Raw genomic sequence first — 57,671 nt, forward strand, 5'->3', positions numbered from 1 at the left:
AGTATGTATAGATGTCCAATTATGGATTCCAATGAATATATCGGAGAAGATGATATGTATGATTGGGATGTCGACTATCCAGTGCAGTATATGTATCCACCTAATATGTATAGAATGTGTCCAATGTTCTTGAATAGTTATTCAAATCCATGCATGAGATGTATAAACCAAAGGGGTTACATGCAGCCGCCAACATATTCGCCAGACTATGGCAGATCAGATAAGATGACAGGATACTACAGACCTGATGATGGTATGTATGATATGGATCAAGATGAATCTGTTGATTTAAATGCAGAAGATAAAAACAGTGAAGATGATAAAAGTGAAAAATTTATAGATCACGGTGAATCTGGAACTAAAATAAGAACCGTGGACATGTCAGAAATTGAAGACTGACAATTCAAAGATCAAAGTTCAAATGTAAAATATCAAATTTTGAGCTTTAATCTTTAAAAAACAAAGGGAGCTGAATTGCTCCCTTTGTTTTTTATGACAGTGCTGCAGTAAGCGGTGGAATTACCTGTTTTTTTCTTGAGAGAATACCGGGTACATATACACTTCCGGCCTTTAGATTTACTCCAAAGGCCCTGGAAATCACATCTTTCTGTTCTCCCACTACGATTAATTCGGAACCACTCTTTAATATGTTTGTAACCATAAGTATTATCAGATCAAAATTTTCATCCTTACATTTGAATTCCATAGATTTTACTACATCATCTTTTACAGTTTTAAATCCTTCCGTATCCATAGTAGAAACTTGACCGACTCCCAGTTTTGTTTTGGAGATATTGAAAACTTTAAAGTCCTGGTTTAATATTTCTTCTGGAGTTTTTCCCTCCAGGGAAGAACCCGCTTTAAACATCTGTGTGGAAAAAGCTTCAGGCTCTATATCTGCTATAGCAGACAGTTTCTTCAGTGTTGATTTATCAATATCTGTGGAAGTAGGTGATCTGAATAAAAGAGTATCTGAAATTATGGCGGCACATAATAGCCCTGCGGTTTTCTGAGAAGGCTTTATTCCATTTTCAAAAAATCTTGAAGCCACTATGGTTGCAGTACAGCCTATCGGTTCGTTTCTAAAATATATAGGGAAACCAGTCTGTATATCGCCTATTTTATGGTGATCCAGTACCTCCAATATCTCTGCATCTTCCAGGCCGTATACGGATTGGGCCCTTTCATTGTGATCCACAAGTATTATTTTTTTCTTTTTCTGTGATTTGAGATTATCTCTGGAAATATTTCCTATGACCTTGTTTTCGGAATCAACCACGGGATAATTTCTGTATCTTGTTTTGAGCATCACACCTTTTACGTCATCTATGAGATCATGGATTTTAAAAGATACTATATCGTCTTTTTTCATCACACGGTCTACGGGAGTGTTTTGAGGTATGAGTTTGGCAGCTGCATTGGCATCCAATGTATCCATATAATAGGAAGCTATATCGGATTTGGATGCAATACCTATTAATCTGCCAGAATCATCTACTACGGGCAGAGTTTTTACACTGTTTTTACTTATCATTGCCCAGGCTGTTTTGAGAGAAGTTTTTGGAGATATAGGATTTACACTGTCAATGTCCAGATCAGAAACCTGAGGCTTTACATTTTCCACCAGTTTCTGAGGCTTAACGCCAAAATAATCCAATACAAATTTGGTTTCATTGCTTAAGTCCCCTAGTCTTATGGGAACTGCATTTACTCCCATCTTGTTTTTGAATTCTGCATAAGCTATTGAAGAACATATGGAATCTGTATCCGGGTTCTTATGTCCTGTAATGTATACAACATCATTCATAATTTTTCCTCCTAAGTATATATATGTACAAGATTAACATGCGTATATCAAGTGATTATTATGGATTAATATAAATATTATAACAAAATCCAGAATAATTATCCACCTGTATCCAATTATCAAAGTCCAGAGTTCAAATATAAATTTTGGCGGATTTTCATATTCACCGAAAATCCTCATTGAATTGAGCATTGTGAATTGTCAATTGATAATTGTCATAATAGCACACAAAGGGGGCATATATTTAATTAACGTAAAGAGAATAATTACTTTGGAGGGGTAAAGTTGATTAATGAAAGAGAGATAGAAGGCGGGCTCACCCAGATTGAAGCTGAGAGAAGACTAAAAAAATACGGACCCAATAGCATTGAAAAGAAAAAGGGAATATCTCCCGTAAAAATATTTTTTTCTCAATTCAATGATTTTATAACTTGGATTCTTATAGTTGCCACTGTAATATCCGGATTTATGGGGGAAAAAGCAGATGCGATAACTATTCTTATTATCATAATTATGAATGCTATACTGGGTTTTGTTCAGGAATTTAAAACTGAGAGATCCTTAGAAACTTTAAAAGAACTGGCTTCTCCCACCTCGAAGGTTCTTAGAGACGGTAAAATTAAGATCATAAACGCCCAAGAGCTTGTAATAGGAGATGTAATATTTTTAGAATCCGGTGATAAGGTGCCGGCAGACTGCATTTTGCTGTCTAAAAGCAATTTTATGGTAGATGAATCCCTTTTGACGGGAGAATCGGAAGGTGTGGAAAAAAGCAGTTCAGGAAAGAACAATTCTATATATATGGGAACTGTAGTTATTAAGGGAAAGGGTAAAGCCAGAGTAGTACAGACGGGAATGGAAACTGAAATGGGGAAGATAGCGGGCATGCTTCAGGATATTGAAAAGGACAGATCTCCTCTTAAAGAAAAATTGGCATCCCTCGGGAAAGTGCTTGTAGTAATATGTATAGCAATATGTATTATAGTGACTTTAACCGGTGTCTGGAGAGGGCAGGACAAGTATGAGATGTTTCTGGTAGGGGTGAGTTTGGCGGTAGCAGCTATTCCAGAAGGACTTGCAGCTATAGTTACTGTTGCACTGGCTCTTGGAGTATCCAGGATGTTAAAGAGGAATGCCCTTGTGAGAAAACTGCCTGCAGTTGAAACTCTGGGATGTACTTCCATAATATGCAGTGATAAGACAGGTACCCTTACTGAAAATAAGATGACTGTAAAGGCTCTGTATTTCAATGGGAAAATACGCAAGACCGATGGAGGGGCCTTTTCTGAGAATATGACGATGAAAAAGGCTTTTACATATTGCAACGATTGCAATTTTGACATAAAAAAAGATGATATTTCGGAGGCACTTATGGGGGATCCTACGGAAACAGCTTTAATAAAAGCATTTTTTACAGATGGTAAAACCTTAAAAAAATTCCTGGATAGAGCTGAAAGAGTTTATGACATACCTTTTGATTCTGATAGAAAAATGATGTCTGTCATAATGAAAGAAGGAGTTAAAAAAGTATGTTATGTAAAAGGTGCACCTGAAAGGGTCATTAATAAATGCAGCTATATATTGGATAGAGGACAGGTTAAACTGTTGACATCCAATGAAAAAAGAAAAGTTTTAAGAGCAGTGGAAAATATGACTTCAAATGCCTTAAGATGCATAGCAGGTGCTTATAAGGACAGCGGGATAATTGCCGGGAGATCACTGGAGAGTAATTTGATTTTTATAGGGGTAGCTGGAATTATAGATCCGCCTAGGAAAGAGGCAAAAGATGCTGTATTAAAATGTAAGCTGGCAGGTATAAGACCTATTATGATAACGGGGGATCATAAAAATACAGCTTTTGCCATTGGAAAAGAGCTGGATATATGCAGCTCACAATCTCAGGTTATAACGGGAGAAGAATTGGATAAATTAAGTGATAGAGAACTTTTTGACAGAATACAGCACATTTCTATATTTGCCAGGGTAAATCCAGGGCATAAACTTAGAATAGTTAAAGCTTTTAAAGCTAAAAATAATATTGTGGCCATGACAGGAGACGGCGTAAATGATGCTCCTGCAGTAAAAGAAGCGGATATTGGAATTTGCATGGGAATTTCAGGTACGGATGTAACCAAGGAAGCATCCTCCATGATACTTTTAGATGATAATTTTGCCACTATAGTATCGGCAGTGGAAGAAGGAAGAGTTATTTATGACAATATAAGAAAATTCATAAGATATCTGCTGTCCTGTAATCTGGGAGAAGTTTTAACAATGCTTTTGACTTCTATATTTTACCTGGATACACCTCTTTTACCCATACAGATACTCATGGTGAATTTAGCCACGGATGGACTGCCTGCCATAGCTCTTGGAGTAGATCCGCCGGAAGGAGATATAATGAGTGGAAAGCCAAGGGCCAAAAATGAAAGCATATTTGCAAGGGGTCTTAGTGAAAAGATCATTGTAAGGGGGGCACTTATTGGAGTGTGTACGGTGCTTGCCTTTGTAATAGGTCTGTATTTGGGTTTTGGTCTTAAAACAGCAAGAACCATGGCACTTTGTACTCTTATTATATCCCAGCTGATACATGTATTTGAATGTAGATCTGAAAAACATTCTATATTCCAGATAAGTTTATTCACCAATATATATCTCTTAGCTGCAGTTGCCACATCCATAGCCATGCTTTTGTGCACAGTATATATACCGTTTTTGCAGATGGTTTTTCATACTTCGGCACTTATGATTTCACAATGGTTTATAGTTCTATTTTTCTCTGGCATAATTGCATTTATGAATAGCTTGTATTTATATTTTAAATCAGATAATGCTTAAATCGGACATGATTCAGTTGTATTAAAATTTTATTCACATTTACCAAATTGTAATTAAAAGCTGCTGTAAATTATCATATTTGTTATACAGGTAATACAGAGTAGGTTATAAAGTTAAATAAAAACGTAAAAAATTAAAAAATCAAAAAATTACAATAGTTGATTTTTTAATTTTTTTATGCTGAAATGTAGATAAGCATTATAATGTGAGTGAACATTATTTTATAAATACCAGATCGAAATAGATGTTTTGGTATTAGGAGGAGATCATAAATGGGAGATAGGATATTGGAAAACGTTGAACCTGTTGAAGTATTTAGGTATTTCGAGGAAATCAGCAATATTCCAAGAGGTTCAGGTAATGAAAGGGAAATCAGTGATTATTTAGTTTCCTTTGCAAAAAAACATAACCTGTATGTTATACAGGATGAGGCGTTGAATGTGGTTGTAAAAAAACCAGGTTCTAGAGGATATGAAAACAGCCCAGGTGTAATAATTCAGGGACATATGGATATGGTCTGTGAGAAAAAATCGGGAATAGAACATGATTTTATGAAAGATCCCATTAAATTGAAAGTAGCAGATGATATGTTATACGCAGCAGGGACAACTCTTGGAGGAGACGATGGCATAGCAGTTGCCATGGGACTGGCAGTTCTAGCCTCGGAGAATATAGACCATCCGCCAATTGAATTGGTGGTTACTACTTCTGAGGAAACAGGAATGGATGGAGCGCTGGCACTGGATCCTAAAAATGTGTCTGGCAAGACACTTATAAATATAGATTCAGAGGAAGAGGGGATACTTCTTGTAAGCTGTGCCGGCGGATGTTCCGCAAGGACAAGTATTCCAATAGCGTGGAAAAATATAGATAAAAATTTTGTTCCCTATGTCCTTGAAATTGAAGGATTGAAAGGCGGCCATTCTGGTTCGGAAATACACAAGGGAAGAGCTAATTCAAACAAACTGTTGGCCCGTCTGCTTAAAAGCCTTAGTTCTAAAATAAACTTTAATATGAGTTCTATAGAGGGAGGTTCAAAGCACAATGCAATTGCCCGTGAAGCCAAAGCTGTCATATGTGTGAATAAGAGAGATGAATCCCTATTAAAAGAGGAAGTTTCCAATTTGGAAAAAATATTTAAAGCTGAATTTAAAACTGCTGATCCAGATTTAAAAGTCAATTTAAAGGCTGCGGAAGAAATTCCAAAGAGAGTTATGCCTGCAGAAACTTCAGAAAATATAGTAAATTTCCTGTATTTGATTCCAAATGGAGTTCAGAGTATGAGCATGGATATAGAGGGACTGGTGGAGAGCTCGCTGAACCTGGGAGTAGTTCAAACCAAAGAGAATGGTGTTGAAGCCATAAGTTCAATAAGAAGTTCTGTGGGGAGCATAAAGGAAAATATACTTAATACCATAATTGCCACAGCTGATCTCAACAATGGAAAAGTAACCGTGGAAGCAGCTTACCCTGAATGGAAATACAATCCTGACTCAAAGATAAGAGAAGTTTTTATAGACGTATATGAAAGATTATTTGGTAAAAAACCTCTGGTAACTGCAATTCATGCAGGACTTGAATGTGCACTTTTTGAAGAAAAATTTAATGGGCAGCTGGATATGATATCTTTTGGACCAACTATGTTTGGAGTTCATACTGCAGATGAACATTTGAGTATACCTTCTACACAGAGAACATGGAAATATCTAGTACAAGTTTTGAAATCTCTTAAATAAATTTTAATATCACTGTAATTGTGATATAATTATCAATTGTGACTATAAAAGGAGGTCCATAATTATATGAATAAAAAATTATCTAAAGGTGCGTACGGCGGCATAGCTGGCAGAGATTATGTTCCGTACGTTTCCAGCGGTTCTAAATCCGGTGGAAATACTGCTGTATTAATAATCGGTATTATTCTAGCTGTACTATTTGCAGCATCTACTGCCTATTCAGGTATGAAAGCAGGACTTACAGTTGCCGCCGGTATACCTGGTTCCATATTGGGTTCTGTATTTATAGCTGTATTTGCCAAACAAAAGGGTATCCTCGGCAAGAACCTGCTTCAGGGTATGTCAAGCGGTGGAGAATCCATTGCCAGTGGTATGATATTTGTTTTGCCGGCAGTCCTTCTGATAGGTTCAAAAGTTTCTTTTCTGGAAGGTTTTGTTGTCGGTGTGGGCGGAGCACTGTTTGGTATAGGAATAGCTTCCCTTGTTTACAATTATCTGATAGTTGAGGAACACGGCAAGCTGATGTATCCTGAGTCAATGGCCATATCTGAGACACTTGTTGCTTCAGAAGGTGCCAAGGAATCAATCAAGTACATGGGAATCGGATTTGGAATAGGAGGTATTTTAACTGTTTTAACCAGTTCATTTCTAAATGTGGCTAACAATGTTGTAAGCTATGTAAATGAATCATTCTACAAGTGGAAATTTGAAATTGAAGTCAATCCGTTGTTATTAGGTATAGGGTTCATAGTTGGCATGGAAGTATCTTTGACCATGTTTGCCGGATCTCTATTATCTAATTTTGCTGTTATGCCTTTAATAGGTTACTTTGCTTCTCTGGGACAAGGTGGTCCATCTGTATGGAATGATCCCAGTGTCACAGTAAATGCCATGCAGGTCAAAGATATAGCAGGCAGTTATGTGAAATATATAGGGGCAGGTATGATGCTCTCCGGCGGCTTGATAAGCGCAATAAGGCTTATACCAACCATAGGATCTTCTATAAAGGCAACCCTCAATGCTAAGTCTTCAAAGGGTGCCGGAAGCTCCTCTGCTGAAAATCTTATATTGATTGGCGGTGTATTAATAGGATTTATAGGTGGTTTTCTGGTATCCGGTGGCAACATAGCAATGGCAGTAATTGTTTCTATTTTATCACTGTTATTATCAATGCTGTTTGTTATAGTTTCCGGCCGTTTAACTGGTACTATAGGAACTTCTAATCTTCCTGTATCTGGTATGACTATAGCTTCTCTGGTTATTGTGACATTATTATTTGTAGGAATGGGATGGAAAAGCATTGGAGACAACAGGTCTCTGCTATTATTTGGTACATTTATAGTTACTGCTATAGCTGCAGCCGGAGGCTACTGTCAGTCACAAAAAGTTACTTTTATAGTTGGCGGTGACAGAAATGAGATGCAGAAATATTTTGCCGTAGCCAGTATAGTTGGTGTTGCAGTAGTTACCGGTGTTATACTATTACTTTCAAGTCAGCTTGCAATGACTGGCGATAATGTGCCCTTTGCACTGCCTCAAGCTAATTTGATGTCGACATTGACTGCAGGTATAATGTCAAGTAAATTACCCTGGGTTATGATAATTGTCGGTGCTGTTATGGGAGGCGTGCTGTTCCTGTTAAAACTTCCTGTGATGACTGTTGCTATAGGATTTTATTTACCTATATCCACGACTTCTATAATACTGATAGGTGCAATTGTCCGTTTATTTGTAGAAAGAAGTTCTAAAACTGAGAAGGAAAAAGAGGCTAAGGTTTCCAATGGTGTAAGCTTATCCTCCGGGCTTGTTGCCGGTGGATCTATAATAGGACTTATCGGTATAATACTTCAGGTATCAGGCGTTATAAAAGGGAATGGCCCAAGTGGGTTTGCCTCTACTAATGGAATGGCATTTATAATGTTGATAGTTCTTGTAATAGCCTCCGTGGTACCTATACTGAGAAGTAAAGTGAAAGATGTTGAATAACGGTAAAGAGGCTTTGAATATAATATTTAAAATTTCGGATAACCTGAAATATGAAGTTGATAAAGAGGGCATTGTGACCATATTTGAAAAACAGGATCATAGGATTCAAAAGTTTTTTAGGAAACTTGAATTCAGAATTCCGGAATATAAAAAAATTACTATGGATAAGTACGGAAGTTATGTATTTCTGCAGATAGACGGTACTAGAACTGTAAAAGATATTGGGAAAAATCTGGAGGTAAAGTACGGCGATAAAGTTTATCCACTCTATGAAAGGTTATTGTTGTTTTTAAATCATATTGAGGTCAATTGTCATTATATAGAAAAAGCAAATCTGTAATAAAAAAGATGGCACTACATTGTAGCTGCCATCTTTATTTGCATCATTAAGCTATTTAAATCGTTGAACTCTTCTCTGTACTTTAGGTATCTTACCTTCTATAGGCACGAGATCTTTTTTGGTGGACATATTTCTTATATTCAAGAGCTGTATAAATTCTCTCTTCTCTTTTTCCTTTCCTTTGCTTTTCTTTACTTTTCTACTCTTGAGGCCTTGAATTAAGACCAGATTTCCCTGGTTTACAGATATAAAATCAGGTTTTTTAAACCATCTATTTTTACTATAGGAACACCTGACTATGTTTCTGCTCCTTTCAGGTCTTACAAGGAGAGTTACTGATAATTTATTGAATATCCACAGTATAGTTTTTCTAGTTATTTTGGCAGATACCACAGTTCCCTGTACTTGTGTCAATCTGTCACCATATTTTTTTAAATAAGATTTTGTGTAATAGTGCGCAATTTTATCTTTAAGACTCATGTATATACAAACTCCTTCATTACTTTATTTTTATATTAAGTAAAAATTTTTATATATATATTGCATAAAAAATTTGATTATATTATACCATAGTATATTTGTTTTTTAAAATATAACCTCTAACTTTTATTATTGTTTACATAAAAGGTATATATACTTATTTTTAAAATTCGTTCCTAAATATGACCTTTAAGAATATTATTATATTAAGCACTTAAAAGGAGGAAGAATATGAATAGAGAACTGTCTAAAGAGAAAATTGTATATAATTTCAAATTGGATGATGTGGATTTTAATTTTGACAGTAAAGGGGATTCAGATGATAGACTTAAAATTGAATCCGAATACGGGGAAATATATGAAAAAATTAAAGCTTCGTTAAATATAGATAAAGAAGGATATAATATATATATTATAGAAAATTTTTCAAAAGATAGGCTTGAAAATATTATGAATTTTATAAGTAAAGTTATAAAAGATAGAAGGGGCATAGAAGATATATGTTATATAGTAATTAAAAATAGCAAGATGCCTAAAGTGCTGTTTTTACCATCAGGTAAGGGAAAAAAATTAAAATATATGCTAAATAGAATACAAAATTTGTATTTTAAGTGCACTTATGAATTCTATAATGATTCTGGAAATAAACAAAAAGAAATTTTGAAGAGAGATCTTCAGATAAAGAGAAATAATTTGATAAATAAAGTTGTGGAGATGTGCGAAAGTGAAGGGTTTAGCTTAAAAATTACCGAAGGTGGATTTAGCTTTATTCCCCTAAAGGAAAATGGGAAACCAATGAACGAAGAGGAATATGATATGTTAAAATTAAAGGACAAGGAAGAAATACTGCATAAGGTGGATTTACTCAAAAGTAATACGGAAGAGATACTGGAAAAATTGAAGGTCATTGAACTCGGTCAGATTGAAAGAATCAAACTCCTTATAGGTGAATATTATGCAGAAATGACAAAGAAAATTAAAAAAGAGTATTCAGAAATGTTTAATAAAAACGGAGGGGCTTTAAAATTTTTAGATAAAGTGTGCAGCAATATAGAAAATGAAATAAAAGATATTTATTCTATAAATTATGAAGATGACAAGGAAAATATAATGAGGATAATTTATAGATATTCAGTAAATGTATTGGTGGATAACAGTGATAGGGATAGACCTCCAATAATATTTGAAGAAGATCCGAGTATTGGCAATTTACTTGGAAGTATAGAATATGAAAATAAGAATGGAAATTATATTACAGATGTCAGTCTTATTACTCCAGGATCGATTTTAAAAGCTAATGGAGGATGTCTAATACTTCGGGTAAGTGATCTTTTAAATAATAAGGGGGCCTATTATTATCTAAAAAAATCCATTATAAGCGGTAGAGTTGATTTAAACTACAATAGAGGGTATTTGGAATTATTGTCTTTAAGTGGATTAAAACCAGAACCTATAAAGTTTAGTGAAAGGATAATACTTATAGGGGACTATAAAACCTACGATTTATTGTATAAATATGATGAAGATTTTAAAAATATGTTTAAATTAAAGGGAGAGCACAGATCCCTTTTAAAGATAGACAAGGATACAAAGGCAATATTTCTGGAAAAAGTTTTTTCAATATATAAGAACAATGGACTTCATCCCATTAATGAGAGTGCAATAAGAGAACTTGCCAAGGTATTATCGAAAGAGGCTGAAGATAGAAATAAATTGTTTATGGATGACTATGAGCTGGAGAGAATTTTGATGCTTTCCGACAATAGAGTTTCTGAAGCGGGAAAAGAGGTTATTGATAAAAGTGATATTCTAGATGTGGTTTATGAGGAGGAACTGGTAGAAAAGCAGATAGATGACATGTATAGAGAAGGACAGATATATATAGATGTAAAGGAAAAGGTAGTGGGTCAGGTAAATGCACTTTCTATAATAAGCACAGGTTACTTCAGCCTGGGCAAACCTGTGAAGATAACCTGTACTTGCCTGCAGGGCAGTGGAAACATTGTGGATATTCAAAAAGAAAGTGATTTAAGCGGCAAAATTCACAATAAATCAGTAAATATTTTAAACGGATGCATAAAAAAATTAATAGGCGGCTATGGCAAAGTCCCTGTGGATTTTTATCTTAGTTTTGAACAGACATATGGTAAAATAGATGGCGACAGTGCTTCTGTAGCAGAAGTTTTAAGCATTATTTCTGCCCTTACTAAAGTTGGGATTAAACAAAATATAGCGGTAACAGGTTCTATAAATCAATTTGGAGAAGTACAGCCCATAGGGGGTGTAAATGAAAAAATAGAGGGATTTTTTAAAATATGCAAAATACTGGATAATACAATTGGAAAGGGAGTCCTAATACCCTGGGCAAATACCAGGGGGCTGGTACTAAAGGATGAAGTGGAACAGGAAATAATGAAAGATAATTTTCATATTTATTATATGCACAATTTAAAAGATGCAGTGGAAATCCTTATGGAAACAGATTATGATGATGTGATTTTGGAAGCCAAGAGAGAATTGAAAAAATATCTGTCTGGAAAAGAAAAACGAAAAAACAGCTGATGAAAAATGCAGTAGGTTTACAAGAGTAAACCTACTGCAAATATTTTAGCTGGGTTAATTTGTCAGACGTTAAATCTAAAATTCACTACATCTCCATCCTGCATCACATAATCCTTACCTTCCAGTCTGTAATAGCCTTTCTCTTTTGCGGCAGCTTCTGAACCACATTCTATGAGTTTATCGTAGGATATGATCTCAGCTCTTATAAAGCCCTTTTGTATATCCGTGTGTATTTTACCGGCAGCTTCAGGAGCTTTTGTACCCTGTTTTATAGTCCAGGCCCTTACTTCTTTTTCACCAGCAGTTAAAAAGCTTATAAGTCCTAGAAGTTTGTAGCTGGCATTTATAAGTTTATCAAGTCCAGCTTCCTCTAGACCGTATTCTTTTAACATTTCTGATTTCTCATCTTCCTCCAGGGTGGAGAGTTCCTCTTCTATTTTTGCAGATATAATGACTACCTGCGAACTTTCATTTTTTGCATATTCTTTTACTTTTTTTACGAATTTATTTTCTGCATTTCCAGAAGTCAAATCCTCTTCTGAAATATTGGCTACATAAAGTACCGGTTTGGTAGTGAGCAAAAAAAATCCCTTTACAAGTTCAGCCTCATCTTCGGTCAATTTCATAGTCCGTACAGGTTTACCTTCCTCTAAATGTTTTTTTATTTTTAACATGAAAGCATATTGTGTTTTGGATTCTTTATCTCCACCTTTAGCTAGTTTGGATATTTTTTCTATTCTCCTGTCCATAACTTCTATATCTGAAAATATGAGTTCTAAGTTTACAGTTTCAATATCTCTTATAGGATCCACACTGCCATCTACATGAACCACATTTTCATCTTCAAAGCATCTCACTACGTGAACTATGGCTTCAACTTCTCTTATATGGGATAAAAATTTATTTCCAAGGCCTTCGCCTTTGCTGGCGCCCTTTACCAGTCCTGCTATATCATAGAATTCAATAGCCGTGTAGACCTTTTTTTTCGAATTATACATTTTTTCAAGTACGTCCAGTCTTCTGTCCGGCACACTAACTACTCCTATATTTGGCTCTATGGTGCAAAATGGATAGTTAGCAGATTCTGCACCTGCTTTTGTTATTGCATTGAATAGAGTACTTTTCCCCACATTTGGCAGTCCTACAATTCCAAGTTTCATCTATGTACATTCCCTTCCTAAAATTATAATTGACTAAATATAAAATCCTTTCTAAATTATACTCTACAGAAAATATTATTTCAATGAAAGAGACAGCCTATAGATTAAATTACTCTATACTTAATGGAATATTTTTCAAAAAAATGCGGTAAAATTTTGTGAAAATCTACAATTTAATAGATTTAAAAAATATATTAAAATTGCGTAAAAAAGAAGGAATTTTAATGTTAATATAGAAATAGATAATTGGTGGTTTGAAGTGGTTTAAAGTGGAGTAAAATAACAGTGAGAGGTGCAGTGATGTTTTTAGGTGAGTATGAACATGCTCTAGACGGTAAGAAGAGAATAATTATACCTTCTAAGTTTAGGGAAGAATTAGGGCCAAAGTTCATATTGACTAAGGGTTTAGACGGTTGTCTCTATGCTTTTCCACTTTGTGAATGGCATGTGTTGGAGGAAAAATTAAAAAGCCTTCCATTTACCAATAAAAACGCCAGGGCTTTTGTGAGGTTTTTTTTCTCCGGTGCGAATGAAATGGAACCTGATAAACAGGGAAGAATTGTCATGCCGCAGCCCCTTTTGGAATATGCAAGTATAAATAGGGAAATAGTGAGCATAGGGGTATCAAATAGAATAGAGATATGGAGTAGAGAAGGCTGGCAGGAATACAATAATTCCAATATAGACTTTGACAACATAGCAGAGCAGCTAAGTGAACTTGGAATATAGCAGGAAGTGGAGGACATATTTTATGAAATTTAGGCATGTACCTGTACTTTTACAGGAAACTATAGATAGTTTAAATATTAAAGAAAATGGAATTTATGTGGATTGTACATTGGGAGGAGGGGGACATTCAAAAGAGATATTAAAGAGGATATCTGAAAATGGAAAACTTATAGGAATTGATGAGGATATTTCAGCAATTAAAGCTGCAAAAGAAAATCTTAAGGAATTTAAAAATGTGACTTATGTTTGCAGCAATTTTTATTATATAAAAGAGATTTTAAGTGAACTTAAGGTAAATAGTGTAGATGGGATACTTATGGATCTAGGAGTTTCCTCTTATCAGCTGGATAATCCAGAGAGGGGATTTAGCTATATGAAGGATGCCCCGCTGGATATGAGGATGAATAGAGATAGCTCTCTTTCTGCCTATGAAGTGGTAAATGGATATGAAAGAGAAGAACTTTATAGAGTTTTGAAAGACTATGGTGAAGAGAAATTTGCCAATAGGATAGCAGATTTTATAGTGAGGGAAAGGGAAAAGAATCCGATAAACACGACTCTGGAGCTTGTGGATATAATAAAGAGGGCCGTACCTTTAAAATTTCAAAGAGATGGTCATCCGGCAAAGAGAACCTTTCAAGGTATACGTATAGAGGTTAATAAAGAGCTTAAGATACTTGATAGGGCGTTGGAGGACAGTGTGGAGAAACTGAAGGCAGGAGGAAGAATATCGGTTATAACTTTTCACTCACTGGAGGACAGGATAGTGAAATCTAAATTCAGGAATCTGGAAAACCCATGCACATGCCCGCCAAATTTTCCAATTTGTGTGTGCAATAAAAAACCTGTTGTAAAGATTATAAATAAGAAACCAATAATACCTGCACAGGAGGAAAAAGAAAAAAATCCGAGGAGTAAGAGTTCTAAATTGAGAACAGCTGAAAAAATTTAGTTCTAAAGTTTATGTGGGGTGAATAAAGTGATAGTGATGAATGAAGAAAATATAATAAATGGCAACGCTGCACTACAGCCAGAATATAAACCTTATAGAAAACATAGCAATAAGATACATAAAAAGAAGGATGTAAATAGACAGGCAAAGGTAAAAAAGAAACTTAAAGTGATTTTAAATATCTGTGTGTTTTTTGTAGTTGGGTTAACTCTCATATATAGATATTCGATAATATATAATATGCAAACTGAGTTGAATTCGGTGGAAAGTAATATAAGTGATATTAATAGACAGAATGAAAATTTAACAGTAGAATTGGTGAAATACAATAATTTAAAATACATAGAGGAAAATGCAATGAATAAACTCAAAATGGTGGTACCGAATAAACAAAATGCAGTTTATATAAATTTAGATAAGCCGATTATAAAAGCCCAGAAAGATGTGAATGGTATAGAAACACAAAAAGGTATGTTAAATAAGTTGAAGCAATTAATATGGAGGTAAATTAATTTGTATAAAAGGGAATATAGGGACAGGGTTATTATCAGAAAAAGAATGATAATTACTTTTAGTTTCCTGTTTTTAACTTTCTTTTTATTGGTGTGCAGGATGGGATATGTAATGATATATAAATCACCACAACTTAAGGCTATGGCTATAGCTCAATGGACAAGCGATGTAAAGATTGATGCGAAGCGTGGAAAAATTCTGGATAGAAACGGAAATGAATTAGCTGTAAGTGCTAATGTATATAGAATTGATCTGGACATGAATACTCTTAAGGAAACTATGGAAGAGAAAAAGATATCTGAGGATAAATTGGCGGGTGAACTTGCAAGTATTCTTTCTATGGATAAAAGCGATGTGTCTAAAATTTTAAATAAGACGCTGCCCGGGGGACTTCCCATTGGCTCCGCAACTTTAAAACGGAGAGTGGAAAAGGATGCGGCGGATAAAGTGAGGAATTTGAATTTAAATGGTATACTCATATCTTCGGATACTAAGAGATATTACCCCAATAACAATTTTTTGTCCCAGGTAATGGGACACACTAATTCGGATGGAGTGGGATTAACGGGGGTAGAACTCTATTATAATAAGGAATTGGCCGGAACTCCTGGCAGTAGAATTGCGGAACTGGATAGGAAAAGTCAGGAGCTGCCCTACACTATTTCCGAATTTACAAAACCTGTAGATGGAAAAGATGTAGTCCTTACTATAGATGAGATGATCCAGCATTTTGCAGAAAAGTCGGCCCAGCAGGCTCTTAACGATTATAAGGCAAAGGCAGTTTCTATAGTGGTGATGAATCCTAAAAATGGAGAGATACTGGCTATGGCAAACAAGCCTGATTATAATCCAAATGATCCATGGATAAAGGGTGAATCCTATGATGAACTACAAAAAACCTGGAGAAACAGGGCGGTCAGTGATACTTTTGAGCCAGGCTCCATATTCAAGGTGGTAACTGCCCAGACTGCGCTGGAAACCAATTCTGTGAGCCCGAATGACACTTTCGTATGTAATGGAAGTATAACCATAGGCAAGAGAACCATACACTGCTGGAAAAGTTCAGGGCATGGAGTACAAAATTTAGAGGAAATACTAAAAAATTCCTGCAATGTGGGTTTTGCAGAGCTTGGAAAGAAAATAGGGAAAGAAAAGTTAAATGATTATATACACAAATTTGGATTTGGACAAAAGACCGGTATAGACCTACCTGGTGAAGCAAAGGGAATAGTAAAGAAAACACAGGATATTAGTGATATAGATCTTGCAACCATTTCATTTGGCCAGGCCAATACGGTAACTGCAGTTCAATATTTAAGGGCTTTTAATGCAGTGGCAAATGGTGGAAATCTAATTACTCCCCATGTTATGAAAAAAATAGAGCATTATGATGAAAACAGCGGCATGGAAATTACAGATAAAACCTATGATGTTAAAGGTAATACCACGAAAATATTGGATTCAAGTAAAGCAGCCCAGCTCAGGGGATACCTGGAAAAGGTTGTTTCAGACGGAGGAGGTAAAAATGCATTCATAGCCGGCTACCATATAGCTGGTAAAACTGGAACTGCACAAAAAGCTGGAGTTGGAGGATATCAGCCGGGGAAATACGTATCCTCTTTTGTGGGAATGGCGCCGGCAAGTGATCCAAAAATAACAGTGCTGGTATCTGTAGATGAGCCGGATCCATCTAATTACTATGCTGCACAGACAGCTGCACCGACGGCAAAACAGGTTTTTACAGACTTATTTAATTATCTTGCAATAAAGGGTGATGTAGTGCCGCAGGATACAACTCAAAGCAGTGCTCAAAATACTTATGATGTCAATCAGGATGATTAAGTTTTGCTTTACATGCAGCATCTTAGAAATTATAATAAAATAGATCAAGTGGTGAAAATTAATGTAGGGCATGCGATATTATTATAATGAGAATATTGCATGCCAATGCTATGTGTAAAACATATGCATTTTGTATATAATTTGTAACTAGGGAGTTGATATTATGAATTTAAAAAAGTTATTGGACAATGTGGAATATAAAATTATCAGGGGAAATAATGATTTGGACATAAGGGAGATACAGTATGATTCAAGAGAAATAGAAAAAGGGGATGTTTTTGTATGCATTCGTGGATATGTTACTGACGGCCATAGATATATAGGCAATGCCTGTAAGAATGGAGCTTCGGCAGTAGTGTTGAGTGAAGATGTAGAATCTATGCCCCAATGTACTGTAATAAAGGTAAAAGACACCAGAAAGGCACTTGCGCTTATGGCCTCCAATTACTATGGAAATCCTTCAAAAAAAATGAAAATAATAGGGGTGACAGGTACAAATGGCAAGACCACATCCACCTTTATGGTGAAATCCATACTGGAAGCTGCAGGTTATAAGGTAGGTCTTATAGGAACTATTTCCAATTATATAGGAGATAAAAAAATACCTTCTCATAGAACTACTCCGGAATCTCTGGAACTTCAGAAATTGTTTGGACAGATGGTGAAAGAGTCCGTTGATTACTGTGTTATGGAAACCTCTTCTCATTCACTCTATCTGGATAGGACATATGGAGTCAAATTCTGTGAGGCAATATTTACAAATTTAACAAGAGATCACCTTGACTTTCATAAAACCTTTGAAAATTATTATAGGGCAAAGTTGATTCTGTTTCAAAATGCATTCAATTCCATAATAAATGTTGATGACAGTTATGGCGAGAGAGTATACAGGGATGCTCCGGGACATAAAGTGACCTATGCCATAGACAGGCAGGCTGATGTACGGGGCAGTAATTTGAATGTACATTCAAGGGGAATAAACTTTAATGTCAGTTATGAAGGAAGTACAGAGTCTGTAAATTTAAATATACCAGGCAAATACAATGCCATGAATGCCCTGGGAAGTGCAGCAGCTTGTTTGTGTGAGGGGATAGATCTGGGTACTGTGAAAAAAGGACTTGAGTCCATGGAAGCTGTACCGGGAAGGTGTGAAATAGTTACCAAACCCTATGATCTGGGATATGAGGTTGTAGTGGATTTTGCCCATACTCCCGATGGACTGGAGAATATACTGAAAACCGCCAGAGAATTTACTGCGGGAAAGCTTATATGTGTATTTGGATGCGGTGGTGACAGGGACAATACCAAAAGGCCAATAATGGGTAAAATAGGTACGGAACTCTCTGATTTTGCAGTTATAACTTCGGATAATCCCAGAACAGAAGAGCCTATGTCCATAATAGATGAAATATTGTCTGGAGTAAAAAAGAACAATTATACTGTTATTGAAAACAGGAGAGAGGCAATAAAAGAAGCCATGAAGATGGCGGGTAAGGGAGATGTGGTCGTTATAGCAGGAAAGGGACATGAAACTTATCAGATTCTTAAAGGCAAGACCATACATTTTGATGAAAGAGAAGTAGTGGCAGATATTGTAAGAGAATTGACGATTGGCGATTGACAGTGCACAACTGCAATGGTAAATCGTTAACTGTGAACTGTGAACTGTGCATTGTGAATTGAAAAAGGGAGGTGTCAATTTTGGAGTACATGGGTTTTGACGAAATAGTAAATGCTGTAGGGGGGAAAATAATATTAAATGGAAAATACAGCGGATATAAAAATGTATGTACGGATACGAGAAAATTGGAGCGTGGAGATATATTTATTGCTCTAAGGGGAGAAAAATTTAATGGAAATGACTATGTGGGTGAGGCTAGCAAAAGGGGAGCTTCTATCTGCATGGTAGATGAAATAAAATTTAATAAAGATGAAATAAGTGAATGTACAGCTATAATTTGGGTAAAAAATGGCAATAAAGCTCTTCTGGATTTAGCTGAACTCTATAGAAGCAAACTGCATGTGAAGATAATAGGGGTGACGGGATCTGCAGGTAAGACTACCACTAAGAATATGATTGCAGATGTGTTGAATGCTAAATTTAAAGTGTTTAAAACAGAAGGTAATTTTAACAACCAAATAGGACTGCCCCATATGTTGTTTAAACTGGATAATAGCTATGAAGTTGCAGTACTGGAGATGGGTATGAACAGTAGAGGAGAAATACATAACATGGCTAAGGCTGCACGGCCGGATATTGCAGTTATAACTAATGTGCTCAGGGCGCATATAGGAATTTTAGGCAGCAGAGAAAATATACTGAAGGCAAAACTGGAAATAACGGATTTCTTTGCGAAAAATAATATATTGGTAATAAATTCTGACAATGATCTTCTTGGAAAATTAAAGGAAGAAAAATTTGTCATAAAAAGAGTGGGAGTGGAAAAACCTGCAGATATTTCTGCCTATGATACGATGATAAATGAGGATTCTATTGAATTTAAAGTGTGTGAGAATAAAATCAAGACAGGAGAAACTTTTAAGATAAATTTACCGGGGAAATACAATATATTGAATTCAATGCTGGCAGTTGCCTGTGGAAGGCTTTTAAACATGACTTATGATGAAATAAGGAGTGGATTTGAAAATGTTGAGACTGCTTCCCTCAGGATGGAGATATTCAGAGGTAAAAAATTCAATGTGATAGATGACAGCTATAATGCAAATCCTGAATCCATGGAAGCTGCACTGGATGTCCTGAAAAATTTTAAATCCAACAGGAAGATAGTGGTGTTTGGGACAATGGGAGAGATGGGGGAAGAATCCCGCAGGGTACATGAGGAAGTTGGAAGATATGCAGCAAAAAGCGGTGTAGATCTTTTTATAGCTTTAGGAGAACACGGAGAGGATTTTAAAAGAGGCTTCGATGCTGTAAATAGAGATGGAAAATTTATGATTTTTGATAGAGGAGAAGAGGTTCTCAATTTCCTTTTGAATAAATATATTAAAATAGGAGATACCGTACTTGTAAAAGCTTCCAGACTTATGAAGTTTGAAGTCATAGCAGAAGCACTAAAGAAGAGCAGCAGTTGTTAGGAGGTGAAGATCCTATTAATTTAGGATTAATACGATTATGAATAAATTGATATATTCTGTTCTCATAGCATTTTTAATAGCAATTTTAGAAGGACCAATTTTAATACCGATTTTACATAAGTTTAAATTTGGACAGAGCATAAGGGAAGATGGACCCAAGAGCCATCTAAAAAAAGCGGGAACACCAACCATGGGTGGAATAATATTTATACTGGCGACCTTCATAACCATGGCGATTTTAGTGAAAAATCCTTCAGATGAGGCAATGGTAGCTCTATATGCCTTTGTCGCTTTTGGAATAATTGGAGCCATTGATGATATCCTAAAAATAGTCAGAAGGAGAAACTTAGGTCTTAGAGCTTATCAGAAAATGATATTGTTACTGATTACATCAGGGGTATTTGCCTGTTATTCTGCAGGCAATCCATATATAGGTACATCTATAATAATACCTTTTGCACATGAGACCTGGGATCTTGGAAAATTTTATATTCCCTTTATAATAGTATATTTTGCAGCTACTACAAATGCTGTGAATTTAACTGATGGTCTTGATGGCCTGGCTACTTCCGTTACACTGCTGGTAATGACTTTTCTGGCATTGGTGAGCTTTGCTATGGGTCACATTACATTGGCTGTTTTTTGTGCAGTACTGGCTGGAGCTCTTTTAGGGTTTTTGAGATATAATGCTTTTCCAGCAAGGATTTTTATGGGGGATACAGGTTCTCTGGCGCTGGGCGGTGCAGTGGCGGCAGTGGCTATGATATTAAAACTTCCGTTATTGGTTATAATAATTGGTGGAATATATGTGTTGGAGGCATTGTCTGTCATACTTCAGGTGATTTCCTTCAAGCTTACTGGCAAAAGAATTTTTAAAATGGCACCCATACATCATCATTTTGAACTTTCAGGCTGGCATGAAACTAAAGTTGTTTCTATATTTTGTATAGTTACAGTGATATTATGTTTATTTGGATTTTTATCCCTATAGTTAAGAACCGCCTCATCCAGGCGCATAGCAGTGCTTATCTCCAACTTTAGGAAGCTGGGGGTATTAGCAATGGTAACGTTCGGATAACTCTTGTCAGCCTCAGCAGTAATAATTAGGAGGATTTTTATGAAAATTAGCAAGTCAAAGACTAAAATGGGTTCTATAGACTTTATACTGTTCTCAACTATAATGCTATTGGTGGCCATTGGAGTGGTAATGGTCTATAGTGCCAGTTCTTACAAGGCATTTTTTGATAAAAGCACACAAGATAGTATGTTCTTTTTAAAAAGACAGGGGTTATGGGCGATAATAGGGACATTTTTTATGTTTCTCACTATAAAATTTGACTATAAAAATATAAAGAAGTATACAAAACTGCTTATGATAATATCCGTAATATGTTTACTTGCGGTATTTGCCTTTGAGTCCACAAAAGGTGCCCAGAGATGGATAAGAGTAGGTTCTGTTGGATTCCAGCCTTCTGAAATAGCTAAATACATTGTGGTATTGTATATGGCTAAAAGTATAGAGGTGAAAGGCGGAAGAAAAATAGGAACTCTGCTCTATGGAGTTATACCCTATCTATTGGTTTCAGGGTTTTATGCAGGCCTTGTATTTGCAGAGAAAAATTTGAGTATAGCTGCTGTAATAATGATAGTTACGATGATAGTCCTCTATGTTTCTGGAGCCAGAATTACCCATATGATCGGTGTAGTGGGACTGGTGATCCTTGCAGGAATAGCTGGAATAATATTTGAGCCTTATAGAATGGCCAGGTTTACAAGTTTTCTGAATCCCTGGGCTGATCCTAAAGGTAATGGATATCAGCTTATTCAATCTCTTTTAGCTATGGGTTCTGGAGGAATATGGGGAGTAGGATTGGGGAGATCAAGGCAGAAGTGCTATTACATACCTGAACCCCATAATGATTTTATATTTTCTATCATAGGAGAGGAACTGGGACTAATAGGTTGTACAATTATTGTTGCACTGTTTATAGTAATTGTGTGGAGAGGGATTGTGACTGCCATAAAGGCAAAAGATACCTATGGTACACTTCTAGCTACTGGAATAACCTCTGTTATTGCAGTACAGGCAATAATAAATATAGCAGTTGTAACTGGATCCATGCCAGTAACAGGTGTGCCGCTGCCTTTTATAAGCTATGGTGGATCTTCTCTTGTAATAAATATGGTAGCCATGGGCATACTTCTGAATATATCAAGGCAAAGTGAATATGGATAAAACATAGCATTGCAAAATTGTAATGCTATGTTTATGTAAAAAGCCTTATCTGAATCTGATATTTGAACTTTTTTTAATATTGCTGTAAGAAAAAATATATAAAAAATTAATGATTAATTTAATGAAATTAATTTTATTAAGTGTTAATATATATATATCTTATAGTATTTTACATTTAAATTATAAAGTGAGTTGGTAGGGAATGAGTGAATTTCCGTTGAAAACAGATAATGAGATGATTTTAAAAAGACGAAAGAAGAGAAGAGTAAAAAGAGCTTTTATTTTTATGTTATTTTTAATAGCATTATTTTTTACTCTCTGTTTAAAACTTCCTTATTTTAATATTCGGCATATTGAAGTCCATGGAAATAAAAATGTTTTAAGTACTGATATTGTAAACAGATCCGGAATATACGTGGGGAATAATATATTCTATGTTGATTTAAAAGATGCAAACAGCGGAATACTGAGTAATCCCTATGTGGAAGATGTAGTGATAAACAGAGAACTTCCCGGGACTATAAACATAAATGTTAAAGAGAGAGAGGCACTATTCTACTACGAGAGTAATAGAAAGTATTATATCATAGATGGAAATGGTGTTTTGCTTCAAAAGGTAGACAATATAAACAATATGCACTTGATTAGATTAGATGGAATTGATTATACTAAAACGGATATAGGTGAAGCCATCAGCAGTAAAAAAGAGGAAAGAAAGATAAAAATTGTGGCTTCCCTGGGGAATATAATTGTAAATAATAATTTGCCTTTTTCACTTACTTATGTAGATGTGAGTGATTTGCTGGATGTAAAGGCATACTTTAGCAATATATGTATAAAACTTGGCAGCGGGGAGAATTTAGACAAGAAGATGAATAGGGCACTCAACATACTGCTTCAAGAAAAGTTAAATGGTGCCAAGGGATATATAGATGTAAGATTTGATGGTAATCCGGTATATAAAGTAGGAGGATAAAATAGAAATGCGTAAATTTGCGTCACAGATCAGTGTTGCTTTAGTGTGTTGCATACTTGGGTTTATGGTTGCATATCAATTCAGGACATTAATGAAACAGGATGATACTTTAAATTTAAGTAATCAAAATAATACGGATGTCACGGTGACCATAGAACAATATAAAAAGGAAAAGAAAGCCCTGGAGGCAAAGGTGAATGAACTTCAAAATAAAGTGAAGAGTTATGAAGATGCAGCAGCAAGTAAAAGTGATTCCACTAAAAATCTTTTACAGCAGTTAAAAAATACCAGAATACTTACAGGAGAGGTAGATGTAAGTGGACCTGGAATAGTCATATATCTTACTCCTAATGACAATAATTTGTTTGGGGGAAGCGGTGTTGACAATCATATAACTGATAAGGACCTAGTATATTTGGTAAATGAACTCAGGTTTGCAGGAGCTGAGGCCATATCCATAAATGATATAAGGGTTGTTTCCAGGACGGGTATAAGAACTGCGGGAAATTATATACTTATAAATGACAACAAGATATCACCTTCCAGCAGAATAGTCATACAAGCTATAGGAGATAAAAATTTACTGTACAGTGACATGAGCTTTCCAGAAGTGTTTGCAGACATAAAAAATATATGTGATGTTAAGTTTCAAAAGTCAGATAATATAACTATAAAGAAATATAATGGAGCATATAAATTTGAATATGCTAAACCTGTAAAGGAATAATTTAGAGGTGTGATAAAAATATGATAGCGTTTATTGGTCTTATATTGGGAATAATTATAGGAGTGGTATGGAACGTAAATATTCCAGACAAATTTTCACCTTATATGTCAGTGGCAATTTTAGCTTGTTTAGATTCAGTTTTTGGGGCTATAAGAGCTAATTTGTCGAAAAATTTTCAAACTGATATCTTCATATCTGGTTTTTTTGGAAATGCAGTCCTTGCTGCAGGACTTGCTTATCTAGGAGATAAATTGGGAGTGCCTATATACTTGGCGGCAGTTATAGTTTTTGGGGGAAGAATATTTGATAATTTTGCAATTATAAGAAGACAATTATTGGAAAGAACCAAACCACGTCGATGAGGTGAGTTAAATGAAAAGCAGTGAAGCCAATGTATTTGTTTTTATAGCTTCTATAATTATAGGCCTGTTGATATCTATGAACATGAGCTTTACGAAGGAGAATGCCAATAAGAGAGTGATTTTAAGTGCAAAGCAATATCAAGATGCATATAACTATAAAAATCAACTCTACAACCAAATATCTGATCTATCTGAACAGTACAGAGATAACTACAATAAGCTGAAAAAATATGAAGACAATGAACAAAATGAAGCTCAGGTTGTAACGGAAATAAAACAGGAGTTAAATAGGAATAACATGGAACTTGGCAAAGTAGCTGTAGAAGGACAGGGGATAAAGATATTTTTAAATGATGGGGATATGGAAGATGGACTGGATGCTTTTCAATATCAGATGAAATTAGTACATAATACTGATGTAATACAAGTGATGAACGACTTAAAAAATGCAGGAGCAGAGGCTGTTTCAATAAATGGACACAGAATGGTGGACACTTCTGAAATTTATTGCAGCGGGCCCTTTTTAAGGGTAAATGGAGTAAAGATTGCCTCCCCTTTTTCCATTGATGCCATAGGAAATAAGGATGTGCTTTACAACTATATGATGTCGAATGAAAATTATTTAAAAGTACTTATGAATAGAAAAATAGTGGTAGTTGTAACTAAAACCAGCAGCATGAAAATACCGGCCTATAATGGAGATTATAAAGTACAATTTATGCAGAACAAAGACTAAAATATTTTTACAATTTATGCCGTTAAGTTATCTTATATTTTGTTAAAATAATTAAAAAAATAATTAATTTTTGAAGGAATTTTAATTTCTATGAAGAATAATAAAATTATATGTATATGTGTTTAACAACAAAGGAGACGGTATTATTGTCAATTGAGGAAAATTTAAATAGTATAGAAGCAGATTTAAATGGAAAAAAAGTTGTCTTAGTAGCCGTTTCAAAGACTAAACCTGTAGAAGATATACAAACTGCATATAATGCAGGCATTAGGGATTTTGGGGAGAACAAAGTTCAAGAGCTTATGGGCAAAGAGTCTGAGCTTCCCAAAGACATAAGATGGCACTTAATAGGTCATCTCCAGAGAAATAAGGTAAAATATATAGTAGGTAAAGTTTATCTTATTCATTCCTTAGACAGTATAAGACTTCTCAATGAATTGGAAAAGCACTATAGTGCAGAGGGACTAATTGCAAATACTTTAGTTCAAATAAACATAGGCCGTGAGGAAAGTAAAACCGGTATATATGTTGAGAATTTAGAGAGTTTAATAGAGGCTTGCGAAAATTGCACAAGTGTTAAGGTAAGAGGTCTAATGGCTGTAATTCCACAGGGAGATGAGGAAAGCTGTAGATATTATTTTAAAGAAATGAAGTCTATATTCGATAAGCTTAAAGAGAGAAAGTTTAAAAATATAAGCATGAATGTATTATCTATGGGAATGACTCATGATTATAAAATTGCAGTTGAAGAGGGAGCTACTTTAGTAAGAATTGGAGAAGGCATATTTGGAAAGAGAAATTATAATAAATAGGAGGTATTTTTATGGCTGGTAAAATGATAAACAAGATGATGGGATTTTTAGGTCTTGAAGATGATTTAGAAGAAGATGAAGAAGAATTAGATGAAACAGAACAGGTTGATAATAGAAAAGCCAATAGTAACTTCGGTGGAGTAGAACCTATTGTAAATTCTAAAAGGCAGAATAAAGTTGTGAGCATACATACTACTGTATCTGCTAAAGTAAGGATAGTTAAGCCAACTACTTACGAAGAAGCAGCGGACATATGTGATGAACTCAAAAATAGAAAAATTGTAGTTATAAATACCACAGGCCTTGAAACCAAAATAGCCCAGAGACTGCTTGATTTTATGGGAGGTGCGAGTTATTCACTAGGTGGAGACTTAGAGGAGATAGAAAAGGGAGTGTATATACTTTCACCATCAAGTGTAGAAGTGAACAGTGATTTAAAAAGTGAGTTGTCAGGAAAAGGAATATTTGGTTGGAAGTAGACAATAATATAGATGTACTGTATTTAAAATAAGTATTATTTTGGAGGCAAAAATGATAAGCACTACTTTAACTGTAGCATTATCTCTTTTATTTAGGTTTTTGGAAGCTGCTATTATATTGGATGTAATCTTATCCTGGGTCATGCCCGGAAGGGGAAATGCATTTACAGATCTCCTACATGTATTTACTGAACCCTTTATGAGGCCGGGAAGGATGATTCAGCAGAAGATTATGCCGGGGCTTGCTTTAGATTTTTCCCCTATAATAGCTTTTTTTATAATAGACATAATAAGAGGGGTTGTATTTTCTATAATTTAATTTAGAAAGAGATAGATAGTGATCAGAGAAAATGATGAAGAAAGATAGTTTTATAAATAGATTTTATTTTTGTAGTGAAAATTATATGTTGCCTATATATGATAAGTTGGTTTTAGCAGAGCGAAGTCATAAGGTGGTTTATACAGGAGAATTTTGTACACCCAATATATGGGGAGCTCTACGGGATTTAAATGAAGAAATTGGATTGAATATTTATAGTTATGGTATATTTGAAGATGCGGAGAGAAAGATGATGGCATTTTCGGAAGAATCTGTAGAATGTTCTTATCCTGTAAAGTTGTTAGAAATAATTTGTAAGTCGAAATTTACAAAATTAAGTCATAAGGACTATTTGGGAAGTCTTATGTCCCTGGGAATCAAAAGAGAAAAATTTGGAGATTTAATATTGAATGGAAATGGTCTGTGTTATTTAGCTGTCTGTGAAGATATAAGTGATTATGTGAAGATGAATTTGAACAGTGTAGGAAGATGTCCCTGTGAAGTGGGTGATATAGATATTCATACAGAAGAAATTCCCAATTACAACTTTAAAACCTATACCTTAAATGTTTCTTCTCTTAGAATAGATTGTATGGTAAGTTCTCTTTGCAATCTATCCAGAAGCAAATCTGAAGAAATAATTAGACAGGGAAAGGTTCTTCTTGACTATTTGCCTGTAGATAAAAAGGATAGGTTGGTAAAGGAATATTGTACAATAACAGTAAGTGGCTGTGGAAAGTTTAAAATTGCTGGAAAAAGGGGATTTACAGGAACTGGCAGGTACAAGCTTCTTGTAAAAAAATTTAGTTGATTTGAGGTGCTAAGCATGCAGATAAACGCTGAAGAAATAACAAATAAAGAATTTAAAAAAAATCTTAGGGGTTATAATATAGATGAAGTGGATGATTTTTTAGATAAGATAGCGGAGGATTATGAATCACTACAGAAGGAAAATTCTTTTTTGAAAGAAAAGCTTCAATCTGTAGAGGACAAGATAAACCACTATAACAAGATGGAAAATACTATACAAAATACCCTTTTGTTAGCTCAGAATGCTTCTGAACAGGCTAAAGAGAATGCCAAAAAGGAAAGTGAGTTTATACTTAAAAATGCCAATGAAGCAGCTCAGAAAATAATAGACAAGGCTCATAGTGATGTTATTCAAATTAATGATGAATTTGAGAGAGTAAAGCAGGAGTTCGGAAAATTTAGAACTAAATTTAGAAATTTCATGAAGACTCAACTGGAAGTGTTTGATGATATGGAAAAAGATTTTGTGAAAAGCTATGATATAGGTTATGAACTAAGTGAATCTTCTTTAAATGATACTTCTTCAAAAGATGTTCCTATAAAGGAAAAAGAGATAGAAAAGGAAGTTCAAAATACCGAAAAAACTTCTTCAGGGGCAGATAAAAATGAAGTTCAAGAAAGTCAGGATAGAGATGACAATGATAATACTTTGACAGATGAAGATGAGTTGAATGAAATTAAGAATTTTTTTGTTAAAGGATAGAGAAAACCACTCTAAAGTGTAGAGTGGTTTTTTTACATAGAAGATGTACTTGTTATATTTGTTTCAAATTGAGAAAGTTGACAATTGATGTTTGTTTATATATGCTATTAATATGTGTTGTTCAGAATAATCAATGGATAAGTATAAGGAGGTCATTATTTATGATTATAGGAATCATTGGGGCAATGGATGAAGAAGTGAAAATACTTTTATCCCAGCTTCAGTTAAGCAGAGCTCAAGTGAAAGCCAATATGAAGTTTAATTTCGGACAACTTTATGGTGCTAAGGTGGTAATAGTTAAAAGTGGAATAGGAAAAGTGAATTCAGCTATATGCGCACAAATTCTCATAGATGATTTTAATGTAGATAATATAATAAATGTTGGGGTAGCCGGAGGTACAGCAGAAGATATATACCCTGGAGATGTGGTTATAGCTAATAGTTTAGTACAGCACGATGTAGATACATCCGCCTTTGGGGACAAAGTAGGGCAGATCCCTAGAATGGATACATATGATTTTAAGTGTGACAGGAATCTTGTGGAGAAGGCCCAGCTTGCCTGCAGAAAGATAGGGGATATAAGAAGTTTTACAGGAAGAATTGTTACAGGAGATCAATTTATCTGCAGCACTGAAAAGATAAAGTATTTAAATAGTGAATTCAATGCACTTGCCTGTGAAATGGAAGGTGGGAGTATTGCCCAGGCGGCTTATTTGAATAATGTACCTTTTGTAATAATAAGATCTATATCGGACAATGCCAATAATGGTGCCAGCATGGATTATAAAAAATTTGCACCTATTGCTATAAAAAACTCCACTGAGATATTGAAGAATATGATTATGAACTTATAGTTTTTGTCAAGTGATTCTTAGGTTCAGATGGAGTTTGCTTATAAGGAATGCTTACTCCACCTGAACCTTAGAAGAACTTATCCAGGAGCGTAGCAGTGCTTATCTCCAACTTTAAGAAGTTGGAGTATTAGCAATGGTAGCGGTCGGATAGATTATACACCAGGAGGAAAATAATGGAAGTATCTATAATACTACTGGGAATTTTAATAGACAGGATTACTAAGATGTGGGCGGCTCAAAGTCTGGCTCAGGGTTTCCAGGTTGTTATAATAAAAGATATATTTTCATTTCTATATCTGGAGAACAGAGGTGCGGCTTTTGGAATCCTGCAAAATAAGCTTTATTTTTTGGCAGCTATAACAATAATAGTAGTTACAGGCATGATATACTATATGGTGAAACATAGATTGAAATCTATTGTAGTCAGAGTAAGTCTTTCTCTTATAATAAGTGGAGCACTGGGGAATTTAATAGATAGATTGATTTATGGATATGTAGTTGATTTTATTTCGGTTCATTTTAAAAATATCTATTACTTTCCAATATTTAATGTGGCAGATGTTTTTGTAGTAGTGGGAACAATGCTGTTGTTATTTTATTTACTGAAGGAAGAAAAATATGGAAACTAGAGAATTTTCAGTATGCAGCGGAGAGGAAAAAATGCGGCTTGATATGTTTTTGTGTAAACATTTGCCGCATAAGTCCAGAAGCTATGTTCAAAATTTGATAGAAAACAAAAGGGTGAAAGTAAACAAAAAAATAAAAAAAAGTAGTTATAAAGTCAATTGTGAAGATAATGTAATTGTAACACTGCCCGATCCTGTTGAGATGAATATAAAAGGAGAGGATATACCTATCGATATACTTTATGAGGATACAGATATTATTGTAGTAAATAAACCTCAGGGAATGATAGTACATCCTGCATCAGGCGTGTACACAGGTACACTTGTAAATGCACTTTTGAACCACTGCAGTGATTTGTCAGGTATAAATGGTGTGATGAGGCCTGGAATAGTACATAGAATAGATAAGGATACTTCGGGAATACTTGTAGTTGCAAAAAATGACAATGCTCACAACAAATTGGCCCAGCAGTTAAAGGATCACTCTATGACTAGGGAGTATATTGCACTGGTGGAGGGGGTTTTAAAAGAGGATAATGGCATCGTAGATAAGCCTATTGCAAGACATCCTAGAGATAAGGTAAAAATGGCAGTAGTTCATGGGGGTAAAAGGGCAGTTACCCATTATGAAGTCATTAAAAGATTTAAGAGTAATACCTTGATTAAATGTGTACTGGAAACTGGAAGAACCCATCAGATAAGAGTTCATATGGCCTATATTGGCCATCCACTGGTGGGAGATCCGGTATACGGATATAAAAAGCAGAGATTTAGACTAGATGGACAGCTGCTTCATGCTAGAAAATTAGGCTTTGTACATCCTTCAACAGGTAGGTATATGGAGTTTGAGACAGAAATACCGGATTATTTCAAAAAGATAATAGATATAATTGATAAAGGCCATGTTTAACTTATTTCAACCATAATAGGACAGTGATCTGAACCGGTAACTTGAGTTAAGATGGCTGCCTTTTTTACCTTTTTAAGTAGGTTGTTTGATACAAAGTGATAGTCTATTCTCCAGCCTGCATTTCTCTCCCTTGCTTTAAATCTATAACTCCACCAGGAGTATTCTATCTTTTGTGGATTCATATATCTGTAGGTGTCGGTATATCCATTTTTTATGAGCTTGTCTATCCACTGCCTTTCTATGGGAAGGAACCCGGAGCTTTTTTCATTGGCTTTTGCATTTTTTATGTCCATTTCAGTATGGGCAGTATTGTAATCCCCGCATATTAGAAGCTTTTTACTTTTAGATACCAGGAGATTGCAGTAATTTAAAATTGCATCATAAAAGTTCAATTTGTAGTTCAGTCTTTCCTGGCTCATCTGGCCGTTGGGAAAGTATATGTTAAGCAGGGTAAAGTTTTTAAATTCAATTACGAGGATTCTGCCCTCCGAATCAAATTCTGGAATTCCTATTCCATGTTCTATGGATACAGGTTCAGATTTGCTGTAAACTGCTACACCGCTGTAGCCTTTTTTTTGGGCAAAACTAAAATATGAATGGTATCCACTTATGTTTTTCAATTTATCTTCCAGGGTAGTTTCTTGAAGTTTAGTTTCCTGAACACATAGTATATCAGGATTTTCGTTTTCTATCCATTCAAAAAAGTTCTTTTTTGAGATGGCTCTCAGGCCGTTTACGTTCCAAGAATATATTCTCATAAGTAATATGACTCCTTTTATATAAAATATAGCCCCATGTATATACCCAGGACAGGTTTGACATGGAGCATGGATAACTATCCTATTTTTCTTTTCCTATCCTTTTTATCATTTGAATCATTTAATTCTGCAGCGCTTTTTTCAGGTAATATTAAATTCAGTGCTATTCCGATGATAGATGCAAGAGCAACTCCTGATATCTGCACAGGTGCTCCACCGACACTGAAGTTTATGGAAGCTCCCCCTATACCTATTACTATTATAACAGAAGACAATATGAGATTTCTGTTTTTGCTGAAATCTATCTTTTCTTCTACCAGTACCCTAAATCCTGAAGAGGCTATTATACCAAAGAGAAGTATGCTTACTCCCCCTATCACAGGCATTGGCATATTTTCAATAAGTGCAGCTACGGGGCCTATAAAGGAGAGAATAATGGCAATTATTGCAGCACCGCCTATGACCCAGACACTATAGATTTTGGTTATGGCCATAACCCCTATATTTTCTCCATATGTCGTAGTTGGAGGGCCGCCTGTAAAACCTGCAAATATAGTAGCTAAGCCATCTCCCAGTATTGATCTGTGCAAACCTGGATCTTTGGTGAAATCACGTCCTACTACGTTGTTTGTCACGTAAATATGACCTATGTGTTCTGCTAGAGTTACAAATGAAATTGGAGCCATTAGTATCATGGCATTTATATTGAATTTTGGAAGCATAAAGGGTGGTAGACTGAAAAATGAAGTATTCGCTATGGATTTTAAGGATTGTTGTGGTATAACTCCTAAAATTATTGCAGATATATATCCTACTATTATAGCTATCAATATAGGTATTATTCCAAGAAAGCCCTTGAAATACATACTTCCAACTACTGCAACAGCTAAGGTTATTCCAGAAACGCTCATCCATGCCCACCTTGGTATACTCTGCATTTGAGCTGTTGTATAGGTAGGGTTGAATCCAGACCAGTTTATAGCTGTAGTGGCCAGACTTAAGCCTATTACAATTACTATAGATCCTACTACTACAGGAGGAAGAGCTTTATTGAGCCAATTTACTCCACAGAATTTTATTATAATGGCTACTATTACATATACACATCCTGCAGCTATTACACCGGAAAGCATGGCAGATGGTCCATAATTTTGGGATGCGATGAGTATGGGACTTATAAATGCGAAGGAAGAGCCCAGATAAGCAGGCAGCTTGGCCTTAGTGCATATTATATATATAAGAGTTCCAATGCCGCTGCAGAACAATGCAATGGATGGGCTCATACCAGTCAGTATAGGGACCAGTATAGTGGAACCTACCATGGCAAATAGATGTTGGAAACTGAGTGGTATAGTAGTTAATATGGGTAATTTATCTTCTACGTCTACAAAATCTTTCATTTACGACACTCCTTTTTTAGTCTCTCAGGACTATTTTAAAAGTTTTACAGTTCATATATTTTTACTGAATCACTTTTATCTATTTCTGAAATTTCTACAGATATTATTTCTTCCCGGGAAGTAGGTATGTTTTTGCCAACGTAATCAGGTCTTATGGGAAGTTCTCTGTGTCCTCTGTCAATTAAGACCGCCAGCTGTATTAATTTTGGCCTGCCTGAATGAATAATTGCATCCATAGCTGCCCTGGCTGTCCGGCCAGTATAGATTACATCGTCAACTAATATGATCCTTTTATTTTCTACATCTGTTACATCAAATTCTTTTACTACAGGCTGTTCTGAAAGAGTACTTAAATCATCTCTGTAGAGGCTTATATCAACACATTTAACATCCAATTTGACACCTTCAATTTTATAGATATTTTCCGCTATTCTTTCAGCCAGAGGGTATCCTCTCCTTTTTATACCTACAAGCATTATATTTTCCGTGCCCTTGTTTTTTTCCACTATTTCGTGAGATATTCTAGTCAATGTCCTGTCCATAGCCTTTTTATCTAAAATGAGTGCTTTTAGCTTCAAAATATCACCTCCTCCATTGCGAGCTTATAGTTAAAAGTTCGTGTCTTAGTATATTGGGCATAAAGAAAAGCCCTTCTCCATGTGAGAGGGCGTCCATTCTACTTTACCTTACTGATCTCACTGGATCATTTTAAAGGATATATAACCTTGTTTATTATAAAATAATTTTTTTTATATTTCAAGCTATTTTAAATAAATTTTATTCAATCTGTTCTATAGATGGCATTGAAGAATCCACATACAGTGTTTTATTGGTATAGTATATTACCATTCCTGGTTTTGCTCCATTTGGCTTATGTATATTTTTTATAGAGGTATAGTCTACAGCTACTTTTGAAGAGCCTTTAGCTTTACTATAGTAGGCTGCCAGCATAGCTGCTTCTTCCAGAGTTTTGTCTGGAACTGTACCAAAATTTTTTATTATTACGTGTGAACCGGGAATTTTCTTTGTGTGAAGCCATATATCCCTTTTATCTGCAAATTTAAGAGTAAGGTAGTCATTTTGGAGATTGTTTTTGCCCACATATATTTCTATTCCGTCGCTGGAAAGAAATTTCATGGGCTTAGAAACCCTGGATTTATTTCGTGAATTTGATTTTTTTAGTTTAATGTAGCCTGTTGCCATAAGTTCTCTTTTTATTTCTTCAATATCCTCATAGTTATCCAAGTTTTTTATATTGGTAATAACTGAATTCAGATATTCCAGTTCTTCATTTGCCATACTCAATTGTTCACTGGCAGCCTTTTTTGTCTTTTTTAATTTATTGTATTTTTTAAAATAATGCTGAATGTTTTCAGAAGGAGTTTTATTTTCGTCCAATTTTATATCTAGATACTCATTGTTGTTGTAATAATTTTGAACTTTTATATGGGAGAGCCCCTTTTTTATTTTGTAGATATTAGAGGTAAGCAGTTCTCCACAAATTCGATAAACATCTTTATCTAGAGCATCTTTAATATTTTGGTTTAAAATATTGATTTTTTTATGGCAGCGATCTAGATTTATATTTACAAGTTTTTGAAGATCAGAACTTCTGTTGTTCAATCTATCTGCTTTGTCCTTTTCAAAATAAAATTCCTCTACAAGTTTGGAAGGTGAGGAGTAGAGATTTTCTTTATAGCCGTCTAGATAGGTCAGATTGTCGCAATAAAAGTCTTTTACCACAGAACCTTTTTTGTAGGATACAAAGGAAAATTCGTGATTTTTAAGTTTGTTGAAGATCTTATTACTAAAACCATATAGTATAGTTGCACTTGTTTCATCGAAAACATTCAAGGTTTCAGATAGGTTCAATTCCTCCAATCTGTGAAATAACTCTTTTGAATATGAACTACTGACCCCTGTAAATGTCGAGGAGAAAAATTTTTTATCTATGTATTTTATGCGATTTTGTATAAATGTCTTGAATTCGTTTTTAGAAAAACGAAAAGGATTTAATTTATTTGAGGTCGGTGGAAATATATATTTAATTCCGGGGAATAGTGATCTGACGGTATTTATTTCAGGTGTTATGTGTTTTATACTGTCCATGATTAAATTGTCTCTCTGGCGAATTAGGGTAATATTGCTGTGCCTTCCCATTATTTCTACTATTAATGTGTAAATACTGTTAAATCCCAATTCATCAGAACTTTCAAAATCTAAGAATACAACTCTGTCTGTATCCAATTGTCTTATATTGATTAATTTTGAGGAGTTCAGATATTTTCGCAGTACCATACAAAACATAGGGGGCTGCAGGGGGTTCGGTTTATTTTTATCTGTAATGTGAATTTTAGGATATATCGGGCTGGAACTAATTGAAAGTTTATAGTTTTTTCTGTTGTTTTTCATAGTTAATAATATCTCATCCTTTTCAGGCTGATTGACTTTTTCAATGCGCCCTCCCAGCAGTTCACATTTCAATTCTTCTAAAATACTGTATATAAAAATACCATCTAATGCCATAATATCATCCTCTTTCTTATATTCTGTATTGGGTATTTAATAAATTATATCATCTAAAATTTAATAAATAAAGCTGATCGGAAGATTATGTATAGAATATTGCTTGCCTATGATTCCAGAGTACAACAGTTGTCATTGATAAAAAGTTGACACAGTAGTAAACTTAATTTATGTATGCAAAATTTTACGAAAGGATGAAATTTTAATATGAAATTTACTAAAATGCAGGGAAGCGGAAATGATTTTATAGTCATTGATGATAGAAAAAATAAATTTTTAGGTAAAGAGAGTAAGCTTGGAGTAAAGCTTTGTAATAGGCATTTTGGAATAGGGGCAGATGGTGTATTAATAGTTAGAGGAAGTAAAATTGCACAGATCAAGATGATAATAATTAATTCTGATGGATCTTATGCATCCATGTGTGGAAACGGCATAAGATGTTTTGCAAAATATGTATGGGAGAACAATATAGTAAAGGGTTCTAGTATAAGGATAGAAACGGGAGATGGAATAAAGGAAGCCTTTTTGAATATAGATGCAGATGAGGTTAAGGAAGTTACTGTTGATATGGGGACTCCCTCTTTTGTACCCGGTGAAATTCCAGCTGATTTTGAGGATGAAATTGTCAATAAGGAAATAGAAGCTAATGGAAAAATATATAAAATCACTTCACTGTTTATGGGAGTTCCTCATACAGTTATATTTGGCAGGCTGGAAAAATACCAGGTGAGAGAAGGAAAGTCTGTAGAAAAATATGCTGCATTTCCGCAGGGAACCAATGTAAATTTTTGTGAAATTATAGATAAAAATAATATCAAAGTAAAGACCTGGGAAAGGGGAGCAGGCCCTACTTTAGCCTGTGGTACAGGAAGCTGTGCTTGTGTTGTGGCTGCAAACAAGTTGAATTTTACTGATAAAAAAGTTAAAGTTACAGTACCCGGTGGAAATATATTGGTGGAAATAAGAGGAAATAATGTATTTATGACGGGTCCTGCAGAAGTTTCTTTTAAAGGGGAATATGATATGTAATGAAAATTTTCATGAAGATAATATTCTATACGGCGGTATTTTTAAATATTGTCACTTTGAGTGGATGTAGTACCAGGAATAAGTATAAAGGCGAGGTTATAAAAGAGCCAAATTATTCTGATGTTATAGTGATTAAAGATGGAGGAGATAAAGAGGATATATTTAATGTACATTCTAATCAATTAGTTAAAAATGGAACTGTCGATCATATCTCAGAAATGGTATATGATACTCAAAAATCTGTTTATGTATATCTGGTTGATAAAAATAAAACCCCAAAAATTGGCAATAAGGTAGTTGCGTTATATGGAAATACAAAAAGTGAAATCAAGGACTTTTTTGCTGTAAAAGATATAAAAATAAATCCTTCAGGAGATAAGATTGCCTATAGAGCTTTCAACAGTTCTTCTACTGACAGTGCGCAGGGTATGAAAGTATATGATTTGAAAAATAAAAAATATATAGAACTTAAATCTAAAGTTTTAGTTTCGGGGAATTTATATGAATGGCTGGACGATCATAGAATAATATATTATGGAAATATAGAGGGGCAAAGAAATTCTGATAAAGTATATCTATATGATCTCAGCAAAGACAGTGAACAGGTATATTTAAATGATACAAGGGGATATTGTATGTATTTTACCACTATAGGGGATGATCTGCTGTTTTCATCACGGAATCAGGATGAATTGGATTTATATTATTACAATCATAAAACTGGACAATTTAAGTTCTTAAGTGATGAGTTTGAACAGATATATGATTCTACGGTGGATAGTAAAAATGGCTGTGTATTTTTTATTGGAAAAAATGAAGAAAATATTGAATCGCTTTATAAATTCACACAAAAGGATGGCGGAGTTAACAGGATAACTTATGATTTCCCAGAAAATATTGCTGAGTACAGCGGTATAGCCCAGAGTAAAAGAGGAGATGTGTATTTTGTGGGAATGGTAAACAGGGGGAGCGGTGAAGATGTATTCATGTATAATATCAGAGATAAATCCATAAATATCATATCTGATCAGGAGGGAATATATAATATTTATAAAGAGAAGTGAAAAATATCACTTTATTTTGATTATAATTGATTAGAAAATATTTTATTGGGATATAATCTCAATAACAAATTATTGTTGAATACGATATTGTTGATTATATGTTTAGAACTGTATGTTGTTTGAAGTTTGTACTTTGTATTTTAAAATATAATAGAAAGAGAGAAATAATATGTTTTCCACAGAGATGAAAGAAGTAAACATTGATGAAATTTTATTGGAACCAGATATAGTGAAGAGGATACCTGAAGAGATAGCCAGAGATAATTGTGTGATTGCATTGAAGCGGGCTGATGAACAGATCATTATAGCTGCAGATAAAACTCCAGATATTAATTTAGTGGAGGAACTAAAGTTCATATTAGGTGTTGAATTGAGATTTGTTAAAGCTGACAGAAGAAAAATATACGATTTGATAAATACATATTATTGCAGGGAGAATTTACACCATGCATTGAAAGACATAAAGATGAATAAAAATACTTCACAGATGATCGGAGAAAACATTTCAGATATACATAAATTTCAAAGTTCCCCTGTAGTTAAGGCAGCTAATTACATAATAAATAAAGCCATAGATGAGAGAGCCAGTGATCTTCACGTAGAGCCCTTTCAAAAAAGTGTGACTATAAGGATGAGAGTGGATGGCATTATATATGAGTACATAAAAATACCTAGAAATATATATCCACTTTTATGTACAAGAATAAAAATAATGGCCCAGATGGATATAGCTGAAAAAAGACTTCCACAGGATGGAAAAATAAAATATACTAAGGGAAATTTCAATTATGATATTAGAGTGTCTACTCTTCCAACTATATATGGGGAAAAAGTGGTTTTAAGAATTTTATATAGGGATACTGAGATAAAAAATCTCAATATGCTTGGATTTTTAAAAGAAGATGAGACAAAGATAAAAAACATGTTAAACAGGAGTTCAGGTCTCATTTTAGTGACGGGTCCAACGGGAAGCGGCAAGACTACTACAGTTTATTCTATGGTGAGCAATATAAATGCTAGAGAAAAAAATATAGTGAGTATAGAAGATCCTGTAGAGTACACCCTGGACGATGTAAATCAAGTTAATGTAAATTCAAAAATAGGGCTTGACTTTGCCCGGGGACTCAGGAGCATTTTGCGTCAGGATCCGGATGTCATAATGCTTGGAGAGATAAGAGATGAAGAGACGGCACATATGGCTATAAGGGCAGCCGTGACAGGACATTTGGTTATAAGTACACTGCATACGAACAACTCTGCTGAATCCGCGATAAGACTTAAAGATATGGGAATACCGGAATATTTTATACGGGATGCGCTTGTAGGCATAATATCCCAAAGGTTGGTCAGAAAAATATGTCCTTACTGTAAAACAGAATACCAGGCTTCTCCAGAGGAAATTGTGAAATTGAATCTATCCTCTGAACAGGTTTTATACAAGGGAAAGGGCTGTGACAGGTGTAACCATAAGGCATACAAAGGCAGGACAGTGATATATGATATTTCATATGTGAATGATTATATGAGAGGTTTTTCAAAAAACAGTGTATTGAATGTTGAAAACAGCATAGAGGAATCAAGAGGGGCTACTATGAAGGAAAATTGTATGGAACTTGTTAAATCAGGTGTTACTACATATGAAGAGTTTCTCAGGATGTGCCTGTAGTAAAGGCGGTGGATATTATAATAAAGTACTGGGCAATAAATATGGAAGGTAAAAAAATCAAAGGTAAATGCGAAAGATATAAATTTGCTCAATTAAAAGCTTCTTTGAGAGAAGAAGAATATTATATATATAACCAGAGCAGTGTAAAAAATTACAGAAATGTATTTTTAAAAAAATCCAGCATGATGGATATAAGTGTATTGTGCAGCCAGATGAGCATTATGCTGGGGGCAGGAATACCTGTGTCTAAGACGCTTGATGACTTAGAAAAGCAGTGTGGTAACAATTCCGTAAAACAGACTTTGAAAGCTGTAAAAGAAGAAGTGGTAAAAGGAAAAGAACTGCATGAAAGTATGGCTCAGTTTAAATATGTATTTCCTGTATTTATGGTGGAAATGGTTAAAATAGGTGAAGAATCTGGAAGAGTGGATGAAATATTCAAAAAATTATCTGAATATTATGAAAAATGTTACAGCATAATATCTTCACTGAAAACTTCTCTCATATACCCTGCAATAACACTGGTAGTTTCAATATTTGTGCTGCTGTTTCTGATGGTTGATATAGTACCACAATTTATTGACATTATAATTTCTAATGGGAGTGAAGTACCAGTTCTAACAAAAATAGTAATGTACAGTTGTCAGTTTCTCAGACTGCACTATATTCAAATTTTAGCATCAGTGATTTTTATAGGGATAATATCCTATGGATTTAGAAAAAATTGCAGGGTGGCTGATATAGTAGAAAATATAAAAATTAGAATACCTTACTTCAATAAAATTTACAGTGATCTTATGATTTTTAAAATATGTTCTTCCATGGCTATACTCGTAAAATCCGGGGTAAATATAATTACGGCTCTTAAAATCACAAGTGAATTGGCGGGTCATGGTATTATGTCAAATAAAATGGAGAAGGCAATAAAGTATGTGGAAGGAGGTGAAAGTATATGTGAAGCAATGAGTAAGGCAAAAATAAATGATAAATTATTTTTATCTTTAATTAATACTGCTGAAAATACGGGAAATATAGATGTTATGTTTTTAAAGCTGGAGCAATTATTTGGGAATAAATTGGATAGGTGTTTGAAAAAGATGGTCAGGATTGTGGAGCCTATTATAATAATATTTTTGTCGCTGTTAGTAGGAATATTTGTTATATCAGCACTTATGCCTATCTTTACTATAATGGAGTCTACATTGTAATTTATAAATAAGATTGAAAGAAGGTAGTTGAAATATGACAGGAAAATTCAGGTATAGAAGAAAGAAAGGATTTACCCTCATAGAACTGATGTTAGTAGTTGCCATAATTTTAGTGCTTTTAGGGTTTCTGGTTCCTAAATTTTCTGCTTATCAAAATAAGGCTAAAATTACAAAGGCTGTTAATACGGCTAAGCAAATAGAAACGGCAGCTATGGCCAGTTATGGAGACAATGATGGAAAATTTGATGAGGTAGATGTAAAAAACTGTATATCCACCCTTACCTCCGCTGGAGAGACCGGTGTTGAACTGGGCAGTGATGATCAGAACATTACTGTAAATTATGAAAGTGACAAGGATACCTATACTTTGGAAATTGACGCTGCAGATAATTCCTACATAGTGAGAAAAGAAGGCATTGAGATATTTCCTAATGATGAAAATTAAAACTATGATTTCTGGAACCAAATCACGGGGTTTTACGTTAATTGAACTGCTCCTTACTATGAGTTTATTTTCTGTAATTTTTAGCTTTAGTTTGATCACTTTGGGGTTCTACAGCAAAATTACTAACGAGATAGATGTGGATTTAACTGACAATAATATTATAAATTTTATAAACAAATCCAAGGCTTATTGTAGAGATAATAAGAAAGAAGGAGGTTATATCTATTTTGATCAAGACAGTGAATGCATAACTTTTAACGTAGGTTTAAATGAAATATTCAATATGAGATTGCCGGAGGGATTTACTTTGAATGGGGTAAGAGATGATAACAGGATAAAAATAGATAACCGGGGAATAACTCAAGATGCCTGTAGTATAAAGTTTAAGGATAGAAAAGAAAAAATTCACTGCCTGACTATGTGTGTGGGCACTGCTTATGTGGAGATAAAGTACTGATGTGGAAGATAGGAAAAAATAATACAGCTAAAATAACAGTTAAGAAAGGATTTACCTTAATAGAAGTGCTGTGTAGTATAGTGGTTTTTTCACTGCTGTTTATGGCAGCTCTCTGTATACAGGTAAGTGCTGTCAAAGTAAAGAATTATAATCAAGGTGTAAACAGGTGTACATTGATTATGGAATATGTGAAAAATAATATTGAATATAATTTTAGTTATGAAGATGTTTTAAATTTATATGAAAAAGGCAGGGTATATTTAAACTGTGATGAGCTAAAGGTTGAAAATATGGAAAAAATAAAAGTTTATAATTCATTTTCTGATGTAAAGCCTGAAAAAGAGCCCTATATCATTTTAAATGTAACAGAAGGGGAGGTGTTAAAGATAAATTTACAATTTTGTAGAAAAATATATGGAAATATCAAGGTGGATAAATGTGAATTCTATAAGGGGAATTATAAAAGATAAAACGAAGTGTAGAAAAGGTTTTACAATTATAGAGATGATTATAGTTATAGCACTGGCAGCATCTATAACTACAGTACAGATAAGGGTCATATCAAAATACATGAGACTTCACAGGGAGGAAGTCAATTATAGCAGGGAGCTGTTTTATGTCAATGAAGCATTTATGATAATAGAACATCAAGTAGAGAGTGCTAAATATATTGATATAAAAGATAATATGATTGTATTGAGGAGATATGACGATAGAGGGTATGATTATATAAAAAAACATAATGATAATTATATTGTTATTTCCTATGGTTCCAACAATTCTTCTACTTTAAACAATATATTGAAAGGAATAGAGGATTTTAGGGTGGAGAAGTATGGAAGAATTTTTTACATATCTATAGATATGGGGAAAGGTAGTTCTTATAAAAGATGTTTTGGAATAGAAAGAAAAAAGCTGAAAGAGGGTTTATATTGATATATGTGGTTCTTATAGGATGTATATGTATTTTTATTTCCCTTGGATGCTACAGTATGGAGATGAACATTAGATCGAATAATTTGAAGGATTATAAAAAATGCCTCGAGTTGGACATAATTGAAAAACCTAGAGAATATCTTTTAACTAGGTTAAATAGGTATATAGTTGAAAATGTATCTTGTAAAGAAAACAATTTAAAAGGGAGTAGGTGCTCTTTAGATAATATCAAGATATATTTTGAAGAATGCTATATATATTATGATGAGAATATAGATTGCTTTAAAGCAGAATACATATTTAATGGAAAATTTTATAAAGAAGAGATTTATGAATACGAGCTTAGAGAAGGGAGATTTGTATGCAGTTGTGTAGATTATTCCTTCAGCAGGGAGTGTAAGTAAAATGCATAGAAAGGTATTTCTAGAAGTAAATGATACAGATATGGTGTATAGAGAAGTCCCAAATAAAAATTTTATATTCAATCTATTTAATAGTAGAGTAATTAATAAGAATATTGTTTCCATAAAGGGCATTAAAGTAAATTTAAAGAATAGAAATCTAGTTATTTTAGCTCATGGAGAAGAAGTATATGTGATGCTCATGAAATTACCCAGAGTAAGCAGAACAAATATCTTTAAAATTATAAGGGAAGAACTTAAAAATAAATTTAAAAAAACCGATGATATAATGTTTTCCTATGATATAATCAGGCGCTGTAAATATAACCTGGAGGTAATGGTGTTCTGTATGAATTACCGTAACGGGAAAGTGATAGAAGAATGTCATAACGCCGGATTCCATATTGCCGGCATAGTGCCAATTCAATTTTATATTTGGGAAAATTATAAAGATAAAATAAAAAGTGAAAATTATATATTTGTATTAATGAGAAATGAGGTTTTATATTTTATAGCATGTCATAAATGTAAAATGATATTTAACAATGTGTTTAAAAATATAAAAAAGGATGACTTTTTTGATATTCTAGAACAATTTCAAATGAAGCTGAGTATTTTGATGACTGATTTTAAATTTACATATATATATTTTGTGGGTTTTCCCTATAAAGATACAATAGAAGAAGTATCTAAACAGTATATATGTAAAGATTTTGGAAAATTCATTGTAAAGTGATATTTAAGGTTTGTATGTTTTCTCATTTGACATTAATAATAGAAAAAAATAGGTATTTAAAATATTTAAGTGAGAGGTAGTTAATGTGAAGGGATTATATTTTTTACCTCAGTGGTATAAAGAAAGAGTAAAAGCGGAAAAAGGCAAAAAACTTAAATTTACGGTTGTATTGCTCTTGATAATAAATTTGCTGCTTGTAAATATGTTTATAGTAAATAAAAATAAACTGACCAATTTGGATGGTGAATTAAAGAATTCAGTATCCAGAAAAAGTTCTGTACATTATAAAAGCGGTACATTTGAATGTTTTTTAAATTTTTACGAATACATATGGAAGGGAAAAACTTTTAAAGATATAAGTATTCAAAATAAAGATATAAATTTCAATGTAGAAGGTGAGGAAAATTGTCTTTCACTGATCAAAAATATAGAGAACACAAATAAATTTATAATAAAAGATTTAAAATGTTTAGAGATTACGGACGGGGAAAAGAAAATCTGGCAGATTAATTTAAGATTAAAATAATAGGTGGAATGATAATAATGAAAATGGCAAATAATATATTTAGATTTACCATATTAGCTCTGATCTGCAGCTGTGTGTTTTTTTTATCAAAGAATTATGCTCTTATTAAAGATTTAAATGAAAAAAACGGAGTTCTTCAATTACAAGAGAATAATTTAAAGAAGAATTTGAAGAAGACGAGTGGAATAAGTTACAGTGATGTTTTACAGAAATTAAATGGTATAGAGGGGGTGCAAATATTAAATTTTTCAAGAAGTAGTGAGGGAAAAATAACTGTAAATGTTGAAATAACAGGTGATAAAACTAAAGTTGTGGATGCTTTCAAAAAAATAAGTCAAAAAGAAAATTTTTATAGTATGGATAATATTACAATGGAACAGGACAGATATGAAAATTTAAAAGCAAGGACAGATATTAATTTTGTACCCTGAATAGGCATTTAAGTTTGCAAATAATCACAAATTTTGATAAAATAACATTGTTTGAGTGTAACAATGGAATAAATGTGATTATTTATGAATTGATGCTGCCTTATTATAGGAGGAATTGCAATGTTTAAAAAGAGGATTGCGAAATTAAGAGAAGCTATGGGTAAAAAAAAATTGGATTCAGTTTTGTTGATGGGAGATCCAAATAGAAATTATTTAAGTGGATTTACGGGCAATGAAAGTTTTTCACTCATAACACAGGAAGAGGCATTCTTTATAACGGATTCGAGGTTTACAGAACAGGCTTCAGAACAGGTAAAAGATTATAAAATTTTAGAATATAGTAAAGGTATGTCCTTTGTAGATTTTTTATCAGACTTAATAGATAAAAATAATATTAAAAGGCTTGGGTTTGAGGAAAACATAGTTTCCTACAGCCAATATGTGGTTTTTAACAGTAAATTGAATTGTCAGCTTGTTCCTATGGAGGGAATTGTAGAAGAAATAAGAATAGTAAAAGATGATGATGAAATAAAGTTAATGGAAGGGGCTGCTGCTATTGCAGATAAGGCCTTTGCACATATGGTAAATTTTATAAAATCAGGCATGACAGAGAGAGAAATAGGACTTGAATTGGAATTTCATATGAAAAAGTTAGGAGCCAGTGCTCTTTCATTTCCATCTATAGTGGCCTCCGGAGTGAGATCCAGTCTTCCTCATGGTGAAGCTACTGAAAAAGTGATAAAAAGAGGAGAGTTTTTAACTCTGGATTTTGGCTGCATTTATAAGGAGTACTGTTCTGATATGACAAGAACAGTTGTGATAGGTGAACCTTCAAGGGAAATGCTTAAAATATATAATATAGTTTTAGAGGCTGAACAATTGGCCTTAAAAGAGTATAAGCCTGGCATTCCAGCAGTGGAGGTGGATGCCGTTGCAAGAAATTATATAAGTGGAAAAGGATACGGGAAGAATTTTGGCCACAGCCTGGGTCATGGAGTAGGCAGAGAAATTCACGAGGCACCTATAATTGGCTATAAAAATAATAGAAAATTGGAATCAGGTATGGTGGTCAGCGATGAACCTGGGATATACATACCGGGTTTTGGTGGAGTTAGAATAGAAGATTTGCTTGTAGTAACTGAAGATGGTGGTAGGGTTTTGTCAAAGTCGCCTAAAAATTTAATATGCATAGATTAAGTCAGCAATATTACTATGGTTAAATAGTATTTAATGATATATAATGTTAAATGGATAATAGATAGATTTATAAAGAGTTTATAAAAAATTGAATTAGGATTAAAACAGGTCGAATAAGAATGAGAAAGGGGTTAAGCCGTTATTTCAAATACTAATTTTAGAGGTAATTGAAGTTGTAGGGTGGATTTTACATCCGAATTTACGTCCCTGGAGTGTGAGACCTGACGTAGGATAGCTGTAACAGCTAGATTTCGGGCACTATGAATGGGAAAATAAGCTTGAATTAGAGCTTATATAAGACGGTAGGCAGAAAATGATATCAGCAGGAGATTTAAGAAAAGGAACTACTTTTGAACAAGATGGACAAGTGTATACAGTAGTGGATTTTCTCCATGTGAAACCGGGTAAAGGAGCAGCATTTGTAAGAACAAAATTAAGAAATGTTATCACGGGAGCAGTTACTGAAACTACTTTTAATCCTACTGCAAAATTGCAAGAGGCAGTTATAGAAAGGAAAGAAATGCAGTATTTATATTCGGATGGTCAATTGTATTATTTTATGGATCAGGAAACTTTTGAACAAATTCCATTGGAATATGAAAAGGTAGAGGATGCAATAAAGTTTTTAAAAGAGAACATGTTTGCCATAATAAAGTTTTATAAAGGGGAGGCATTTTCTGTAGAAGCTCCGAATTTTGTTGAGTTGCAAGTAACTCATACTGAACCGGGAGTTAAGGGAAATACTGCTACTAATGTTTTAAAACCAGCTACTGTGGAAACGGGGGCAGTTGTGTCCGTACCTATATTTGTAAATGAAGGTGAAACTATAAGAATTGATACAAGGACTGGAGAATATATGGAGAGAGTTTAGTAAATACTAATAAATAAATAATATTTAGGAAGTGATGTCATGGAATCCATTAAATCTAAAGTATCTTATATTAGCGGGCTGATGGATGGGCTAAAAATTGATAAAAGTACAAATGAAGGGAAAATTTTTTTGAAGATTTTAGATGTACTTGAGAGTATGGCAGAAGAGATAGAAAATTTATCTGAGGCTCAAAAATATACGGAAGACTATATGGATGCCATAGATGAGAACTTAGCATATTTACAAGATGATCTGTATGATGAAGACTATGAGGCATATAGGGATATGGTTGGAAATTTTGAAGAAGTTAAATGTCCAAATTGTGACGATACTGTGTATATAGATAAAGACATATTGAAACAAAAGGAAAATTTAACTTGTCCCAATTGTCATAACAATATACCTATTGGGGATAACAGTGTTAGTGATGATAGTAAAAATTAAATTACGTATAATAAAAGATCCTGTTAAGGTTACATACTTTAACAGGATTTTTTATTTTATTTTTATTTATATGGAATAATTTTTTAAAAATGAAAATAGGAATTAATATAAAGAAAGGAGATGAGAAAGATATATACTAAGGAGATATTAAACATTTTACCGGAAAATTTAAAGACTGCTATTGGAGATTTAATAAAGTCCCCTTATTTACAGGAAATAAGGATAAGGGTCAATAGATCCTTAATACTCCAATTAGGATTGAAAGAGGTTGTGTGTGGATATATACCCAGGATGGAAGATCTAAAAATAATAATTCAGAGAATGAGCAATTATTCTATATATGCCTTTGAGGAAGAAATTAAGCAGGGTTATATAACTATCAAAGGCGGTCACAGAGTGGGTATATGTGGGAGATGTATTATTGAAAAAGGTGAAGTTAAGACCATAAAAGATATAGCATCTATAAACATCAGAATATGTAGGGAAATTGTCAACTGTTCTGATTCCATTATGAAGTTTTTGACAAGAGAAGATGAGATAATAAATACTATAATAATTTCACCTCCTAAGGGTGGAAAAACCACTCTTATAAGAGACATTGTGAGAAATATATCTGGAGGTATGCAGAATATAGGCCTTACGGGTAAAAAAATATGTGTAATAGATGAGAGAAGTGAAATAGGGGCTTGTTTTAATGGGATTCCGCAGATGAATCTGGGAATTAGAACTGATGTACTTGATGGATGCCCCAAGAGTCAGGGCATAATTATGGCTATTAGAAGCATGTCACCGGACGTCATAGTTTGTGATGAAATTGGAACTTATAAGGATATGGAAAGTATTCTAACAGCATTGAATTCTGGAATAAGCTTGATTGTAACTATTCATGGTTATGGAATAGAAGATCTGTACGGAAGGCCGGTTTTTAAGGAAATAGTGGATAATAAAATATTTAAAAGGGCCATAGTATTGAGCAGCAGAAAAGGTTCCGGTACAGTTGAATATGTGTATGATTTTACAAATAGTTCTGTAATATGGAGGGGATGAAATGCTGAAGATTTTGGGGTATATTATGATAATATTTGCTTCCACTGGAATAGGATTTACTTACGGAGGAATTTTCAAAAAAAGGGTGGAACAATTAAAAGAAATGCAGAGATGTATTCATCAGCTTCAAAATGAAATCATGTATACGCATACTCCGCTGCCGGATGCCATTTTAAATACAGCGTTAAAAAGTATTGATCCCATTAAAGATGTTTTTAAAGATATATCATCTATGCTTTACAGTAATTCCGTTGACAATGTATATGAGGCTTTTAAATGTGCATTTAGTGATAAAAGAGAAATTTTAAGTTTGAAAAATGAAGATATATCTGCAATATTGGATTTATCAAAAACACTTGGAGAATCAGATATAGAGGGACAAAAAAGAATGTTCTCACTGACTTTGGACAACATAAAAAATCAAATTGAAGTTTCAAAAATTGCAATGAATAAAAATTTAAAGATGTATAGGTGTCTTGGGTTTTCACTGGGAGCTGTGATAGTGATAATTTCAGTCTGAGTGGCAATATGTGTGTATTTAGATAAATTCCATAAGAAATGAAAAAGGGGAGAAAATCAAATGATGGACATAAGTTTAATTTTTAAAATAGCTGGAGTGGGCATAATTGTCATACTTATAAATAAAGTGTTAGAGGCCAGCGGCAAAGGTGATTATGCAGTGTTGACAAATCTTACTGGAATTTTAATTGTACTTATGATGGTGATAGATTTGGTGAGTAAATTGTTTAATGCCGTCAGGACTATGTTTCAGCTTTAGGAGAAGATTATGGAGATAATTAAAATAGTAGCTTTTGCCTTTATTGCCTTGTTTATAACTCTTCTGTTTAAGGGAAAAAGAGATGATATAGCAGTATACATAAGTATAGTTGCCGGAGTTATTATATTTTTATTTATGATAACAAAGATAACAGCCATACTTCAATTTATCCAGCAGTTGGCAGTTAAGGCAAATATAGATTTTGTTTATTTAACTACTGTATTTAAAATACTTGCCATTGCGTATCTGGCTTCTTTTTGCAGTGAAATATGTAGAGATGCTGGACAGGGAAATTTAGGAGCAAAGGTTGAATTTGCAGGTAAGATTTTAATTTTAGTACTTGCAATTCCTATACTTATGGCTGTGTTACAGTCAATTTTAAAAATTATGTAGGTGTTAATATGAAGAATGTTATAGTGAGTTTACTTGTAGGTTTATTTTTAAGTTTAATAATGGGCTTTAATGTACAAGCTTTTGACACCAATACAGTGAACACCAATATACAGGATAATGCCCAACTGGAGAATACATCTCAAAATGGAACGGGAAATAAGGAAAGTGAAGCTCAAGAACAGCAAATTGAAAATTTTTATAACTATATATCCAATATGAAAACAAAAAATGAAGTTTTAAAAGATCTGGATGCAAAAGATTATGTGAAGAATTTTATAAAAAGTGGAGATGGGAAAATATCACTTAAAAAAATCATGAATATACTGATATCCTATGGACTTAGGGAAATGTCAGCATGTATAAAACTTTTGGTGCTTTTGATAGTCATTGCACTCATATGTGCACTGCTCACAAATCTACAGAGAGCCTTTAGCGGTGAGGGATTATCCAATATAGCTTACTTTGCCTGTTATTCACTTATTATAATAATAATGGCAAAGAGTTTTTATATAGGGGTGGATATCGCCAGATCCACCATAAAGGAAATGACAGATTTTATGGTAGCACTTATACCAATACTTATAACTCTAATAGCGGCCGTAGGTGGATTTGTGGAAGCTTCTATTATGGATCCAATTATAATAGGCGCTATTAACATAAGTGCAAATTTGTTTATGGATATTATAATACCGATAATATCTATGTCTTTTGTACTTCAGTTTGTGAACAATTTATCTTCGGAATATAAGATAGATAAGCTTACTAAACTTTTAAATCAATGTGCACTGTGGGCTCAGGGGATTATAATGACCGTATTTATAGGTATTGTGACTGTAAGGGGCATAACTTCAAAGAGCATCGATGAGGTTACTGTAAAAACGGCTAAATTTGCAGTGGACAATTTTGTACCAGTAGTTGGTAAAAGCCTTTCAGATGCAGTGGCCACTGTAGCAGGATATTCCTTTTTGCTGAAAAATGCACTGAGCAGTCTAGGGCTTTTGATCATCATTATCATATTACTTTTTCCTATAATTAAATTGATTATTATGATAGTTTTGTATAAGATCACTGCAGCTCTTATAGAACCCATAAGTGACGGAAGACTGGTAAATTGTATAAATTCTGCAGGAGATTCTCTTATTCTTGTAATGGCCTGTTTAATATGTGTGTCTGTGATGTTTTTTATAATGATAGCCATGCTGGCATCGGCGGGAAAGGTTATGATGTGAAGGAAGGTGGAGATGCGTGCTTCAATCTTTAAGAGAATGGCTGATAAGTGTATGTACTGCTGTATTTTTTATAATAGCAGTGGAGATGATTCTCCCGGATAACAGTATGAAGAAATATTGTAAATTTGTACTGGGACTGATTCTTATTACAGTATTTATCAATCCCATAATAAAAGTATTCAATAGGGATTTTAATATAAACAGCTATACTGAAAAAGCCGTGGAGGACTTTAATAAAGATTTTGGGACTAAAGAATCTTCCAGTGAATTTGACAAGTATAAGCAGGAAAATATATCAGAGACTATAGAAACCTTTGAGGCAAACTTGCAGAACAGCTGTGAGAAAAATCTTGAAGAAAAATATCCGGAGGGAAAATATGAAATTAAAGTGGGAGCAGGGTATGATGAGAAAAATAATATGGTATATATAAAAAATATAAATGTAAAAATTAAAAATGGCAATGTAGAAAAAATAAAAAAGGTTGAGATAGGTGGTGAAACTGCATCTGTAGATAATTTGAATTCTGAAAATAGTCAAAAGGCTTCAGAGATAAAAACTTATTTAAGCCAGGAATTAAGTGTATCTAAGGATATTATACACGTAAATTCTTAGTAGGAGGTAAATCTATGAATTTAAAAAAATGGTTAAACAAAATTACCAAAGACAATAATCACAAAATCCATACTGACAAGAAGAATATTATAAATTTAGCCATAGTGTTTCTTATGGGAGTGCTTATAATTGCTGCTGTCAGCCTTTTTAGCGATTACGGTAAGAACACCTCCAGCAGCACTTCTAGCAGCAATATAAACGGTGATAACGGACAAAGCAATGGGGGAAATCAAAACCAAAGTCAAAGTGAAGCCTCCCAAAATGGTTCTGATAATTATGAAAAATCTATACAGGATAATCTGAAAAATACACTGGAGCAGATAGATGGTGTGGGGAAGGTAGAAGTTATGGTAAGTTTTGAAAGTGGAGAGGAAAATGTGCCGGCAGTTAATATAAATGACTCAACCAATACTACAGAGGAAAAAGACAATTCAGGTGGAACGAGAAATACCACTCAAAAAAATAACGGCAGTACAGTAGTAACCACAAATGATGGCAGCAAGTCAGAACCTCTTATACTTAAAACTTATAATCCAAAAGTAATGGGGGTATGCGTTGTGGCTGAAGGAGCTGAAGACAAGGTAACTGAACTTAGAATATCCAAAGCTGTTACTGATTTATTTGGAATATCCCAGGATAAGGTGAATGTATATCCTATGAAAAAATAGTATATAAATATATCTTTGTGCATATAATTTTTTTAGAAGGTAGATGGGGGGAATTGAAAATGAATAAAAAACAAGCTGTTATTATTGTGACTCTTTTAGCATTGATTATCTGTGTTGGAGTTGTTGCTACAAAATTAAATAGTCCTATAAATTATGTAAATGGAGTAGACAATGAAAGCGGCAAAAGTACCATATCTCTTAACAACAACAATACTAAGAATACAACACAAACTCAGTCTAAGTCCCAGTTTTTTGAGGAAACAAGACTTACCAGAGATCAAAAAAATGCTGAAACTCTTCAGACTTTAAAAAGTCTCATAGATGATACTAATGCATCCAAGGAAAACCGTGCAGATGCAGAGAAAAAGTATACTGAATTGGCAATGAATACGAATTATGAGATGAAAATAGAAAATATTCTAAAGAGCAAGGGATATGAAGATGTGATATGTTCTATAGAAGATAACAAAGTCAGAGTAATAGTTAAGGGAAAGAATAAATTGTCAGATAAGGATACAAGAGTGATAAAAGATGTAGTCATGAGTGTGTCTAAGATTCAAGATGTGGAAATAGAAGTTAAACAGGGTTAAAGGACGTAGAGTATTACATAAAATAAGTAATTGTAAAAAAAATATTCCTTTGCTATAATATATATAACGTGGGTCTTTCGATGATGTGAAAATCTAGGAGGTGCAACAATGGAAGAAAATACGAATAATGAAATAGATATGGGTATTGTAAAAATATCTGATGAAGTTGTAGGTGTGATTGCGGGCCTTGCTACTACTGAGATAGATGGGATAGTTGGAATGAGTGCCAGCCTTGTGGGAGGAATTACTCAAATACTGTCGGGTAAAAAAAATTTATCTAAAGGTGTTAAAGTAAATGTAGGCGAAAACAGTGCAGCTATAGATTTATATGTGGTAGTGGAATATGGAGTTAGAATTCCAGATGTAGCTTTGAAAGTTCAAGAAAATGTAAAAAGGGCAGTTGAATCTATGACGGGCCTTGATGTTTCGGCTATAAACATACATGTACAAAATGTTATGATTCCCAAAACGGAAGAAAGTAATGATGATGTAGAAGAGTGAAATAGGTAGTGCACCCGCTGATTTAAGGGTGCACTATTTTTATACAAATAAACTTGAACTAGTATATTAGTTTAAGTATAATTGTATCTGAAATGACAATAATTATTTTTATAGGCTACATTTAAGTAGGAGGAAAAAATGAATAGAAAGAAATCCAGGGAATTGACTATGAAATTATTATTTCAAATGACTATAAATAAAGAAAAATCCAGTAATATCATAATGAGTTTAAAGGAAAATGCCGTGGGAGAAGAGAAAAATTCAGCAGAGTATAATCAGGAAGAATTCTATGGAGAAAAAATCAGTGATTTAAAAGATTTGGACACACAGTATATAATAAGAGTTCTAAAGGGTATAGAGGAGAACAAGAATACTATTGACAAAGAGATTGAAAAGTATTTGAGAAAATGGAAATTGGACAGATTATCTAAAGTTGATGTGGCAATTTTGAGAATTTGTACTTATGAATTTTTATATGAAAATAGCATACCAGAGAAGGTGTCCATAAACGAGGCTATAGAACTGGCTAAAAAATATTCTTCAGATAAATCTGCATCTTTTATAAATGGCGTGCTTGGAAATATGATAAGGGAAAAATGATAATTGGATAAAAATGTGTAAGAATAAGATATTGAGAGGATAAGTGCTATGTACATTAAGACGTTGACGGTGTCTGATATTAATAGATACATAAAGAAGGCATTTGACAGTGATTTTATACTTGCCAATTGTTCTATTAAAGGAGAAATTTCCAACTTTAAACTTCACAGCAGCGGACATATGTATTTTTCTTTAAAGGATGAATACAGTAGAATAAATTGTGTTATGTTTAGAGATTCAGCCAGCAAATTGAATTTCCTGCCTGAAGATGGCATGAAAGTTGTAGCTAAAGGGAGAATATCTGTTTACGAAAAAGAAGGAGTATATCAGCTTTATTGCAGTGAAATGAAACCGGATGGCATAGGAGAATTGTACATGGCTTTTGAAAAGTTGAAAGCTGAGTTGGATAAAAAGGGTCTATTTGATGAAAGACATAAAAAGAAAATACCAGCTTGCGCTTCAAAAATAGGTGTTATTACTTCGCCTACTGGAGCGGCTATAAGGGATATAATAAATGTTACTAAAAGAAGAAATGATAAAGTGAAGATTTTAATTTATCCAGCATTGGTACAGGGAGTAAATGCCAGTGAAGATATAATAAGGGGTATTTATAAATTGAATTCTATAGAGGATGTGGAGCTTATAATTATAGCTAGAGGAGGAGGCTCTATAGAAGAACTTTGGTGTTTTAATGACGAGAAGCTGGCAGAAGCCATATATAATTCGAAGAAGCCTATAATAACAGGAGTCGGACATGAGATTGACTATACTATAGCGGATTTTGTATCGGATAGGAGGGCACCAACTCCCTCTGCTGCTGCTGAAATTGCAGTATTTAACATGGATGAATTCTTGCAGAGGCTGTTAAATTATAAAAATGTGATCTCTAATTATATCGGGAACAGAGTAAACAGTGAAAGAGATAGATTATTTCTGTTGAAAAAAAGTTTGGAATCCTATAATCCCATGGTCTATATAATAAATCAATATGAAACTATAGATAAGTTTAAACAAATGTTGAATTTAAAGATGAATACAAAGGTTAATGAAGAAAAGGAGAAGCTCACTAAAATAAATTCTCTGCTTTCAGCCCATAATCCGTTAAATGTATTAAACAGAGGATATTCTATAATAGAAGACGAACATAATAATGTAATAAATACTATAGAGGAATTGAATAAAAAAAAGCGGGTTAAAGTCATAATGAAAGATGGAGATGGTGAATTCAAATTTAACCGCATCTAAAAAAGGAGGGTAATTATGCCTAGAAAAAAGGAAAGTTATGAAAGTATCATGCTGGAGTTAGAGAACATAGTAAATTCAATGGATACAGGCGGATTATCTTTGGAACAGAGCTTAAAAAACTATGAAGATGGAATAAAACTCTGTAATAAATTGTATAAAATGCTAAATGAAGCAGAAGGAAAGATAAAAATTCTTACTGAAGAGGGAGAAAAAGATTTTAAAGAAAAAGACAACCTTCGGATAAATAGTAAATAGTAATAGGAATGAGGAGAGTTTATTAATGAAAGTCAATAATGGTATAGTTGAAAAACTAAAAGGTGAAGTGGATGAATATTTAAAAGACTATATGAAGGGAAAAGGTTCTTATAATAAAAGAGTGTATGAAGCTATGGAATACAGCTTAAATGCGGGTGGGAAGAGAATAAGGCCTATATTATTCCTTTTAACTTATATGCTCTACAGGGATAATTACAGTGAAGTGATAGATGTAGCAGCATCTATAGAGATGATACATACTTATTCTCTGATTCATGATGATCTTCCGGCTATGGACAATGATGATCTGAGGAGGGGTAAGCCCACCAATCACAAAATATTTGGCGAAGCCATTGCCATGCTGGCAGGAGATGGACTTCTAAATGAAGCCATGAATTTGATGTTCAGGCATTGTATTGGAAGGGGACAAAATGCTTTAAAGGCCTGCAGTATTATTTCTGAAAGTGCAGGTGCTGAGGGAATGGTGGGCGGTCAGACAGTGGATATATTGAGTGAAAATACTGAGATACCAATAGATCAACTTTATTATATGCACAGCAAAAAGACCGGGGCTCTTATAAAGGGCTCTATAATTTCAGCAGCAGTACATGCGTCTGCCGACAAGCAGGATATAAGCAAGTTGGGGTATTATGGTGAAAAATTAGGATTGGCCTTCCAAATAAAGGATGATATATTGGATATAACAGGAGATACTGCTGTTTTAGGTAAAAAAACGAAGAGTGATTTGGATAATAATAAAACTACTTTTATAACCACTTATGGATTGAATAAATGCAGGGAAATGTGTAATTCAATTACAGGTGAATGCATGGATGTACTGAAGGAAATTAAAAAGGATACATCCCAGTTAGAGAATTTAACTTTATTTTTATTAAATAGAGAAAAATAATTTTCTGTGTAAAATATCTGTAAAGTGATTTTATTAATAAAAAAGGATAGATGAAAATGCTTAGTTTGCTGGATAGATATAAAGATATAAATGATATAAAAAAAATGTCTCTTAACCAGAAAAAACAATTTGCTGTGGAAATCAGGAGATTTTTAATTGACAAGGTATCTAAGACAGGGGGGCACCTGGCTTCTAATTTGGGAGTTGTAGAACTTACATTGAGTTTGTTCAGTGCATTTGATCTAAATCACGATAAACTTATATGGGATGTAGGTCATCAAGCTTATGTGCATAAAATTCTAACAGGGAGAAAGGATAGTTTTGATACTTTAAGGCAGTTTGGGGGAATAAGTGGATTCCCTAAAAGAAATGAGAGTGTATATGATTTTTTTGAAACCGGGCACAGCAGCACTTCCATATCTGCAGCCCTTGGTATGGCAAGGGCAAGGGATCTAGAACACAAGAATTATAATGTGATTGCAGTCATAGGAGATGGAGCCTTAACAGGAGGAATGGCGCTGGAAGCTCTAAATGATGTGGGATACAGGAAGACAAAACTTATAATAGTATTAAATGACAATCAGATGTCCATAGGGAAAAATGTAGGGGGAGTATCTAAATATCTGAATAAAATCAGGATAGATCCTAAATATAACAAGTTTAAAAAAGAAGTGGAAAATAAGTTAAAAAAGATACCGAATATTGGGGAAGGAATGGCAAAGTATCTTGAAAAACTCAAAAATGGAATAAAACAAATGGTTGTTCCGGGAATGTTTTTTGAGGATATGGGGATAAAGTATCTAGGCCCCATAGATGGACATAATATAAAAGAACTTACGGAAGTTCTTAATTCAGCTAAAAAACTAAATAATCCAGTTCTCATACATATAATAACCAAAAAGGGGAAAGGGTATGAGTTCGCCGAAAAGAATCCAGGCAAATTTCATGGAATAGGTCCATTTAATTGCAACAGTGGGGAATTGGTGAAAACTTCAATCAATACCTATTCTAAAACCTTTGGAGCTGAAATGAGCAGTCTGGCAGAGAAGGATAAAAGAATAGTAGCCATAACTGCTGCCATGAGGGATGGTACAGGTCTTAAAAATTTTGCAGAAAGATTTCCAAAAAGATTTTTTGATGTGGGTATTGCAGAACAGCATGCAGTTACGCTGGCGGCAGGAATGGCCAGTTCAGGTTTAAAACCTGTTTTTGCAGTTTATTCTACTTTTTTGCAAAGGGCTTATGATCAGCTGCTTCATGATGTATGTATGCAGAATCTTCCCGTAGTTTTTGCAGTTGATAGATCCGGCATTGTAGGAGAAGATGGAGAAACCCATCAGGGCATATTTGATCTGTCATATCTGACTCAGATGCCAAATATGACTATCATGTCGCCTAAGTGTATAGATGAATTGCCTTATATGTTAAAGTGGGCATTGAAACAAAATTTTCCTATAGCTATAAGATATCCAAGAGGAGGGGATGATATACTTCTTAAACCATTGAAAAACTTTAATATTGGAAAATGGGAATATGTATCAGGAAAAGGTAAAATAGCATTGATAGCTCAGGGCAAAATGGTACAGCATGCAGTTTTGGCATCGCAGAGGCTTAAAGAAAGGGATATAGATATTAAAATTATAAGTGCCTGTTTTGCCAAACCAATTGATAAAACCATGCTCAATCAATTAATAGAAGAAAGAGCAACCATTATAACCATTGAGGATAATGTAGTAAGAGGTGGATTGGGCTCCTATATACTGGAATATGTAAATACCAAAGATAATAAAATTAAAGTGGTAAACTTAGGATTTCCAGATGAATTTGTGCAGCATGGCAAAGTTGACATTTTATATAAATTGTATGGATTGGATGCAAGGGGAATTGAAAGTGCTGTACTTAAAACAGAAGCATTGAGCCATGTATTTTAAAGGTGTGAGGGAGTTTATTATGTCAGAATCAAAAGAGAGGTTGGATGTACTTCTGGTAAATAAAGGTGTATTTCCTTCCAGAGAAAAAGCCAGGGCAAGCATTATGGCTGGAGAAATATTTGTAAATGGGCAGAGAGTGGATAAGTGCGGACAAAAAATAAAAGAGAGTTCAAATATTGAATTTAGAGGAGAAAAACTTCCCTTTGTAAGCCGTGGAGGATTAAA

General features: G+C 33.9%; 63 protein-coding genes (1 of these 63 cut by a window edge). 56 read left to right on the plus strand and 7 right to left on the minus strand.

All coding sequences use genetic code 11. The annotated features are described in order from the left end of the window. The first annotated feature begins 3 nt into the window (after window positions 1-3). Window positions 4-399, plus strand: a complete 396-nt coding sequence (locus LN736_RS03840; RefSeq protein ID WP_229980896.1) for a hypothetical protein — start codon at window positions 4-6, stop codon at window positions 397-399. Window positions 400-490: 91 nt separating this feature from the next. Here LN736_RS03840 and LN736_RS03845 read toward each other — a convergent pair whose 3' ends face one another. Next, window positions 491-1,807, minus strand: coding sequence for a putative manganese-dependent inorganic diphosphatase (locus LN736_RS03845; protein ID WP_229980898.1), 1,317 nt, complete (start codon window positions 1,805-1,807; stop codon window positions 491-493). Window positions 1,808-2,095: 288 nt separating this feature from the next. Between LN736_RS03845 and LN736_RS03850 the strand changes: the two genes are divergently transcribed. The 4 genes from LN736_RS03850 to LN736_RS03865 all read left to right on the plus strand — a co-directional run bounded on the left by LN736_RS03850 (window position 2,096) and on the right by LN736_RS03865 (window position 8,707). Next, window positions 2,096-4,645: a calcium-translocating P-type ATPase, PMCA-type gene (locus LN736_RS03850; protein WP_179978261.1), complete on the plus strand. Its 2,550-nt coding sequence runs from the start codon at window positions 2,096-2,098 to the stop codon at window positions 4,643-4,645. A 272-nt stretch (window positions 4,646-4,917) separates the two neighbouring features. Further along, window positions 4,918-6,381 (plus strand): aminoacyl-histidine dipeptidase, encoded by a 1,464-nt coding sequence (locus LN736_RS03855; RefSeq protein ID WP_229980899.1) that lies wholly within the window; start codon window positions 4,918-4,920, stop codon window positions 6,379-6,381. A 66-nt stretch (window positions 6,382-6,447) separates the two neighbouring features. Then, window positions 6,448-8,367 (plus strand): OPT family oligopeptide transporter, encoded by a 1,920-nt coding sequence (locus LN736_RS03860; protein ID WP_150356384.1) that lies wholly within the window; start codon window positions 6,448-6,450, stop codon window positions 8,365-8,367. Next, on the plus strand, window positions 8,357-8,707 hold the full coding sequence (locus LN736_RS03865) for a PqqD family peptide modification chaperone (protein WP_179977104.1): 351 nt from the start codon (window positions 8,357-8,359) through the stop codon (window positions 8,705-8,707). The genes LN736_RS03860 and LN736_RS03865 overlap by 11 nt, the downstream gene beginning before the upstream one ends. Before the next feature lie 51 nt (window positions 8,708-8,758). Here LN736_RS03865 and LN736_RS03870 read toward each other — a convergent pair whose 3' ends face one another. Next, window positions 8,759-9,187 (minus strand): hypothetical protein, encoded by a 429-nt coding sequence (locus LN736_RS03870; RefSeq protein ID WP_150356385.1) that lies wholly within the window; start codon window positions 9,185-9,187, stop codon window positions 8,759-8,761. Window positions 9,188-9,418: 231 nt separating this feature from the next. Between LN736_RS03870 and LN736_RS03875 the strand changes: the two genes are divergently transcribed. Then, window positions 9,419-11,749, plus strand: a complete 2,331-nt coding sequence (locus LN736_RS03875) for an AAA family ATPase (protein ID WP_150358409.1) — start codon at window positions 9,419-9,421, stop codon at window positions 11,747-11,749. Window positions 11,750-11,811: 62 nt separating this feature from the next. On the opposite strand, the gene ychF is transcribed toward LN736_RS03875, so the two are convergent. Continuing rightward, the gene (ychF, locus tag LN736_RS03880; protein WP_150358410.1) at window positions 11,812-12,909 is read right to left on the minus strand and encodes a redox-regulated ATPase YchF; all 1,098 of its coding nucleotides are present in this window, start codon (window positions 12,907-12,909) and stop codon (window positions 11,812-11,814) included. A gap of 300 nt (window positions 12,910-13,209) precedes the next feature. Between ychF and mraZ the strand changes: the two genes are divergently transcribed. The 20 genes from mraZ to LN736_RS03980 all read left to right on the plus strand — a co-directional run bounded on the left by mraZ (window position 13,210) and on the right by LN736_RS03980 (window position 30,591). Beyond that, complete coding sequence (mraZ, locus tag LN736_RS03885; RefSeq protein WP_150358418.1) at window positions 13,210-13,638, plus strand: division/cell wall cluster transcriptional repressor MraZ; 429 nt, start codon at window positions 13,210-13,212, stop codon at window positions 13,636-13,638. A gap of 22 nt (window positions 13,639-13,660) precedes the next feature. Beyond that, the gene (gene rsmH / locus LN736_RS03890; protein ID WP_229980902.1) at window positions 13,661-14,590 is read left to right on the plus strand and encodes a 16S rRNA (cytosine(1402)-N(4))-methyltransferase RsmH; all 930 of its coding nucleotides are present in this window, start codon (window positions 13,661-13,663) and stop codon (window positions 14,588-14,590) included. A 36-nt stretch (window positions 14,591-14,626) separates the two neighbouring features. Next, a complete protein-coding gene (locus tag LN736_RS03895) occupies window positions 14,627-15,097 on the plus strand; it encodes a cell division protein FtsL (RefSeq protein WP_179978262.1) in 471 nt (156 codons plus the stop codon). A gap of 6 nt (window positions 15,098-15,103) precedes the next feature. Then, complete coding sequence (locus tag LN736_RS03900; protein ID WP_150358413.1) at window positions 15,104-16,945, plus strand: stage V sporulation protein D; 1,842 nt, start codon at window positions 15,104-15,106, stop codon at window positions 16,943-16,945. A gap of 163 nt (window positions 16,946-17,108) precedes the next feature. Further along, window positions 17,109-18,566, plus strand: coding sequence for a UDP-N-acetylmuramoyl-L-alanyl-D-glutamate--2,6-diaminopimelate ligase (locus tag LN736_RS03905; protein WP_229980904.1), 1,458 nt, complete (start codon window positions 17,109-17,111; stop codon window positions 18,564-18,566). Window positions 18,567-18,646: 80 nt separating this feature from the next. Next, window positions 18,647-20,041, plus strand: coding sequence for a UDP-N-acetylmuramoyl-tripeptide--D-alanyl-D-alanine ligase (locus LN736_RS03910; RefSeq protein WP_179977106.1), 1,395 nt, complete (start codon window positions 18,647-18,649; stop codon window positions 20,039-20,041). 37 nt (window positions 20,042-20,078) lie between these two features. Continuing rightward, entirely contained in the window at window positions 20,079-21,032 is a 954-nt protein-coding gene (mraY, locus tag LN736_RS03915; RefSeq protein ID WP_179977107.1) for a phospho-N-acetylmuramoyl-pentapeptide-transferase, read from the plus strand. A gap of 132 nt (window positions 21,033-21,164) precedes the next feature. Continuing rightward, the gene (spoVE, locus tag LN736_RS03920) at window positions 21,165-22,277 is read left to right on the plus strand and encodes a stage V sporulation protein E (RefSeq protein WP_179978263.1); all 1,113 of its coding nucleotides are present in this window, start codon (window positions 21,165-21,167) and stop codon (window positions 22,275-22,277) included. A 202-nt stretch (window positions 22,278-22,479) separates the two neighbouring features. Further along, complete coding sequence (locus tag LN736_RS03925) at window positions 22,480-23,253, plus strand: cell division protein FtsQ/DivIB (RefSeq protein ID WP_150356012.1); 774 nt, start codon at window positions 22,480-22,482, stop codon at window positions 23,251-23,253. A 7-nt stretch (window positions 23,254-23,260) separates the two neighbouring features. After that, window positions 23,261-23,980 carry a DUF881 domain-containing protein gene (locus tag LN736_RS03930; RefSeq protein WP_150356013.1) on the plus strand — a complete coding sequence of 240 codons (720 nt, stop codon included), beginning with the start codon at window positions 23,261-23,263 and terminating at the stop codon, window positions 23,978-23,980. A 20-nt stretch (window positions 23,981-24,000) separates the two neighbouring features. Continuing rightward, window positions 24,001-24,342 (plus strand): small basic family protein, encoded by a 342-nt coding sequence (locus tag LN736_RS03935; RefSeq protein ID WP_150356014.1) that lies wholly within the window; start codon window positions 24,001-24,003, stop codon window positions 24,340-24,342. A gap of 10 nt (window positions 24,343-24,352) precedes the next feature. Then, window positions 24,353-25,078: a DUF881 domain-containing protein gene (locus tag LN736_RS03940; RefSeq protein ID WP_150356015.1), complete on the plus strand. Its 726-nt coding sequence runs from the start codon at window positions 24,353-24,355 to the stop codon at window positions 25,076-25,078. Between the two features lie 146 nt (window positions 25,079-25,224). After that, window positions 25,225-25,890 (plus strand): YggS family pyridoxal phosphate-dependent enzyme, encoded by a 666-nt coding sequence (locus LN736_RS03945; protein WP_150356016.1) that lies wholly within the window; start codon window positions 25,225-25,227, stop codon window positions 25,888-25,890. An 11-nt stretch (window positions 25,891-25,901) separates the two neighbouring features. Continuing rightward, window positions 25,902-26,369 (plus strand): cell division protein SepF, encoded by a 468-nt coding sequence (locus LN736_RS03950; protein WP_150356017.1) that lies wholly within the window; start codon window positions 25,902-25,904, stop codon window positions 26,367-26,369. A gap of 52 nt (window positions 26,370-26,421) precedes the next feature. Continuing rightward, window positions 26,422-26,688 carry a YggT family protein gene (locus LN736_RS03955; RefSeq protein WP_150356018.1) on the plus strand — a complete coding sequence of 89 codons (267 nt, stop codon included), beginning with the start codon at window positions 26,422-26,424 and terminating at the stop codon, window positions 26,686-26,688. Window positions 26,689-26,722: 34 nt separating this feature from the next. Beyond that, a complete protein-coding gene (locus LN736_RS03960; protein WP_229980906.1) occupies window positions 26,723-27,499 on the plus strand; it encodes a YlmH family RNA-binding protein in 777 nt (258 codons plus the stop codon). A gap of 15 nt (window positions 27,500-27,514) precedes the next feature. Then, window positions 27,515-28,201, plus strand: coding sequence for a DivIVA domain-containing protein (locus LN736_RS03965; protein WP_150356019.1), 687 nt, complete (start codon window positions 27,515-27,517; stop codon window positions 28,199-28,201). Window positions 28,202-28,362: 161 nt separating this feature from the next. Then, window positions 28,363-29,055 (plus strand): 5'-methylthioadenosine/adenosylhomocysteine nucleosidase, encoded by a 693-nt coding sequence (locus tag LN736_RS03970; protein WP_150356020.1) that lies wholly within the window; start codon window positions 28,363-28,365, stop codon window positions 29,053-29,055. A 173-nt stretch (window positions 29,056-29,228) separates the two neighbouring features. Further along, entirely contained in the window at window positions 29,229-29,684 is a 456-nt protein-coding gene (lspA, locus tag LN736_RS03975; protein ID WP_150356021.1) for a signal peptidase II, read from the plus strand. Beyond that, complete coding sequence (locus tag LN736_RS03980; protein WP_179977111.1) at window positions 29,674-30,591, plus strand: RluA family pseudouridine synthase; 918 nt, start codon at window positions 29,674-29,676, stop codon at window positions 30,589-30,591. The genes lspA and LN736_RS03980 overlap by 11 nt, the downstream gene beginning before the upstream one ends. Here LN736_RS03980 and LN736_RS03985 read toward each other — a convergent pair. The 4 genes from LN736_RS03985 to LN736_RS04000 form a co-directional block, all read right to left on the minus strand. Next, the gene (locus LN736_RS03985) at window positions 30,588-31,349 is read right to left on the minus strand and encodes an exodeoxyribonuclease III (protein ID WP_179977112.1); all 762 of its coding nucleotides are present in this window, start codon (window positions 31,347-31,349) and stop codon (window positions 30,588-30,590) included. The two genes, LN736_RS03980 and LN736_RS03985, sit on opposite strands and share 4 nt — an antisense overlap. A 77-nt stretch (window positions 31,350-31,426) precedes the next feature. After that, on the minus strand, window positions 31,427-32,749 hold the full coding sequence (uraA, locus tag LN736_RS03990; RefSeq protein WP_150356024.1) for a uracil permease: 1,323 nt from the start codon (window positions 32,747-32,749) through the stop codon (window positions 31,427-31,429). Between the two features lie 44 nt (window positions 32,750-32,793). Then, window positions 32,794-33,327, minus strand: a complete 534-nt coding sequence (gene pyrR, locus LN736_RS03995; protein WP_150356025.1) for a bifunctional pyr operon transcriptional regulator/uracil phosphoribosyltransferase PyrR — start codon at window positions 33,325-33,327, stop codon at window positions 32,794-32,796. A 199-nt stretch (window positions 33,328-33,526) separates the two neighbouring features. After that, on the minus strand, window positions 33,527-35,275 hold the full coding sequence (locus tag LN736_RS04000; RefSeq protein ID WP_150356026.1) for an Rqc2 family fibronectin-binding protein: 1,749 nt from the start codon (window positions 35,273-35,275) through the stop codon (window positions 33,527-33,529). A 207-nt stretch (window positions 35,276-35,482) separates the two neighbouring features. Here LN736_RS04000 and dapF point away from each other — a divergent pair, with 207 nt between their 5' ends. From dapF to LN736_RS04150, 30 genes are all read left to right on the plus strand, one after another. Beyond that, on the plus strand, window positions 35,483-36,304 hold the full coding sequence (dapF, locus tag LN736_RS04005) for a diaminopimelate epimerase (RefSeq protein ID WP_150356027.1): 822 nt from the start codon (window positions 35,483-35,485) through the stop codon (window positions 36,302-36,304). Then, window positions 36,304-37,368 carry a beta-propeller domain-containing protein gene (locus tag LN736_RS04010; protein WP_229980908.1) on the plus strand — a complete coding sequence of 355 codons (1,065 nt, stop codon included), beginning with the start codon at window positions 36,304-36,306 and terminating at the stop codon, window positions 37,366-37,368. The genes dapF and LN736_RS04010 overlap by 1 nt, the downstream gene beginning before the upstream one ends. Window positions 37,369-37,537: 169 nt before the next feature. Next, entirely contained in the window at window positions 37,538-39,034 is a 1,497-nt protein-coding gene (locus LN736_RS04015; RefSeq protein WP_229980909.1) for a GspE/PulE family protein, read from the plus strand. Beyond that, the gene (locus tag LN736_RS04020) at window positions 39,025-40,242 is read left to right on the plus strand and encodes a type II secretion system F family protein (RefSeq protein WP_229980911.1); all 1,218 of its coding nucleotides are present in this window, start codon (window positions 39,025-39,027) and stop codon (window positions 40,240-40,242) included. Before LN736_RS04015 ends, LN736_RS04020 begins: the two co-directional genes overlap by 10 nt. Before the next feature lie 34 nt (window positions 40,243-40,276). Next, window positions 40,277-40,687, plus strand: coding sequence for a type II secretion system protein (locus LN736_RS04025; RefSeq protein WP_150356533.1), 411 nt, complete (start codon window positions 40,277-40,279; stop codon window positions 40,685-40,687). Further along, window positions 40,674-41,144 (plus strand): type II secretion system protein, encoded by a 471-nt coding sequence (locus tag LN736_RS04030; RefSeq protein WP_229980913.1) that lies wholly within the window; start codon window positions 40,674-40,676, stop codon window positions 41,142-41,144. Before LN736_RS04025 ends, LN736_RS04030 begins: the two co-directional genes overlap by 14 nt. Further along, window positions 41,144-41,614: a type IV pilus modification PilV family protein gene (locus LN736_RS04035; RefSeq protein ID WP_229980915.1), complete on the plus strand. Its 471-nt coding sequence runs from the start codon at window positions 41,144-41,146 to the stop codon at window positions 41,612-41,614. Before LN736_RS04030 ends, LN736_RS04035 begins: the two co-directional genes overlap by 1 nt. Then, window positions 41,583-42,080, plus strand: a complete 498-nt coding sequence (locus tag LN736_RS04040; RefSeq protein WP_229980917.1) for a type II secretion system protein — start codon at window positions 41,583-41,585, stop codon at window positions 42,078-42,080. The genes LN736_RS04035 and LN736_RS04040 overlap by 32 nt, the downstream gene beginning before the upstream one ends. Before the next feature lie 5 nt (window positions 42,081-42,085). After that, entirely contained in the window at window positions 42,086-42,484 is a 399-nt protein-coding gene (locus LN736_RS04045) for a hypothetical protein (RefSeq protein WP_229980933.1), read from the plus strand. Between the two features lies 1 nt (window position 42,485). Continuing rightward, window positions 42,486-43,217, plus strand: coding sequence for a hypothetical protein (locus LN736_RS04050; protein ID WP_150356529.1), 732 nt, complete (start codon window positions 42,486-42,488; stop codon window positions 43,215-43,217). 85 nt (window positions 43,218-43,302) lie between these two features. After that, the gene (locus tag LN736_RS04055) at window positions 43,303-43,743 is read left to right on the plus strand and encodes a hypothetical protein (RefSeq protein ID WP_150356528.1); all 441 of its coding nucleotides are present in this window, start codon (window positions 43,303-43,305) and stop codon (window positions 43,741-43,743) included. A 17-nt stretch (window positions 43,744-43,760) separates the two neighbouring features. Next, complete coding sequence (locus LN736_RS04060) at window positions 43,761-44,174, plus strand: hypothetical protein (protein ID WP_150356527.1); 414 nt, start codon at window positions 43,761-43,763, stop codon at window positions 44,172-44,174. A 120-nt stretch (window positions 44,175-44,294) separates the two neighbouring features. Further along, window positions 44,295-45,371 (plus strand): M24 family metallopeptidase, encoded by a 1,077-nt coding sequence (locus LN736_RS04065; protein WP_150356526.1) that lies wholly within the window; start codon window positions 44,295-44,297, stop codon window positions 45,369-45,371. A 313-nt stretch (window positions 45,372-45,684) separates the two neighbouring features. After that, complete coding sequence (efp, locus tag LN736_RS04070; protein WP_150356525.1) at window positions 45,685-46,242, plus strand: elongation factor P; 558 nt, start codon at window positions 45,685-45,687, stop codon at window positions 46,240-46,242. Window positions 46,243-46,281: 39 nt separating this feature from the next. Then, window positions 46,282-46,686, plus strand: coding sequence for a CD1247 N-terminal domain-containing protein (locus tag LN736_RS04075; RefSeq protein WP_150356524.1), 405 nt, complete (start codon window positions 46,282-46,284; stop codon window positions 46,684-46,686). Between the two features lie 129 nt (window positions 46,687-46,815). Then, the gene (spoIIIAA, locus tag LN736_RS04080; protein ID WP_179978271.1) at window positions 46,816-47,733 is read left to right on the plus strand and encodes a stage III sporulation protein AA; all 918 of its coding nucleotides are present in this window, start codon (window positions 46,816-46,818) and stop codon (window positions 47,731-47,733) included. Window position 47,734: 1 nt separating this feature from the next. Then, window positions 47,735-48,253, plus strand: a complete 519-nt coding sequence (gene spoIIIAB, locus LN736_RS04085) for a stage III sporulation protein SpoIIIAB (RefSeq protein WP_150356522.1) — start codon at window positions 47,735-47,737, stop codon at window positions 48,251-48,253. Between the two features lie 60 nt (window positions 48,254-48,313). Then, entirely contained in the window at window positions 48,314-48,511 is a 198-nt protein-coding gene (gene spoIIIAC, locus LN736_RS04090; RefSeq protein ID WP_150356521.1) for a stage III sporulation protein AC, read from the plus strand. Between the two features lie 9 nt (window positions 48,512-48,520). Next, window positions 48,521-48,904 carry a stage III sporulation protein AD gene (spoIIIAD, locus tag LN736_RS04095; protein ID WP_150356520.1) on the plus strand — a complete coding sequence of 128 codons (384 nt, stop codon included), beginning with the start codon at window positions 48,521-48,523 and terminating at the stop codon, window positions 48,902-48,904. Between the two features lie 8 nt (window positions 48,905-48,912). Next, on the plus strand, window positions 48,913-50,133 hold the full coding sequence (spoIIIAE, locus tag LN736_RS04100; RefSeq protein ID WP_179977187.1) for a stage III sporulation protein AE: 1,221 nt from the start codon (window positions 48,913-48,915) through the stop codon (window positions 50,131-50,133). A 16-nt stretch (window positions 50,134-50,149) separates the two neighbouring features. Continuing rightward, window positions 50,150-50,746, plus strand: coding sequence for a stage III sporulation protein AF (spoIIIAF, locus tag LN736_RS04105; protein WP_150356518.1), 597 nt, complete (start codon window positions 50,150-50,152; stop codon window positions 50,744-50,746). Window positions 50,747-50,760: 14 nt separating this feature from the next. After that, on the plus strand, window positions 50,761-51,414 hold the full coding sequence (spoIIIAG, locus tag LN736_RS04110) for a stage III sporulation protein AG (protein WP_150356517.1): 654 nt from the start codon (window positions 50,761-50,763) through the stop codon (window positions 51,412-51,414). 59 nt (window positions 51,415-51,473) lie between these two features. Further along, window positions 51,474-52,004, plus strand: coding sequence for a SpoIIIAH-like family protein (locus LN736_RS04115; RefSeq protein WP_150356516.1), 531 nt, complete (start codon window positions 51,474-51,476; stop codon window positions 52,002-52,004). A 108-nt stretch (window positions 52,005-52,112) separates the two neighbouring features. Continuing rightward, window positions 52,113-52,505, plus strand: a complete 393-nt coding sequence (locus LN736_RS04120) for an Asp23/Gls24 family envelope stress response protein (RefSeq protein WP_150356515.1) — start codon at window positions 52,113-52,115, stop codon at window positions 52,503-52,505. A gap of 138 nt (window positions 52,506-52,643) precedes the next feature. Then, window positions 52,644-53,105, plus strand: a complete 462-nt coding sequence (gene nusB / locus LN736_RS04125) for a transcription antitermination factor NusB (RefSeq protein WP_150356514.1) — start codon at window positions 52,644-52,646, stop codon at window positions 53,103-53,105. A gap of 48 nt (window positions 53,106-53,153) precedes the next feature. Next, on the plus strand, window positions 53,154-54,350 hold the full coding sequence (gene xseA / locus LN736_RS04130) for an exodeoxyribonuclease VII large subunit (RefSeq protein WP_150356513.1): 1,197 nt from the start codon (window positions 53,154-53,156) through the stop codon (window positions 54,348-54,350). A gap of 15 nt (window positions 54,351-54,365) precedes the next feature. After that, on the plus strand, window positions 54,366-54,605 hold the full coding sequence (locus LN736_RS04135) for an exodeoxyribonuclease VII small subunit (protein ID WP_150356512.1): 240 nt from the start codon (window positions 54,366-54,368) through the stop codon (window positions 54,603-54,605). A 25-nt stretch (window positions 54,606-54,630) separates the two neighbouring features. Further along, window positions 54,631-55,515 (plus strand): polyprenyl synthetase family protein, encoded by an 885-nt coding sequence (locus LN736_RS04140; protein WP_150356511.1) that lies wholly within the window; start codon window positions 54,631-54,633, stop codon window positions 55,513-55,515. Between the two features lie 56 nt (window positions 55,516-55,571). After that, a complete protein-coding gene (gene dxs / locus LN736_RS04145; RefSeq protein WP_229980919.1) occupies window positions 55,572-57,446 on the plus strand; it encodes a 1-deoxy-D-xylulose-5-phosphate synthase in 1,875 nt (624 codons plus the stop codon). A gap of 19 nt (window positions 57,447-57,465) precedes the next feature. Further along, window positions 57,466-57,671: the start of a TlyA family RNA methyltransferase gene (locus LN736_RS04150; protein WP_150356509.1), read on the plus strand. Its footprint extends 619 nt past the window's final position; 206 of the gene's 825 nt are visible here — the first part of the coding sequence; it begins with the start codon at window positions 57,466-57,468; its stop codon lies off the right edge, out of view.

The sequence above is a fragment of the Clostridium aromativorans genome, from assembly GCF_020908015.1.
GTDB classification, from domain to species: domain Bacteria; phylum Bacillota; class Clostridia; order Clostridiales; family Clostridiaceae; genus Clostridium_B; species Clostridium_B aromativorans.

What these genes read in the sequence shown, in the direction of transcription:
- LN736_RS03840 (WP_229980896.1), top strand. Translation starts at nt 4, where the DNA reads ATGTATAGATGTCCAATTATGGATTCCAATGAATATATCGGAGAAGAT.
- LN736_RS03845 (WP_229980898.1), bottom strand. Translation starts at nt 1,807, where the DNA reads ATGAATGATGTTGTATACATTACAGGACATAAGAACCCGGATACAGAT.
- LN736_RS03855 (WP_229980899.1), top strand. Translation starts at nt 4,918, where the DNA reads ATGGGAGATAGGATATTGGAAAACGTTGAACCTGTTGAAGTATTTAGG.
- LN736_RS03860 (WP_150356384.1), top strand. Translation starts at nt 6,448, where the DNA reads ATGAATAAAAAATTATCTAAAGGTGCGTACGGCGGCATAGCTGGCAGA.
- LN736_RS03865 (WP_179977104.1), top strand. Translation starts at nt 8,357, where the DNA reads ATGTTGAATAACGGTAAAGAGGCTTTGAATATAATATTTAAAATTTCG.
- LN736_RS03870 (WP_150356385.1), bottom strand. Translation starts at nt 9,187, where the DNA reads ATGAGTCTTAAAGATAAAATTGCGCACTATTACACAAAATCTTATTTA.
- LN736_RS03875 (WP_150358409.1), top strand. Translation starts at nt 9,419, where the DNA reads ATGAATAGAGAACTGTCTAAAGAGAAAATTGTATATAATTTCAAATTG.
- ychF (WP_150358410.1), bottom strand. Translation starts at nt 12,909, where the DNA reads ATGAAACTTGGAATTGTAGGACTGCCAAATGTGGGGAAAAGTACTCTA.
- mraZ (WP_150358418.1), top strand. Translation starts at nt 13,210, where the DNA reads ATGTTTTTAGGTGAGTATGAACATGCTCTAGACGGTAAGAAGAGAATA.
- rsmH (WP_229980902.1), top strand. Translation starts at nt 13,661, where the DNA reads ATGAAATTTAGGCATGTACCTGTACTTTTACAGGAAACTATAGATAGT.
- LN736_RS03895 (WP_179978262.1), top strand. Translation starts at nt 14,627, where the DNA reads ATGAATGAAGAAAATATAATAAATGGCAACGCTGCACTACAGCCAGAA.
- LN736_RS03905 (WP_229980904.1), top strand. Translation starts at nt 17,109, where the DNA reads ATGAATTTAAAAAAGTTATTGGACAATGTGGAATATAAAATTATCAGG.
- mraY (WP_179977107.1), top strand. Translation starts at nt 20,079, where the DNA reads ATGAATAAATTGATATATTCTGTTCTCATAGCATTTTTAATAGCAATT.
- LN736_RS03925 (WP_150356012.1), top strand. Translation starts at nt 22,480, where the DNA reads ATGAGTGAATTTCCGTTGAAAACAGATAATGAGATGATTTTAAAAAGA.
- LN736_RS03930 (WP_150356013.1), top strand. Translation starts at nt 23,261, where the DNA reads ATGCGTAAATTTGCGTCACAGATCAGTGTTGCTTTAGTGTGTTGCATA.
- LN736_RS03935 (WP_150356014.1), top strand. Translation starts at nt 24,001, where the DNA reads ATGATAGCGTTTATTGGTCTTATATTGGGAATAATTATAGGAGTGGTA.
- LN736_RS03940 (WP_150356015.1), top strand. Translation starts at nt 24,353, where the DNA reads ATGAAAAGCAGTGAAGCCAATGTATTTGTTTTTATAGCTTCTATAATT.
- LN736_RS03950 (WP_150356017.1), top strand. Translation starts at nt 25,902, where the DNA reads ATGGCTGGTAAAATGATAAACAAGATGATGGGATTTTTAGGTCTTGAA.
- LN736_RS03955 (WP_150356018.1), top strand. Translation starts at nt 26,422, where the DNA reads ATGATAAGCACTACTTTAACTGTAGCATTATCTCTTTTATTTAGGTTT.
- LN736_RS03960 (WP_229980906.1), top strand. Translation starts at nt 26,723, where the DNA reads ATGAAGAAAGATAGTTTTATAAATAGATTTTATTTTTGTAGTGAAAAT.
- LN736_RS03965 (WP_150356019.1), top strand. Translation starts at nt 27,515, where the DNA reads ATGCAGATAAACGCTGAAGAAATAACAAATAAAGAATTTAAAAAAAAT.
- LN736_RS03970 (WP_150356020.1), top strand. Translation starts at nt 28,363, where the DNA reads ATGATTATAGGAATCATTGGGGCAATGGATGAAGAAGTGAAAATACTT.
- lspA (WP_150356021.1), top strand. Translation starts at nt 29,229, where the DNA reads ATGGAAGTATCTATAATACTACTGGGAATTTTAATAGACAGGATTACT.
- LN736_RS03980 (WP_179977111.1), top strand. Translation starts at nt 29,674, where the DNA reads ATGGAAACTAGAGAATTTTCAGTATGCAGCGGAGAGGAAAAAATGCGG.
- LN736_RS03985 (WP_179977112.1), bottom strand. Translation starts at nt 31,349, where the DNA reads ATGAGAATATATTCTTGGAACGTAAACGGCCTGAGAGCCATCTCAAAA.
- uraA (WP_150356024.1), bottom strand. Translation starts at nt 32,749, where the DNA reads ATGAAAGATTTTGTAGACGTAGAAGATAAATTACCCATATTAACTACT.
- LN736_RS04000 (WP_150356026.1), bottom strand. Translation starts at nt 35,275, where the DNA reads ATGGCATTAGATGGTATTTTTATATACAGTATTTTAGAAGAATTGAAA.
- dapF (WP_150356027.1), top strand. Translation starts at nt 35,483, where the DNA reads ATGAAATTTACTAAAATGCAGGGAAGCGGAAATGATTTTATAGTCATT.
- LN736_RS04010 (WP_229980908.1), top strand. Translation starts at nt 36,304, where the DNA reads ATGAAAATTTTCATGAAGATAATATTCTATACGGCGGTATTTTTAAAT.
- LN736_RS04015 (WP_229980909.1), top strand. Translation starts at nt 37,538, where the DNA reads ATGTTTTCCACAGAGATGAAAGAAGTAAACATTGATGAAATTTTATTG.
- LN736_RS04025 (WP_150356533.1), top strand. Translation starts at nt 40,277, where the DNA reads ATGACAGGAAAATTCAGGTATAGAAGAAAGAAAGGATTTACCCTCATA.
- LN736_RS04030 (WP_229980913.1), top strand. Translation starts at nt 40,674, where the DNA reads ATGATGAAAATTAAAACTATGATTTCTGGAACCAAATCACGGGGTTTT.
- LN736_RS04035 (WP_229980915.1), top strand. Translation starts at nt 41,144, where the DNA reads ATGTGGAAGATAGGAAAAAATAATACAGCTAAAATAACAGTTAAGAAA.
- LN736_RS04050 (WP_150356529.1), top strand. Translation starts at nt 42,486, where the DNA reads ATGCATAGAAAGGTATTTCTAGAAGTAAATGATACAGATATGGTGTAT.
- LN736_RS04060 (WP_150356527.1), top strand. Translation starts at nt 43,761, where the DNA reads ATGAAAATGGCAAATAATATATTTAGATTTACCATATTAGCTCTGATC.
- LN736_RS04065 (WP_150356526.1), top strand. Translation starts at nt 44,295, where the DNA reads ATGTTTAAAAAGAGGATTGCGAAATTAAGAGAAGCTATGGGTAAAAAA.
- efp (WP_150356525.1), top strand. Translation starts at nt 45,685, where the DNA reads ATGATATCAGCAGGAGATTTAAGAAAAGGAACTACTTTTGAACAAGAT.
- LN736_RS04075 (WP_150356524.1), top strand. Translation starts at nt 46,282, where the DNA reads ATGGAATCCATTAAATCTAAAGTATCTTATATTAGCGGGCTGATGGAT.
- spoIIIAB (WP_150356522.1), top strand. Translation starts at nt 47,735, where the DNA reads ATGCTGAAGATTTTGGGGTATATTATGATAATATTTGCTTCCACTGGA.
- spoIIIAC (WP_150356521.1), top strand. Translation starts at nt 48,314, where the DNA reads ATGATGGACATAAGTTTAATTTTTAAAATAGCTGGAGTGGGCATAATT.
- spoIIIAD (WP_150356520.1), top strand. Translation starts at nt 48,521, where the DNA reads ATGGAGATAATTAAAATAGTAGCTTTTGCCTTTATTGCCTTGTTTATA.
- spoIIIAE (WP_179977187.1), top strand. Translation starts at nt 48,913, where the DNA reads ATGAAGAATGTTATAGTGAGTTTACTTGTAGGTTTATTTTTAAGTTTA.
- spoIIIAG (WP_150356517.1), top strand. Translation starts at nt 50,761, where the DNA reads ATGAATTTAAAAAAATGGTTAAACAAAATTACCAAAGACAATAATCAC.
- LN736_RS04115 (WP_150356516.1), top strand. Translation starts at nt 51,474, where the DNA reads ATGAATAAAAAACAAGCTGTTATTATTGTGACTCTTTTAGCATTGATT.
- LN736_RS04120 (WP_150356515.1), top strand. Translation starts at nt 52,113, where the DNA reads ATGGAAGAAAATACGAATAATGAAATAGATATGGGTATTGTAAAAATA.
- nusB (WP_150356514.1), top strand. Translation starts at nt 52,644, where the DNA reads ATGAATAGAAAGAAATCCAGGGAATTGACTATGAAATTATTATTTCAA.
- xseA (WP_150356513.1), top strand. Translation starts at nt 53,154, where the DNA reads ATGTACATTAAGACGTTGACGGTGTCTGATATTAATAGATACATAAAG.
- LN736_RS04135 (WP_150356512.1), top strand. Translation starts at nt 54,366, where the DNA reads ATGCCTAGAAAAAAGGAAAGTTATGAAAGTATCATGCTGGAGTTAGAG.
- LN736_RS04140 (WP_150356511.1), top strand. Translation starts at nt 54,631, where the DNA reads ATGAAAGTCAATAATGGTATAGTTGAAAAACTAAAAGGTGAAGTGGAT.
- dxs (WP_229980919.1), top strand. Translation starts at nt 55,572, where the DNA reads ATGCTTAGTTTGCTGGATAGATATAAAGATATAAATGATATAAAAAAA.